55 protein-coding genes and 1 tRNA gene (1 of these 56 cut by a window edge) are annotated in these 54,319 nt (G+C 67.5%); 15 read left to right on the top strand and 41 right to left on the bottom strand.

Annotated elements, in window-relative coordinates:
• Positions 1-76: 76 nt before the first annotated feature.
• The gene (gene moaD, locus K7W41_RS11920; protein ID WP_224608583.1) at positions 77-757 is read left to right on the top strand and encodes a molybdopterin converting factor subunit 1; all 681 of its coding nucleotides are present in this window, start codon (positions 77-79) and stop codon (positions 755-757) included.
• Between the two features lie 128 nt (positions 758-885).
• Here the strand turns inward: moaD and K7W41_RS11915 are convergent, their stop codons facing one another.
• The 6 genes from K7W41_RS11915 to K7W41_RS11890 all read right to left on the bottom strand — a co-directional run bounded on the left by K7W41_RS11915 (position 886) and on the right by K7W41_RS11890 (position 6,603).
• Entirely contained in the window at positions 886-1,590 is a 705-nt protein-coding gene (locus K7W41_RS11915) for a PrsW family intramembrane metalloprotease (protein WP_224608612.1), read from the bottom strand.
• Positions 1,591-1,598: 8 nt separating this feature from the next.
• Complete coding sequence (ruvC, locus tag K7W41_RS11910) at positions 1,599-2,105, bottom strand: crossover junction endodeoxyribonuclease RuvC (RefSeq protein ID WP_224608581.1); 507 nt, start codon at positions 2,103-2,105, stop codon at positions 1,599-1,601.
• Between the two features lie 76 nt (positions 2,106-2,181).
• Positions 2,182-3,108 (bottom strand): ABC transporter permease, encoded by a 927-nt coding sequence (locus K7W41_RS11905; RefSeq protein ID WP_224608578.1) that lies wholly within the window; start codon positions 3,106-3,108, stop codon positions 2,182-2,184.
• A gap of 7 nt (positions 3,109-3,115) precedes the next feature.
• On the bottom strand, positions 3,116-4,114 hold the full coding sequence (locus K7W41_RS11900) for an ABC transporter permease (protein WP_224608575.1): 999 nt from the start codon (positions 4,112-4,114) through the stop codon (positions 3,116-3,118).
• A 120-nt stretch (positions 4,115-4,234) separates the two neighbouring features.
• Entirely contained in the window at positions 4,235-5,992 is a 1,758-nt protein-coding gene (locus K7W41_RS11895) for a peptide ABC transporter substrate-binding protein (protein WP_224608570.1), read from the bottom strand.
• Positions 5,993-6,180: 188 nt separating this feature from the next.
• Positions 6,181-6,603 (bottom strand): HesB/IscA family protein, encoded by a 423-nt coding sequence (locus K7W41_RS11890; RefSeq protein WP_224608566.1) that lies wholly within the window; start codon positions 6,601-6,603, stop codon positions 6,181-6,183.
• 191 nt (positions 6,604-6,794) lie between these two features.
• Between K7W41_RS11890 and K7W41_RS11885 the strand changes: the two genes are divergently transcribed.
• Positions 6,795-7,043, top strand: coding sequence for a TroA family protein (locus K7W41_RS11885; protein WP_224608563.1), 249 nt, complete (start codon positions 6,795-6,797; stop codon positions 7,041-7,043).
• A 44-nt stretch (positions 7,044-7,087) separates the two neighbouring features.
• On the opposite strand, the gene K7W41_RS11880 is transcribed toward K7W41_RS11885, so the two are convergent.
• From K7W41_RS11880 to K7W41_RS11850, 7 genes are all read right to left on the bottom strand, one after another.
• On the bottom strand, positions 7,088-7,273 hold the full coding sequence (locus K7W41_RS11880) for a hypothetical protein (protein ID WP_224608560.1): 186 nt from the start codon (positions 7,271-7,273) through the stop codon (positions 7,088-7,090).
• Between the two features lie 102 nt (positions 7,274-7,375).
• Complete coding sequence (locus K7W41_RS11875) at positions 7,376-8,689, bottom strand: cytochrome b (protein WP_224608557.1); 1,314 nt, start codon at positions 8,687-8,689, stop codon at positions 7,376-7,378.
• A complete protein-coding gene (locus K7W41_RS11870) occupies positions 8,686-9,378 on the bottom strand; it encodes a QcrA and Rieske domain-containing protein (RefSeq protein ID WP_224608554.1) in 693 nt (230 codons plus the stop codon). The genes K7W41_RS11875 and K7W41_RS11870 overlap by 4 nt, the downstream gene beginning before the upstream one ends.
• Positions 9,379-9,393: 15 nt before the next feature.
• Positions 9,394-10,248, bottom strand: coding sequence for a c-type cytochrome (locus K7W41_RS11865; protein ID WP_224608551.1), 855 nt, complete (start codon positions 10,246-10,248; stop codon positions 9,394-9,396).
• Between the two features lie 180 nt (positions 10,249-10,428).
• Positions 10,429-11,307 (bottom strand): serine hydrolase, encoded by an 879-nt coding sequence (locus tag K7W41_RS11860; RefSeq protein WP_318010908.1) that lies wholly within the window; start codon positions 11,305-11,307, stop codon positions 10,429-10,431.
• Positions 11,292-11,525, bottom strand: a complete 234-nt coding sequence (locus tag K7W41_RS11855; RefSeq protein WP_224608548.1) for a hypothetical protein — start codon at positions 11,523-11,525, stop codon at positions 11,292-11,294. The genes K7W41_RS11860 and K7W41_RS11855 overlap by 16 nt, the downstream gene beginning before the upstream one ends.
• Before the next feature lie 25 nt (positions 11,526-11,550).
• Positions 11,551-12,195 carry a response regulator gene (locus K7W41_RS11850; protein ID WP_221091260.1) on the bottom strand — a complete coding sequence of 215 codons (645 nt, stop codon included), beginning with the start codon at positions 12,193-12,195 and terminating at the stop codon, positions 11,551-11,553.
• A gap of 84 nt (positions 12,196-12,279) precedes the next feature.
• Here K7W41_RS11850 and K7W41_RS11845 point away from each other — a divergent pair, with 84 nt between their 5' ends.
• Complete coding sequence (locus tag K7W41_RS11845) at positions 12,280-12,762, top strand: hypothetical protein (RefSeq protein ID WP_318010907.1); 483 nt, start codon at positions 12,280-12,282, stop codon at positions 12,760-12,762.
• A 496-nt stretch (positions 12,763-13,258) separates the two neighbouring features.
• On the opposite strand, the gene K7W41_RS11840 is transcribed toward K7W41_RS11845, so the two are convergent.
• The 3 genes from K7W41_RS11840 to K7W41_RS11830 all read right to left on the bottom strand — a co-directional run bounded on the left by K7W41_RS11840 (position 13,259) and on the right by K7W41_RS11830 (position 17,014).
• A complete protein-coding gene (locus K7W41_RS11840) occupies positions 13,259-14,173 on the bottom strand; it encodes a DMT family transporter (protein WP_224608545.1) in 915 nt (304 codons plus the stop codon).
• 91 nt (positions 14,174-14,264) lie between these two features.
• A complete protein-coding gene (locus K7W41_RS11835; protein WP_224608542.1) occupies positions 14,265-14,504 on the bottom strand; it encodes a hypothetical protein in 240 nt (79 codons plus the stop codon).
• Between the two features lie 83 nt (positions 14,505-14,587).
• Positions 14,588-17,014 (bottom strand): transglycosylase domain-containing protein, encoded by a 2,427-nt coding sequence (locus K7W41_RS11830; RefSeq protein WP_224608540.1) that lies wholly within the window; start codon positions 17,012-17,014, stop codon positions 14,588-14,590.
• A 228-nt stretch (positions 17,015-17,242) separates the two neighbouring features.
• On the opposite strand from K7W41_RS11830, the gene ttcA reads away from it, so the two are divergent.
• Complete coding sequence (ttcA, locus tag K7W41_RS11825) at positions 17,243-18,127, top strand: tRNA 2-thiocytidine(32) synthetase TtcA (RefSeq protein ID WP_224608605.1); 885 nt, start codon at positions 17,243-17,245, stop codon at positions 18,125-18,127.
• Positions 18,128-18,239: 112 nt separating this feature from the next.
• On the opposite strand, the gene K7W41_RS11820 is transcribed toward ttcA, so the two are convergent.
• The gene (locus tag K7W41_RS11820; RefSeq protein ID WP_224608537.1) at positions 18,240-18,872 is read right to left on the bottom strand and encodes a LysE family translocator; all 633 of its coding nucleotides are present in this window, start codon (positions 18,870-18,872) and stop codon (positions 18,240-18,242) included.
• A gap of 103 nt (positions 18,873-18,975) precedes the next feature.
• Between K7W41_RS11820 and K7W41_RS11815 the strand changes: the two genes are divergently transcribed.
• Positions 18,976-20,001: a WD40 repeat domain-containing protein gene (locus K7W41_RS11815; protein WP_224608534.1), complete on the top strand. Its 1,026-nt coding sequence runs from the start codon at positions 18,976-18,978 to the stop codon at positions 19,999-20,001.
• Here K7W41_RS11815 and K7W41_RS11810 read toward each other — a convergent pair.
• The 4 genes from K7W41_RS11810 to K7W41_RS11795 all read right to left on the bottom strand — a co-directional run bounded on the left by K7W41_RS11810 (position 19,998) and on the right by K7W41_RS11795 (position 24,545).
• Positions 19,998-22,061, bottom strand: coding sequence for a prolyl oligopeptidase family serine peptidase (locus tag K7W41_RS11810; protein ID WP_224608530.1), 2,064 nt, complete (start codon positions 22,059-22,061; stop codon positions 19,998-20,000). The genes K7W41_RS11815 and K7W41_RS11810 overlap by 4 nt on opposite strands.
• Positions 22,062-22,174: 113 nt before the next feature.
• On the bottom strand, positions 22,175-23,128 hold the full coding sequence (locus K7W41_RS11805; RefSeq protein WP_224608527.1) for an acetyl-CoA carboxylase carboxyltransferase subunit alpha: 954 nt from the start codon (positions 23,126-23,128) through the stop codon (positions 22,175-22,177).
• Positions 23,125-23,991 (bottom strand): acetyl-CoA carboxylase, carboxyltransferase subunit beta, encoded by an 867-nt coding sequence (gene accD / locus K7W41_RS11800; protein WP_224608524.1) that lies wholly within the window; start codon positions 23,989-23,991, stop codon positions 23,125-23,127. Before accD ends, K7W41_RS11805 begins: the two co-directional genes overlap by 4 nt.
• Before the next feature lie 101 nt (positions 23,992-24,092).
• The gene (locus K7W41_RS11795; protein ID WP_224608521.1) at positions 24,093-24,545 is read right to left on the bottom strand and encodes a LapA family protein; all 453 of its coding nucleotides are present in this window, start codon (positions 24,543-24,545) and stop codon (positions 24,093-24,095) included.
• Between the two features lie 98 nt (positions 24,546-24,643).
• Here K7W41_RS11795 and cutA point away from each other — a divergent pair, with 98 nt between their 5' ends.
• Entirely contained in the window at positions 24,644-24,964 is a 321-nt protein-coding gene (gene cutA, locus K7W41_RS11790) for a divalent-cation tolerance protein CutA (RefSeq protein ID WP_224608518.1), read from the top strand.
• A gap of 68 nt (positions 24,965-25,032) precedes the next feature.
• Here cutA and K7W41_RS11785 read toward each other — a convergent pair whose 3' ends face one another.
• Positions 25,033-25,683 carry a hypothetical protein gene (locus K7W41_RS11785; RefSeq protein ID WP_224608515.1) on the bottom strand — a complete coding sequence of 217 codons (651 nt, stop codon included), beginning with the start codon at positions 25,681-25,683 and terminating at the stop codon, positions 25,033-25,035.
• 263 nt (positions 25,684-25,946) lie between these two features.
• Here K7W41_RS11785 and K7W41_RS11780 point away from each other — a divergent pair, with 263 nt between their 5' ends.
• Positions 25,947-27,158 (top strand): Fic family protein, encoded by a 1,212-nt coding sequence (locus tag K7W41_RS11780; protein ID WP_224608512.1) that lies wholly within the window; start codon positions 25,947-25,949, stop codon positions 27,156-27,158.
• Positions 27,159-27,247: 89 nt separating this feature from the next.
• Here the strand turns inward: K7W41_RS11780 and K7W41_RS11775 are convergent.
• Positions 27,248-27,323, bottom strand: a tRNA-Trp gene (locus K7W41_RS11775).
• 181 nt (positions 27,324-27,504) lie between these two features.
• Between K7W41_RS11775 and nth the strand changes: the two genes are divergently transcribed.
• Genes nth through K7W41_RS11760 form a run of 3 tightly spaced genes read left to right on the top strand, consistent with a single transcriptional unit; the run spans position 27,505 to position 30,166 of the window.
• Positions 27,505-28,167, top strand: coding sequence for an endonuclease III (nth, locus tag K7W41_RS11770; protein ID WP_224608509.1), 663 nt, complete (start codon positions 27,505-27,507; stop codon positions 28,165-28,167).
• 11 nt (positions 28,168-28,178) lie between these two features.
• A complete protein-coding gene (locus K7W41_RS11765; RefSeq protein WP_224608602.1) occupies positions 28,179-29,408 on the top strand; it encodes an MFS transporter in 1,230 nt (409 codons plus the stop codon).
• 35 nt (positions 29,409-29,443) lie between these two features.
• Complete coding sequence (locus K7W41_RS11760) at positions 29,444-30,166, top strand: zinc ribbon domain-containing protein (protein WP_224608506.1); 723 nt, start codon at positions 29,444-29,446, stop codon at positions 30,164-30,166.
• Positions 30,167-30,228: 62 nt separating this feature from the next.
• Here K7W41_RS11760 and K7W41_RS11755 read toward each other — a convergent pair whose 3' ends face one another.
• From K7W41_RS11755 to hemC, 3 genes are read right to left on the bottom strand one after another with little or no spacing between them, the layout of a single operon-like run.
• Positions 30,229-31,197 carry an asparaginase gene (locus K7W41_RS11755; protein WP_224608503.1) on the bottom strand — a complete coding sequence of 323 codons (969 nt, stop codon included), beginning with the start codon at positions 31,195-31,197 and terminating at the stop codon, positions 30,229-30,231.
• A gap of 58 nt (positions 31,198-31,255) precedes the next feature.
• Positions 31,256-31,438 (bottom strand): hypothetical protein, encoded by a 183-nt coding sequence (locus tag K7W41_RS11750; RefSeq protein ID WP_221091280.1) that lies wholly within the window; start codon positions 31,436-31,438, stop codon positions 31,256-31,258.
• A gap of 7 nt (positions 31,439-31,445) precedes the next feature.
• Positions 31,446-32,375, bottom strand: a complete 930-nt coding sequence (gene hemC, locus K7W41_RS11745; RefSeq protein WP_224608501.1) for a hydroxymethylbilane synthase — start codon at positions 32,373-32,375, stop codon at positions 31,446-31,448.
• A 77-nt stretch (positions 32,376-32,452) separates the two neighbouring features.
• On the opposite strand from hemC, the gene K7W41_RS11740 reads away from it, so the two are divergent.
• The 3 genes from K7W41_RS11740 to K7W41_RS11730 all read left to right on the top strand — a co-directional run bounded on the left by K7W41_RS11740 (position 32,453) and on the right by K7W41_RS11730 (position 37,931).
• Positions 32,453-33,604 carry a family 1 glycosylhydrolase gene (locus K7W41_RS11740; RefSeq protein WP_224608499.1) on the top strand — a complete coding sequence of 384 codons (1,152 nt, stop codon included), beginning with the start codon at positions 32,453-32,455 and terminating at the stop codon, positions 33,602-33,604.
• Between the two features lie 618 nt (positions 33,605-34,222).
• Positions 34,223-36,019: an ABC transporter ATP-binding protein gene (locus tag K7W41_RS11735; protein WP_224608496.1), complete on the top strand. Its 1,797-nt coding sequence runs from the start codon at positions 34,223-34,225 to the stop codon at positions 36,017-36,019.
• Between the two features lie 112 nt (positions 36,020-36,131).
• Positions 36,132-37,931, top strand: a complete 1,800-nt coding sequence (locus K7W41_RS11730; protein ID WP_224608493.1) for an ATP-binding cassette domain-containing protein — start codon at positions 36,132-36,134, stop codon at positions 37,929-37,931.
• Between the two features lie 386 nt (positions 37,932-38,317).
• Here K7W41_RS11730 and pyrE read toward each other — a convergent pair whose 3' ends face one another.
• Positions 38,318-38,878, bottom strand: coding sequence for an orotate phosphoribosyltransferase (gene pyrE, locus K7W41_RS11725; protein ID WP_224608490.1), 561 nt, complete (start codon positions 38,876-38,878; stop codon positions 38,318-38,320).
• Between the two features lie 196 nt (positions 38,879-39,074).
• Between pyrE and K7W41_RS11720 the strand changes: the two genes are divergently transcribed.
• Both K7W41_RS11720 and K7W41_RS11715 read left to right on the top strand, forming a co-directional pair.
• Positions 39,075-39,824 carry a ribonuclease H family protein gene (locus tag K7W41_RS11720; RefSeq protein ID WP_224608487.1) on the top strand — a complete coding sequence of 250 codons (750 nt, stop codon included), beginning with the start codon at positions 39,075-39,077 and terminating at the stop codon, positions 39,822-39,824.
• A 164-nt stretch (positions 39,825-39,988) separates the two neighbouring features.
• Positions 39,989-42,454: a glycoside hydrolase family 31 protein gene (locus tag K7W41_RS11715; RefSeq protein WP_224608484.1), complete on the top strand. Its 2,466-nt coding sequence runs from the start codon at positions 39,989-39,991 to the stop codon at positions 42,452-42,454.
• Positions 42,455-42,515: 61 nt separating this feature from the next.
• On the opposite strand, the gene K7W41_RS11710 is transcribed toward K7W41_RS11715, so the two are convergent.
• From K7W41_RS11710 to K7W41_RS11645, 14 genes are all read right to left on the bottom strand, one after another.
• Positions 42,516-42,896 carry a hypothetical protein gene (locus tag K7W41_RS11710; RefSeq protein ID WP_224608482.1) on the bottom strand — a complete coding sequence of 127 codons (381 nt, stop codon included), beginning with the start codon at positions 42,894-42,896 and terminating at the stop codon, positions 42,516-42,518.
• Positions 42,893-43,450, bottom strand: a complete 558-nt coding sequence (locus K7W41_RS11705; protein ID WP_224608478.1) for a VUT family protein — start codon at positions 43,448-43,450, stop codon at positions 42,893-42,895. Before K7W41_RS11705 ends, K7W41_RS11710 begins: the two co-directional genes overlap by 4 nt.
• Before the next feature lie 390 nt (positions 43,451-43,840).
• On the bottom strand, positions 43,841-44,353 hold the full coding sequence (locus K7W41_RS11700; protein WP_224608476.1) for a hypothetical protein: 513 nt from the start codon (positions 44,351-44,353) through the stop codon (positions 43,841-43,843).
• An 86-nt stretch (positions 44,354-44,439) separates the two neighbouring features.
• Positions 44,440-45,132 carry an arginase gene (locus K7W41_RS11695; protein ID WP_224608599.1) on the bottom strand — a complete coding sequence of 231 codons (693 nt, stop codon included), beginning with the start codon at positions 45,130-45,132 and terminating at the stop codon, positions 44,440-44,442.
• Between the two features lie 272 nt (positions 45,133-45,404).
• A complete protein-coding gene (locus K7W41_RS11690) occupies positions 45,405-46,391 on the bottom strand; it encodes a GNAT family N-acetyltransferase (RefSeq protein ID WP_224608473.1) in 987 nt (328 codons plus the stop codon).
• Positions 46,388-47,374, bottom strand: coding sequence for a GNAT family N-acetyltransferase (locus tag K7W41_RS11685; protein WP_224608471.1), 987 nt, complete (start codon positions 47,372-47,374; stop codon positions 46,388-46,390). The genes K7W41_RS11690 and K7W41_RS11685 overlap by 4 nt, the downstream gene beginning before the upstream one ends.
• Positions 47,371-48,396 (bottom strand): GNAT family N-acetyltransferase, encoded by a 1,026-nt coding sequence (locus K7W41_RS11680; protein ID WP_224608468.1) that lies wholly within the window; start codon positions 48,394-48,396, stop codon positions 47,371-47,373. Before K7W41_RS11680 ends, K7W41_RS11685 begins: the two co-directional genes overlap by 4 nt.
• Before the next feature lie 86 nt (positions 48,397-48,482).
• Positions 48,483-48,686 carry a hypothetical protein gene (locus K7W41_RS11675; RefSeq protein ID WP_224608466.1) on the bottom strand — a complete coding sequence of 68 codons (204 nt, stop codon included), beginning with the start codon at positions 48,684-48,686 and terminating at the stop codon, positions 48,483-48,485.
• A 5-nt stretch (positions 48,687-48,691) separates the two neighbouring features.
• Positions 48,692-48,955: a hypothetical protein gene (locus tag K7W41_RS11670; RefSeq protein WP_224608463.1), complete on the bottom strand. Its 264-nt coding sequence runs from the start codon at positions 48,953-48,955 to the stop codon at positions 48,692-48,694.
• A complete protein-coding gene (locus K7W41_RS11665) occupies positions 48,952-49,506 on the bottom strand; it encodes a TNT domain-containing protein (RefSeq protein WP_224608460.1) in 555 nt (184 codons plus the stop codon). Before K7W41_RS11665 ends, K7W41_RS11670 begins: the two co-directional genes overlap by 4 nt.
• A 293-nt stretch (positions 49,507-49,799) precedes the next feature.
• Positions 49,800-50,114 carry a hypothetical protein gene (locus tag K7W41_RS11660; protein ID WP_224608457.1) on the bottom strand — a complete coding sequence of 105 codons (315 nt, stop codon included), beginning with the start codon at positions 50,112-50,114 and terminating at the stop codon, positions 49,800-49,802.
• A gap of 63 nt (positions 50,115-50,177) precedes the next feature.
• Positions 50,178-53,204, bottom strand: coding sequence for an eCIS core domain-containing protein (locus K7W41_RS11655; RefSeq protein ID WP_224608454.1), 3,027 nt, complete (start codon positions 53,202-53,204; stop codon positions 50,178-50,180).
• A 32-nt stretch (positions 53,205-53,236) separates the two neighbouring features.
• On the bottom strand, positions 53,237-54,088 hold the full coding sequence (locus K7W41_RS11650) for a hypothetical protein (RefSeq protein ID WP_224608451.1): 852 nt from the start codon (positions 54,086-54,088) through the stop codon (positions 53,237-53,239).
• Positions 54,085-54,319, bottom strand: the 3' end of a protein-coding gene (locus tag K7W41_RS11645) for an alpha/beta fold hydrolase (protein WP_224608448.1). Its footprint extends 461 nt past the window's final position; the window shows 235 of its 696 coding nt (coding positions 462-696); the start codon falls outside the window, past its right edge; its stop codon occupies positions 54,085-54,087. The genes K7W41_RS11650 and K7W41_RS11645 overlap by 4 nt, the downstream gene beginning before the upstream one ends.

Genomic DNA, 54,319 nt, shown 5'->3' with positions numbered 1-54,319 from the left:
CACCGCCTGAACTTGTCAACTCCCTCCCTTCGCTTTCCCTTTCGGATGTCCGCAGCCCCCGTGGTAGCCTCGGCGCATGCAGCTCAATGTGGTGTTTTTTGCGCGCCTGAAGCGAGAAACTGGGCTCGATCAGTTAAGGGTGGAGGCACCAGATGGGTGCGACGTGCGGACCCTGGCCACGCTGGTTGAACGCCAGACGGGCGTCACGCTGCGGGGCTGCATGGTGGCGGTCAACGAAACCTACGCGCAGCCAGACACACCTCTGGCGGCCGGCGATGAAGTGGCATTCTTGCCCCCTGTGGCGGGCGGCAGTGAAGCCGATGACGCCACCCACTGCGCGCTGAGCGACCAGCCACTGTATCTGGACGCCGCCGACAGCTTTCTGGTGCGGCCGCAGTACGGTGCCCAGGCCTATTTCGTGGGGACCGTGCGCAGCCCCAATGCCGGGAAGGTGGTGCACTGGATTGATTACGAAGCCTATGCGCCCCTGGCCCTACGGGTGATGGCCCAGGCGGCGCAGACCGCCCGCGAGCGGTTCGGTGAGTTGCGCGTCTATATTCAGCACCGCACTGGCCGCCTGCAGCCGGGCGAGGCCAGCATTCTGATTGGCGTGGCCAGCGCCCACCGCCGCGCGGCCCTGGAGGCGTGCGACTTCATCATCGAACACCTGAAGGTGCAGGTGCCGGTGTGGAAACGGGAGTGCGACGACAGCGGCGAGCACTGGGTGGCTGGCCAGACGGGGCACGACACGCTGTAGGACGGATGCCGGGTCATCCGTTCCAGCCCCTCCGCCACCGCTTTTTCTGCTCGGCCGCGCCCCTCTGCAAGGCTTTCCGGTCGGGTTCATCCGTTCTGCCACAGCGAATGAACCCGAATGCTTAGAAATCAACGCTGGCGCCTGCGGGCCTGCTCCTGCAAAAAATAGGCCGACGGGCCGTGCTGCCGGGCGTGGGCTTCAAAGGCCAGGTAATAGCGGCCGGCCAGCACCACCATCAGCACGGTAATAGCCCCCAGTGCCGCGAGTTGCGGCCACCCAGCCCCGCCCACCAGCAGACCATTGAACACGGCGTGCAAAATGACGCTGACCAGCAGGCCCTGTACCACCCAGGCGCGCCCCCGCTGCCAGTGCAGCCCACCCAGCGCGTACCCCTGCGGCGCACTGAACAGCGCGTGGGCCAGCGTGGCAAAGACGGCATGCCACGCGCCGGCCCCACTGCCAAAACCCAGGGTGTAGGTAAGGTTTTCCATCAGGGCGAAGCCCAGGGCCGCGGTCACGGCGTACACTAGGCCGTCCATCGGTTCATCGAAACTGAGCTCGGTGATGGCCGTGGTGGCGGCCACGAACTTGAAGCCTTCTTCCAGCACCGCCGTCAGGAGCACGACGAAGGCCGCCACCAGTGGCAGGGGCGAGGACAGCAACTGTCCCAGGCTGGCCCCGAACGCCGCCGCAATGACCCAGGCCAGCATGCCCCAGCCAAAGGTGCGCGCCAGCAGCCACAGCGGCTCTGGATGACGGTCGCGGCGGACAAAAAACCAGAGCCAGGCAAACGTGAGCCCTGTGGACAGCAGCAGGGGCCAGAGGAACGGCAGGTCCACCGTCAGCGGGCGCGGGCCAGCAGCGCCGCCGTCCGGCCCTGCAGCGGCGCGCTGGCCAGATGGGTCAGGGCCAGCGCCAGGGCGTCGGCGGCGTGGTTGTTGAACAGTTCGCGCACACCCAGGGTGGCCTTGACCATGTAAATGACCTGTTCTTTCTCGGCGCGGCCGGTGCCCACCAGGGACCGCTTGACCTGCATGGGACCGTAGCTGTGCACGGGCACGCCCGCCTGCGCGCAGGCCAGCTGCACCACGCCAAAGGCCTGCCCCACCTTGAAGGCCACATCTGCCTGCTTGCGCAGAATCTGGTCCTCGATGGCCACCGCGTCGGGGCGGTACTCGGCCAGCAGGCGCGAGACTTCTTCATGGATGTACTGCAGGCGCCGGGGCATGATCCAGGCGCTCTCGGTGGTCAGGCAGACGTGGTACAGGTGATGCGCTTTACGCACGTTCCCCTCCACCAGCCCAAGGCCGAGGTTTGCCAGTCCAGGATCAATACCGAGCACAATCACCCTGTCAGCATACGCCAAAGCCAGCGCAGCATAAGAAAAAACCCCCGCTGGGCGGGGGTGGAGAGGCGGGGCAGGCTTACAGGCGGCTCTTGGGATCAAAGGCGTCGCGCAGGCCGTCGCCCAGAAAGTTAAAAGCCAGCACAGTGAGCAGGATGGCCAGACCGGGGTACAGCGCAATAAAAGGATGCTCCAGCACGACCTCGTTGGCGTTGGAAAGCATGTTGCCCCAGGTCGAGACCGGCGGCTGAATGCCGAAGCCCAGGAAAGACAGCGCGGCCTCGCCCAGAATGGCCCCGCCCACCGCCAGGGTGCCGTTCACAATAATGACGGCCACCACGTTGGGCACCAGATGCCGGAACATGATGCGGCCACTGCGCGCACCCAGGGCCCGGGCGGCGTCCACGTATTCCAGGTTCTTGAGCTTCAGGACCTCGCCGCGCACGAGGCGGGCGGTGCCCATCCAGCCGAAGAACGTGAAGATGGCGACGATGATAAAGACGCTGGAGTTGGGGTTCTGCCGCAGCGCCACGATGGCGGGCAGGTCGCTGACGGCAAACAGGCCACTGAGCGTAAGCTGCAGCGGCAGTTCCGGGATGGACAACATGATCTCGATGAAGCGGCTGATCACGGTGTCCACGCGCCCACTGAGAAAACCGGCCAGCAGGCCCATCAGGGTGCCCAGGGCCACGCTGAACAGCGCCACCGTGAAGCCCACGATCAGGCTGACGCGGCTGCCGTAGATGATGCGTGACAGCAGGTCGCGCCCCAGACTGTCCTGGCCCAGCAGATGCTGGGCACTGGGCGGCGCATAGATGCCGGCCAGATCCTGGGCGTTGGGGTCGTGCGGGGCCAGCCAGGGGGCGAACAGGGCCGCCAGGATCAGCAGCACGATCACGACCAGGCTGGTCATGGCGGCCTTGTGCTTGCGCAGGCGGCGCATGGCAATCTGAAAGGTGGAGCGGCTCTTGGGCGCCGCCAGGGTCCGGGGAGCGACAGTGGTCACAGGGGCCTCACGAGTAGCGAATGCGCGGATCCACCAGGCCGTAGGCCAGGTCGGTCAGCAGCTGAAAAACGACGGTCAGGAGCGCCAGCATCATCAGGCAGACCATCACCACGTTGAAGTCCTTGCTCACCAGGGCGTCCAGAATCGCCTTGCCCATGCCGGGCCAGGAGAACACCGTCTCGGTGATCACCGCGCCGCCGAACAGGCCAGGAATGCTCAGGCCCAGCAGGGTCACGATGGGCGTGACCGCGTTGCGCAGGGCGTGCTTGTACAGCACGCGGCGGTCGGCCAGCCCCTTGGCGCGGGCGGTGCGCACGTAGTCCTGGGTCAAGGTTTCAAGCATGTTGGCGCGCATAAAGCGCAGCGTCACGGCGATCTCGCGCAGCATCAGGATCATCAGCGGCAGCAGCAGGTACTTCAGTTTGTCGAGTACCACCACCCACCAATTGGCGTCGGCCGGCAGCTCTGGACTGCCCAGGCCCCCCGGTGGCAACGACACCATCCCCCCCGTGGCCTGCGGCAGAAACACTGCGAAGAAATACAGCGCCAGTGCACCGACCCAGAACACCGGGGCGCTGACCGCCACAAAGGCAAAAAAGGTCAGCACGTAATCCAGCGCCGAGTACTGCCGCACCGCGCTGAAAATGCCCAGCGGCACCGCGATCAGGGTGCTGATGACCAGTGCGGGCACCGTGAGCAGCAGGGTGTTGGGCAGGCGCTGCTGGAACACGAAGTCCCAGGCCGGAATCCCGAAGTCCTGCGAGTACCCGAAATTGCCGGTCAGGGCCTGCTTGAGCCAGAAGAAATAGCGGGTGTACCACGCCTGATCCAGGCCGTAGGCGGCCTTGAGGCGGGCGATGTCTTCGGAGGTGATGTTGCTGTTGCCGAACACCAGCTGGTCCACCGGGTCGCCGGGTTGCAGGGCGGTGAGCATAAAGATCAGCAGGCTGATCACGAACAGCAGCGGAATCATCTGAATGACGCGGCGCAGCGCGTAGGTTCCCATAACAGTCCTCGACACAGGTGGGCGGGGCCCAAGAGAGGCGGGAGGAACTGCCGATGACCTGGCATCTCCTCCCGCTCCGGTATCCCAGCTGGCCCAGGGGCGCCGCTGGGGGTGACCGGCTTACTTCTGCTTGTACTCCTCGACGGCGCCCCTCGACGCCCAGCCGATCTTGGCCGAGTTCCAGCTGGGGTACAGGGTGTAGGCGCTGAAGGTGTAGTTCACCAGACCCGGGACCTTGGTGTACACGTTCACGCGGTAGTACAGCGGCAGCGAGGGCACTTCGCTGTTCCAGATGGCCTGCATGCGGTCAAAGAGCTTGATGCGGTCGGCGAGGTTAAATTCCACCTGCGCCTGCTTGTGCAGCTTGTTGAATTCGGCGTTGTTCCAGCCGGGGTTGTTCTGGCCGGAGTAGCCGTTGGCGGCGGTGGGGATGCCCTCGCCCTTGAAGAGGTTGCCTTCTTCGAAGATGGGGTTGCCGGTCCAGGCGTACATGGCCAGGTCCCACTTGCCTTCCTGACCTTTGCTGAGGAAGTCGGGCCCGAAGATCACGCTGGAGGGGTAGTTCTGGATGTTCACCTGCACGCCCACCTGCTTCCACTGGGCCTGGAGGATCTGCTGCACGCGCTCGCGCACCGTGTTGCCCGCCGTGGTGGAGAAGTTCAGGCTGAGCTTCTTGCCGCCTTTTTGCAGAATACCGTCGGGGCCGGGGGTCCAGCCCAGGGCGGCAAACAGCTGCTTGGCGCGGGCAGGGTTGTAGTTGTAGTCGTTGACGTCTTTCTTGTACAGCTTGGAGATGGGGTTGACCCAGCTGTTGGACACGGCCTGGCGGCCCTGGAACAGCGCCTTGACCAGCGCGTCGCGGTCAATGGAGTACAGCAGCGCCTGGCGCATGCGGGGGTCGTCCATGTCCAGGTCCTTGGCCTTCTGGCCACGGGTGTTCACGTCAATGTGCTCCCACACCGCGCCGGGCACGAAGTAGGTCTTGTACTTGCCACGCTCGTTGCGGGCGAGGTCCACGCCCTGGTCGAAGGTCAGGCCCACGGCGCTCACCGCGTCCAGCTGACCGGACAGGATGTTCACCTTCAGGGTGTTGGTGTTGGGAATAAAGCGGTAGGTGACGGTCTGGACGTACTTGTCCTGATCCTTGGGGTGGCCCCAGTAGTTGGGGTTGCGGGTCATGGTCAGGCTGTTGCCGCTGCGCCAGCCGGTGGGGCGGAAGGGCCCGGCGACCACCTTGGGCAGGTTGCGCGCCGTGGTATAGGCCGAGATGAACTTCTTCCACTCCTCGTTGATCACCTTGGCGTCTTTCTCGTTCTTCGTCTTGGCGTCGAAGGCGTTCCAGGCCGCGCCCATCACATGGCTGGGGGCCAGGCTGGGGCTGGTCTGATCCGCAAACAGGTAGGGCGGCTCGTAGGTGATGGTGAAGGTGTCGTTGTCCGCCACCGTGATCTTGGCGCGGTTCCAGGGCGAGCGGTCGGGCACCGGCACGCGGTCATCGTTGACCAGGCGCAGCCAGAACTGGAAGTCGGCCACCTTGATGGGGGTGCCGTCGCTCCACTTGGCGTCCTTGCGGATGGTGTAGGTCACCGAGTTGCGCACCACGTCGCCAGCGGCGTTCTTGACGATCTTGTAGTCGCCGTTGGCAATGCTGGGCACGCGGGTGGCGATGTCGGCGTAAGGCTCGCCGTCGTCGTCCAGGCCAATCAGGCTGGCCGTCATGTAGCCGTTGATCTCGCTCGTCACGGCGAGGTTGTTGGTGTTCCAGGGGTCATAGATGTTCGGCGGCTCTTGCGAGGTGCCGATCACCAGGCTGTTGTTGGCCGGGCCAGCCAGCGCGGCGCCAAGCAGAAATGCGGTCAGGGCCAAGGTCTTCTTCATATGAGCCTCCGGTTGAGCGGGCAACACTACTTCCCTTCTGTAATGATGAAGGTCAGTATAAGGCCCGCTGAAAGCGCGTCAAGACGAACTCGAGGTCAGCATTTACCAAGCCATGCGCCGATGTGGCTTAAACCCAAAAGAAAGCCGGGCCAAAGGGTGTCTCTGGCCCGGAAGGATTGTTCTGCGGTCTAGTGGCTGCCGCAGCCGCTGCTGCCCTCGCCGTCAGGGGACTGCGCGCCGTCCGTGCGGAAGGACGAGCCGCAGCCGCAGGCCGAAGTGGCGTTGGGATTGTGGACGGTGAAGCCCCCGCCCATCATGTTCTCCACGAAATCCACCTCGCTGCCGCGCAGCAGGGGCAGGCTCATGCGGTCCACCAGCAGCTTCACGCCCCGGTCATAGACGATGGTGTCGCCTTCCAGTTCGCGGTCGTCAATGGCCATGCCGTACTGGTAGCCGCTGCAGCCGCCGCTCTTGATGAACACGCGCACGCCCGCATTCTCCTTGCCGCTGTTGGCCAGGATGCCCAGGGCCTTCTGGGCGCCAAATTCGCTGATGGTGATGTCACGGGCGGGCACGCCGCCGGGCTGTTCAGGTGTGGTCGTCGCCGTCATGCGTGAAGCGTAACACCATTGGAGAAATAAAAACGTGCGCGGAAGGCAAAGTGGGCGACCGGGCGGCAGGTGACCTTTGCTGCACACAGGGGAAAAGTTGCCCGGGTCAAGCCCACCCAGAGCCTTCCCTCACAGCCCAAAAGAACCACACCGCTTACATTCCTTGAGTGTCCTTCTGTTAAGATGCAGCCATGACGAACCCTTACGCCGAGTGGTTCGAGCAGCTCCGCAGTGAATACGGGGAGCAGCTCCGCGCCATGCCCCTCCCCGAAGGCTTGCCCGAGCACCTGCGCCAGCTGATCAGCGCGCACGACGAGGACGCCATTCAGTTCATGATCAAGCTGGCGTGGCAGTTCGGCGCCCAGGTCGGCTACGCTGCTGGGAGCCGTGAAGGCGTGTCGCCAGCGGTCAAGCTGCCAACAAACCGCGTTCAGGCATAAAGGTCACCATTTCCGCCGCTCCCGCCCCGTGCGTGGAGCGGCGTTCAGTTGCCGCTGGACCGGGGCTGGGCCCAGCAGCCGATCTCTGGCGCAGGGTCTGGCAGGAGACCATGGGCTCTCAGCTCTTCGAGGACCAGGCTGGCAAAGGCGCTCAGCGTGGCTTCGGGTGCCTCTTGGTCCAGGCCGAGGCGCCGGGCCTCGCGGGCAAGGTGGAGAGCCAGTTCATCCATGTCTTCAGTCAAGCATGTTGGGGCCACCGCTGAGGCGCCGGCTGCAAGCCACAAAAAACCGCCCTGGTGATGAACCAGGGCGGCCGAGGAAAACAGGTGAACTCAGTCGTCCGCGTGGGCGTGGGTCATCGTCTCGCGCTCATCGGCTTCGCGCAGGGCGCGGATACCGCGCACGATGCCCAGGGTCGCAAAGTAGCTGATCACGGGGACGCCAATGGTCAGAATCCAGAGGATGGCGTTGGCGCTGGCATCCGGCAGAATGCCGCTTTGCACCAATTCAATCTTGTAGCCGGCCACCGACAGAACGATCATCATGGCCATAAAGGCGACACCGGCGGCCAGTCGCACGGGGTGGTTGGTGGGGTTCTCGGCGTAGTACTGGTTGTCCTTGGCGCGGTCCAGCATGGGAACGGCGAACATGGCGCCGATGATCAGGCCCGGGAACACCATGGCGCCCACGAACTCGGCGCTGATAATGCCGCCCAGGAATTCCCATTCGAAGCCTGGAATGATTGCCAGTGCACCGAAAACCCACAGCAGGTACCAGTCGGGCTTGATAGAGCTGATTGGTTCCGGGCTCGGCGGGCCGAAGAACTCGACGGGGTGCACAGGAATAAAGGCGGCAAACAGCATCACCAGACCGGTAAACAACAGCGCCAGCAGCAGCATGATGGGGGTCTGCTGGGTGCTGAGCGGCACGCCCACGATCTTCTTGTAGGCAATGCGCTTGGCGTACTGCGGCTGGGTGTGCTTCTGCTTGATCATGATCAGCATGTGGGCGCCGGTCAGGGCCAGCAGAATGCCGGGCAGCAGCATGATGTGGTAGCCGTAAATGCGGGGAATGATGCCCTCGCCGGGGAAGCGGCCGGCAAAAGCAGCCTGCGCCAGCCAGTCGCCCACCCACGGCACCGACTTCACGATGGCGTAGATCACGCTGACCGTGTTGTAGGCGTAGTTGTCGTAGGGGAGGATGTACCCCGTCACGGCGGTCAGGGCCGAGAAGATCAGCAGCAGCATGCCAATCCACCAGTTGATTTCACGCGGCTTTTTGAACGCGCCGGTGAAGTACACACGCATCATGTGAATCACCGCTGCCGCGACCATGATGTTCGCCATCCAGTGGTGCACACGGCGCAACATGTCGCCGAAAGGCATGGCATTGATCTTCAGGGCAGAATGGTAAGCCGCTGGAATGAGGTTGGGCTTGCTGGCCGTTCCCGGATCAAAAGAGTTCACCACCAGTGAGTTGCTGGGCTCGTAGGAGAGCGCCAGCAGAATCCCAGTGACAATCAGGACGATCAGGCTAAACAGCGTGATTTCGCCCAGGAAGAAGGAGTGGTGCACCGGGAAGGCCTTGCGCAGGAACTTGTCGTTCAGGCGCGAGATGTGAAGACGGTCATCCAGCCACTGGTTCATCCAAGGACCTCCTCTACCCGCTTCAGGTAAGCTTCCCAATCTGCTTCATTCAGAAATCCGAACGGGGCCGTTACGAACGTTTCGGTGACCACCAGTTGATTGTTCTCAATCTTGATAGGCACCTGGGGCATGGAACGCGGAGGCGGTCCCCCGATCACTTTGCAGCCCTGCAGCAGATCGTACTGCCCGGAATGACACCCACAGAACAGCTTGGTGATGTCCTTGGGATCATTGGGTGGTGGGCAGCCCGCGTGGGTGCATTTGTTGGAGTAGGCCACAATTCCGTTGTCTGTGATGCCCTCAAGCTTCAGAACCACCGGCGAGTGACCACCCTCTTCGGGCACCTTAAATTTGTCCTTGTCGAAGCGGAAGACGGCCATCTGGTTGTTCGGTTCAGCCTTTCGGATCACCATGTTGCCGTCTTTGTCCTTGCCCATTGGCCAAGCAGACACGGCCTTTTCTCCAACCTCGGAGACCAGGATGGGTTGGCCTTCCTTGCCTGCACCGGCGTGGACCAGAATGTCGCCTTTACGGGGAGGCGCCTTGTCAGGCGTGATGCGCAAGACGGGTTTGGCCCCGCCCAAAGCGCTGACCAGCCCCAGGGTGCCCACCGCCGCCGCGCCGCCCATTGCCGCGTTGACGAAGCGGCGGCGCGTGATTTCCGGGTCTTGTTTCTTGTAACGGGTCATGTTCTCTAACCTCTCTTACCAGGGGAATTCGCCGCTGGCGTCTTCGACCAGCACTTCGCCGTCCATGAAGAATTTCTTGTAGAGCGCGATGCTGGCGGCCAGCATCAGCAGGATCATGGCGGCGTAGAAGCCTTCCATCGTCACGTTGGGCATCACCGGCTCTTTGGCCGCCCAGCCCGCAAAGTCGGTGACCATCTGGCGCACGAAGAGAATGCTGAACAGCACGGTCAGGCCCAGGGTGGTGATGATGCCCAGGGTCGCCAGCGGGGTGGAGCGCACCTTGTGAATGCCGGGGTGGAGCTCCTGACCTTCAGCCCAGACGCTGTACAGCCCGATCAAGCCGTACGTGAGCAGCACCATCACGAAGGTGGCCAGGAAGATTTCGGGCAACTTGAGGTCTTCGGGGACAATGCGGCTACGGTTTTTCAGCACAGCCGGATCAATCTTGGTCTGGCTGGCCTGCACAGTCGCCGGGGTCAGGGGCTCTTCAATGTTGTTGCCCCAGGAATGCAAGACGTAGTTGGCAACCGCATACACCTGGTTCTCATTCAGCTGGGTCTGGGCAGGCATGCCACCCTTCCCCTTGGTGATGATGTTGTAGACATACGCTGGATCTTTGACAATCTTGGCGTTGCCTGCCAGTGCGGGGCCCACGGCCCCCTGACCCTGAGCGCCGTGACAGCCGGCGCAGGTGCCGTACGTCTCTTTGCCGAGTGTAGGCCATTCCTTGCTGATGCTGGCAACCAGGGCCGGGTCAGCAACCACTGGCTTGGGGGCCGTTTCCTTGTTGAACAAGAACAGCAGGATAATCCACATGATGGCCGCACACACGATGGCGACCCAGGGCATGACAGCGTCGTTTCTTTCCACGTTCCCTCTCCCTCAGCGTGAAGTGGCCTGTACAGTTCCGCCCCGCTTCGCGGACGGGAAAACCTGCGCCTAACTGGCCTAATGCGGGTCAGCATACCACGCGCCGAACACGCGCCCAGCCGCGCTCCCAAAGCAGAAAGCAGGGCTCTGGCACCCTGTATGATGCGCCTGACCGAGCGGTTAAATGTCCCCCTCCTGGCCTGCCTGCCCCAGTTCCGCCAGGAGGGGCCAGAGGGCGTCGGCCAGGGCCACCACGTCGCGGTTTTCGGGATGTTCGCGGGGGTCGGCGCCGCTGCGGGAAAGCAGCGCCACCACCAGGGGCCGGGGCGTCCAGAGCAGCCCCACATCATGGCGAACGCCTAGCAGCTCGCCGCTTTTGCTGGCTACCCGGTAACGCAGCTCGCCCTGGTCGTCACGCGGGACCCGGCGGCCGATGATGTCGCGGTACTGCTGACGCGCCAGAATGTCCAGCGCCAGCGCCGTGTGCTCGGGGTCCAGCCACTCGCCGGCCGTCAGGGCGCGCAGCACCTCGGTCTGGTCGCGGGCGGTGGTGGCATTGCGCTCGCCCCGGCGCTGCGCTCCGTTTTGCAGGTGGGGCGGCCGTTGCAACTTGCCCACGAGGCGGGTGCCGGTGAGACCCTGCGCAGTCAACCAAGCGTTCACGGTGTCCACGCCCAGGGCCTCAATGACCATGTTCGTGGCGGTGTTGTCGCTCACCACGATCATCAGGGTCAGGACGTCCTGCCACGTCAGCGCGAGGCCCGGGGCCAGTTCGTGCAGCACCCCAGCGCCCCCGGCGCGGTCGTCGGCACTCATGGTCACGCGCCCGTGCAGCGGCAGGCGCCCCGCCTGGGCCTGCTGCAGCGCCAGGATCAGCAGCGGCACCTTAATGGTGCTGGCGGCCGGGAACACCTCGTCGGCGTGCCAGGCCACCAGTTCTGTGCCGTCCAGGGTGCAGATGCGCAGCCCCACCTGACCCGGAAAACCTGCGCCGATCAAGCGTTCCTGAAACGCGGGCAGACCGCCCTGCACCAGCGCCTCTGCTACTCGTCCAGCCACGAGAGCCCCGAGAGAGCAGCAAAAGGGTGGGCCGTGCCCACCGGACGCAGGGTGCAGAAGGGCAGGGTGCCTTCGGGTTCCACGCGGTGCAGGCAGCCGGGGCATTCGGGAAAGGCCTGCTCGGTGTAGGCCAGATCCGGTTCCTGGCTGGGCAGGCTCCATTCGCGGCCACAGCCGGCCTGAAAGGTCACGGGCGCGGCGGCGGCCGGGGGCGCCACACGGCGGTTATCTGAGCGGCCCTGCTTACTCAAGGTTGGCAATGCCCTCGCGAATGGCGTACAGCGCCGCCTGGGTGCGGTTGTTCAGCTGCAGCTTGGTAAAGATCTCCGAGAGGCGGTTGCGCACCGTCTTCTCGCTGATGTCCAGGCGCAGGGCGATGTCCTGGTTGGAAAAGCCCTGGGCCAGCAGCTTGAGGATCATGGTTTCGCGCTCGTTCAGGTCGGCGTGCTTTTCGCTGGGCAGTTCTTCGCGCTTGTCGCGGAAATCGTCCAGAACGTTCTGGGCCATGTCCGGGTCCAGCAGCGCCTCGCCGGCCGCCACCCGGCGGATGACGTCCAGGAGGGTGGCGGCGTCGGCGTCCTTGAGCACGTAGCCGCGCGCGCCGGCCTTGACCGCCTCAAACACGTAGCGATCCTGCCGGTACATGGTGATCATGATCACCCGGGCCTGCGGGTCAATCTCCAGGATGCTCTGGGTGGCTTTGACGCCGTCCAGATCAGGCATCTGGATGTCCATCAGGATCACGTCGGGGTGGGTGTCGGCGGCGTAGCGGATGGCCTCGCGGCCGTTGGCGGCTTCGCCAATCACGCGCATGCCCTCGCTTTCGAGCAGGCTGCGCAGTCCCTGACGGAACAGCGCGTGGTCATCCACGAGCAGAACGCGAATCATGGACCCAGTGTAGGGCAGCCCAGACGGGCACACCGTAGCCTATACGGGCAGGAATTTGTAAGCGGCCCCCGGTACACTGCGGGGGTGATCACCTGGTTTGATGCCCTGCTCGTGACCCTGTGGGCTGTGCTGACCGCCCTGGGGGCGCGGCGCGGCCTGGCCGGGCTGGCCTGGGGTGTGGGGGGCCTGGCGGCGTGCTTTCTGGCCAACGCCCTGGTGGGTGGCCCGGCCGCCGCCCTGCTTGCGGCCCTTCTTGGCGTGGGGATTGCGGTCATGACCCTGCGCCTGATTCAGACCCCCCTGGAGCACCCCTGGCACCTGGGGGCCGGGGCCCTGGGCGGCTTTCTGCTGGGCGGCATGCTGGTGGCCGCGCTGGCGCTGGGCCTGCCGCTGGACGTGAAGGTGGGCACAGAAGGCAAGCGCGCCGTGTACCCTTCGGCCAGCCTGCAGCCAGCGCTGTACCGGGCCGTGCGCGACTCGGTGGTGCAGAGCAGCCTGCGCAGTGTCTGGGGGAGCAGTCCGGCCCTCAAGACCCTGCTGATTCCGGATCAGACCCGCGCGCGCTGAGTGCGTCCGGCATTCATCTGGTTGCCGTTTACTCCGTGACCGAATCGGGGGCTCCCGATTCAATCGCTCCTTTCCCGGAAGACGTTTTTTCCTCCTCGCGCTGCTCAGGTTGAACCGTTTTTGGCATTTCTCAACCGGAATCCGTCTCAGCCAATGGTGCGGACAGTGTTCAAGCGTAGTGATAAGGATTCCGGTTGATCAGTTATTCCATAACTGATCAACCCGACCGGAGGGAGAAGGAAAAACGGTGACGGAGAGGCGTGGAAGCACCGAAGCGACGCGGAGGGGCTGTAACGGATGATCCGGAATCCGTATGAGTGGTCCATGGAAGAAACGTCGTCTGGGACGCTCGACTCGCTGCCCCCCTCTGCTGCGCAGCTTTTCAAGCCCCGACCTCTGCTGCGCAGCTCTGCGAGTCCCGCACGAGGGGAAGGAGAAAAACAGCGTGTGTGTCGAGCTGTCCTCTGTGAACTGCTGAAACTGTCCGCACCATTGATCAGGCGCCCTGGGCTTCTTCAGCCTGGGGCGCTGGCGTTTCGGCGTGGGGCGTGCCGGCCCGCTGGCTGAGCACCGTGGCGATCACCACCAGCAGGCCCCCAAAAGCCCCGCGCAGGCCCACCTGTTCGCGCAGCAGCACGTAACTGAACGCGGTGGCGGTGACCGGCTCCAGCGCGTAGATCAGGCTGGCCTCGGCGGCGCTGACATGCCGCTGGCCGATGGTTTGCAGCAGGGTGGTCACGGCGGTGGCCGCCACGCCCAGGTACAGCAGCGGCGCCCAGGCCTGCGGGGGCGGCAGCAGCTGACCTGGGGCACTCAGCAGCGCCCACACCCAGGCCAGGGCCGTCACACTGAGCACCTGGGCCACCGTGAAGGGCAACGCCGCGTGGCGGTGCGCGGTGCCTTCCAGCGCCACGATGAACCCGGCGTAGGTGACCGCGCAGGCCAGCGCCCAAGCGTCGCCCACCACCCAGGCGCCGCCTTCCCAGGACAGCAGCCCCAGGCCTGCCACCGCCAGCGGCAGCGCCGCCCACAGTGGCAGCGGCAGGCGGCGGCGCTGGGCCAGGGTCAGCCACAGCGGCACCAGCACCACGCTGAGGGCCGTGAAAAAGGCCGCGCGGTTGGCGGTGGTGGTCTGCAGGGCGATGGTCTGGGTGCCGTAGCCGGCAATCAGCCACGCGCCCAGCATCAGGCCGTCGCGCCACAGTGGGCGGCCGTGGGCGGGCGGTGACTGGGCAGGCCGGGGGCGCCACAGCAGCAGCGGCAGCAGCGCCGCCGAGGCAATAGAGAAGCGCCACGCGATCAGCAGCGGCGCACTGAGGCTTTCACCCAGCGTCTTGACCACAGCGAACGTGCTGCCCCACAGGCAGGTGACCAGAAGGAGCAGCAGCGCACCGCGCGCACGGGCAGACATGGGCGGCAGTGTAGAGCAGCGCGGGCACAAGGCTGGGGGCAGACGGCCTGGGCAGGATTCGCAGTGGCCCCGGCTGCCGGAACGCCAGAGCTCAGCGGTTGAGGTAACGGTACAGGGCCAGCCCCGTGCCCACAGCCCCCGCCGCAAAGACCAGCAGCAGGGCGAACAGCGGGGCGTCTTGCACCAGCAGCACCGCCAGCAGGGCGACGGTCAGACCCTCGCCCACCAGCCCAGGCACCGAGACCCGGGGCAGCGACCGGGCCAGCGCCAGCACGCTCAGGGGAGCCAGCACGCACGCCAGCAGGGTCACCAGCCACAGGGTCCACGGCATGCGCGCAGTGTAAAGCGCGCTCCGGGCCCTCCCGAGGCCGTCCCTCTGCCGGCAGTCAGGCTTCAGGCGTGGGGCACCCCCAGTCAGTCCAGCGGTTCCAGTTCGTTGACCGGCGCCCCGGTGTCCTGGCCCGAAGACTGGGTGCCGTCGGCTGGGAGGGGCTCGGGGTTCTCTGGCGTTTCCAGGGCGGGGTCGCTCGGCTGAGGCTCGGGCAGGGGCTCCGGCTCGGGGGCGGGGATGGGGTCCGGGGCCGGCTGCGGCTGGGCCCCTGGGTTGGCGGGCGGCGGACCAACGGGGGCCACCGGGTCCGGTTCCTGGGGGGCGGGGTCAGGCGCGGTGGGCTCCTCGGGGAGCGGGGTGGGGTCGGGCTGGGGCTCTTCGGGCAGGGCCGCTGGTTCGGGCTCGGGGGCGGCTGGGGTGGAACTGGGGGCCGGCGGGGTGGGCTCTGGCTCGCGCTGGGGGGCCGGCTGCGGGGAGCGGCGGCCAAAAAACCCGCCCTGGGCGCCGCTGCCGTCGCGCGCCACCGGGGCGTCGTCGCCCTCGCCGGTGCGGAAGGCCATGTTCACCTGCCGCACCACGCGGTACTCAATGCCGTCGGGCTGCCCGAACGTGGCCACTGGCTGGTCTTTCAGGGCGCCCGCCACCGCCTGCTGCCAGATGGGTGTGGGCACGTCGCCGCTGGTGGCCCAGCCGGGCAGCGCGCCGCCCTCCTGCTTGCCCACCCACACGGCCCCGGCGATGCCCGGCGCCACTCCGGCAAACCACAGGTCCTTGACATCGTTGGTGGTGCCGGTCTTGCCGCCCACCGGCCAGCCGGGAATGCGGGCCCGGGTGGCCAGCCCGCCCTGCGGGGCCGAGAGGTCGTTCACCACGCCGCGCAGCATGTCCAGGCCCAGCCACGCCGTGCGGGTGTCCCACACCCGTTTGGCCACCGGGGCGGGGCGGGTATAGAGCACCTTGCCGCGCGCGTCTTCCACCTTGCGCACCATCGTGGGCTCGTAGTACAGCCCCCCGTTGGCAAAGGCTGCGTAGGCCGCCGCCATTTGCAGTGGGCTGGCTTCCAGCGTGCCGATGCTCAGGGGCAGCCCCGCATTGGGGGGCGGTGGGAGGTTCAGGTCGCGCAGCTTGGCTTCAAAGGTATTCAGGCCCAGTTCCTGGGCCATGCGCACCGTGGGCAGGTTCAGCGAGTGGTCCAGCGAATAGCGCAGGGTCACGTAACGGCCGGTCCAGCGGCGGTTGTAGTTCATGGGCTGGTAGTCGCCGCGAATGGGCGCGTCCAGCACGGTGTCGCTTTGCTTCCAGCCTTTTTCCAGGGCCAGGGTGTACAGCAGCGGCTTGACTGAACTGCCCACCTGCCGCCGGGCCTGGGTGGCGTTGTTCCAGTCGCTGGGGCGCCCACCGCCGAGTTTCTGGCCCACCAGCGCCAGCACCTCGCCGCTGTCGGGCCGCACCAGGGCGATGCCCAGGGTGGCGCCGTCGGGCAGGCGGGCGTCCTGGCTGGCCTGCTCGGCGGCGGCCTGGGCCTGGGCACTCATGCCGGTGTAGATGCGCCCGCCGCCGTACAGCGCCTTGCGGCCAATGAGGGGCAGCAATTCCTTTTCCACCGCCTGCAGGTACGAAAAGTTGGCGTAGTTGCCCGCGCCTTCCAGCCGCTTCAGGTTCTCGTCCAGGCGCTCCGGGCGCTCCAGGGTGGCCGAGCGCAGGGTGCCGTCCGCGTTCCAGCCCAGGCGCCAGCCCGCCGGATAGATGGGCGTTTTCCAGGCCGCGTCGGCCTCGGCCTGGGTAATCTGGCGGTCTTCCACCATGCGGGCCATCAGGTTCTTCATCAGGGGGCGGTAGGCCTTGAAGTCCTTGTAGCGGCGGTTGGGCGCCGGGATGATGGTCGCCAGATACACGCTCTCGGCCAGATTCAGCTCGGCGGCACTCTTGCGGAAGTACGCGTGCGCCGCGCCCCCCGCTCCGATAATGTCGCGGCTGCCCCCGTCACCCCAGTAGATGACGTTGAGGTAGGCGTTCAGAATCTGGCCCTTGTCGAAATTGCGCTCCAGCTGGTAGGCCAGCACCGCTTCCTTGAACTTGCGCTCTGCAGTGCGCGCGCCTTCCAGGTCGTCCAGCAGGGTATTTTTCACTACCTGCTGGGTGATGGAGCTGCCGCCTTCGAGGTCATTTTTCAGCAGGCCCTTCAGAAGGCCGCGCGCAATGCCAATGGCGTCCACGCCGCTGTGCTGGTAAAACCGGCGGTCCTCGCTGGTCACCACGGCCTTTTGCAGCCAGGGGCTGATCTGCGAGGGCTTGAGGAGGTTGCGGTTCACGCTGCCCCCGCTGCTGAGGCTGGGGGTCAGGGTGCCCACCAGGGTGCCGGCGCGGTCATACACCCGCGTCTGACCGCTGAACTCCAGCACGTCCAGATCGGAGACACTGGGCAGGTCGCGGCCCCAGGTGTACCACAGCCCGCCCGCGCCCGCCGCGCCGGCCAGTAGCAGCACGGCCAGTCCGTTGAAAAACCTCATCCGGGTCACTGTACCTGCTTCGGGTGAGCGCGGAAGGGCGCGGCGTCACGGACCGGGGCGCGGAGGGGGGCCGTCATGGGGCGCAGTGTGCCACGGCGCCTGCGCGGCCCTCATCCCCCCAAAGCATGAGCGGGGCCCCAGGCAGGGGCTCACCCGGCGCTCGCCCGGCAGGAGAGCCAGGGAACATATGCCTGCGCCCAGGGCGCGTACCATAACCACTTGCGCGCCATGACCCAGCCTGCTCCCTCCACCCCTGCCGACCTGAGCCGCCTCTTCTCGCCCATCGTGAAGGGGGTGGGGCAGGCCATTGGCGACTACCGCATGATCGAAGACGGCGACCGGGTGATGGTCTGTCTGTCGGGGGGCAAGGACAGTTACACGCTGCTGGACGTGCTGCTGCACCTGCAAAAGCGGGCGCCGGTTGACTTTGAACTGGTGGCGGTGAACCTGGACCAGGGGCAGCCCGGCTTTCCCAAGGACGTGCTGCCGCGCCACCTGAAGGAGCTGGGCGTGCGCTTTGACGCCCTGGCTGAAGACACCTACAGCGTGGTGAAAGAGAAAACCCCCGAGGGCAAGACCACCTGCGCGCTGTGCAGCCGCCTGAGAAGGGGCATTCTGTACGGGCACGCCCGCACCATCGGCGCCACCAAGATCGCCCTGGGCCACCACCGCGACGACATTCTGGAAACGCTGTTCATGAACCTGTTCTTCGGAGCCCGCTTAAAGGCCATGCCGCCCAAGCTGCAGAGCGACGACGGCACCAACGTGGTGATTCGCCCGCTGGCCTACGTGGCCGAAGCAGACATCATCCGCTACGCCCAGGCCCGCGCCTTTCCCATCATTCCCTGCAACCTGTGTGGCAGCCAGGAAAACCTGCAGCGCAAGGTGGTGGGCGAGATGCTCGAAGATTGGGAGCGCGAGCACCCGGGGCGCCTGAACAACATTCTGCGGGCGCTGACCCGCGTGACCCCCAGCCACCTGCTGGACCGCGACCTGTTCGATTTTGCCGCGCTGAGCGTCACCCCGGTCGAGGGCGACAGGGGCTTCGATACCGAGAGCTACCCCGAGCGCGAATTTCTGAACGGCCTGGAAGAACTGAGTCTGCTGGGCTGAAGGCCGCCCACCAGAGCAGGTGACATCAGGATGACGTTGGTTCTCGACCCTCTCCCGTCTTGGGAGAGGGCCTCGCGCAGCGAGGGGTGAGGGGGTTCTTTGGTCATCCGCCCTAGTGCCGCTGCACGGCGGCTGTGCCAAGGCCCAGGGCCACGAACACGCCCCCGGTCAGTCTCTTTTGCCAGCGGGCGGCCACGGGCCCGCGCAGGTGGCGCCCAGCGTGCCCGGCCAGCAGCGCGTAAGCACTGTCGCTGAGGGTCGCCAGCGCCAGAAACAGCAGACCCAGTACCAGCGTCTGCCCCCAGACGGGGCCCCGCGCGGGCTGCACAAACTGCGGCAGAAAGGCCAGGAAAAACAGCGCCGTTTTGGGGTTCAGCAGGTTCACCACCACCCCCTGCGCGAACAGGTGCCGCAGTGGGCGGGGTTCGGGGCGGTCCTGCAGCCCGGACGCCGGGGGCTCCTTCCGCAGCCACGTCAATACCCCCAGGCCCACCAAGTAGGCGGCCCCCAGCCACTTGAGTACCCCGAACAGCAGCGCCGACGACAGCACCAGCGCCGATACGCCAGCAACAGCGGCCAGCACATGCACCAGCCCCCCCACCTGCACCCCCAGCGCTGACATCAGCCCGGCGCGGCGTCCCTGGTGCATGCTGCGCGCCACGATGTACAGCACGCTGGGCCCCGGAACCAGCAGCAGTGCCAGCGAAGCGGCCAGGAAGGTCAGCAGAACAGCGGGTTCGGGCATGAATCAGGGTAAGGGGTGGGCTGCTGGCTGGGCGGGCACTTGTCGAGGGTAGGGACCTGCCCCAGAACCCCCCGGCCTGGGCCCGGCCGGGTACGCTGGGCGCATGTTCGCTTCCCTGCCCCGCCGGGCCACGCTGCTGGCGCTGCTGGCCCTGGGTCCGGCCCTGGCCCTCTCCCCTGCCCCGCTGCGCTGGCGTGCCCCCGCCGCTCTGCTGGGCTTCGACGGCCAGGGCCGGGTGGTCACTGCCCCGCTTACCCCGGACCGGGGCCCCGACTTCGCCCGGCTGGACGTGCGCGACCCCGGCAGCGGCGCGGTCACGCAGACCCTCTCGCTGCCCACCGCCAAGGCTGGCCCGCCCTTGGCGCCGGCCTGGACCCCTGACCTGGGTACGGTGGCGTGGCTGAGTCGGCCGGTCCCCGGACAGCCACCCGCCCTGCACCTGCGCCGGGGCGACACCCTGCGCACCCTGGGCGGCCCGGGACAGGGCCTGGAGGGCGCCCAGGTGCTGGCCCTCAGCCCGGACGGCGCCGCGCTGTACGTGGGGAATTTCAACGGCTACGTGCAGGTGTGGGATACAGCAAGTGGGGAGCGGACACGTACCCTCCTGCAGAAAAGCTGGGGCGTTGAACGCCTGCTGCCCAGCCCGGACGGCACGCGCCTGTTCGTGGGGACCCGGGGCCACTTCACGGTGTATGACGCCCGCACCTGGGTGGCCCAGCCCTTACCTGAGGCGTTTGCCAAAACGCCCCACTCGCTGGCCTTTACCCCCGACAGCCGCGCCCTGTACGTGGCGGACGGCCATGACCCTGTGCGCCGCTACGATCTGACCCAGCCTGGGCGAGTGACCACCCTGCCGCGCCCGACCGGGTCCTGCGACGTGCCTTTCTGGCAGGGCCGCTGCGCGGCGGGCCCCGTCACCCTGAGCCTGAGCGCCGACGGCCGCACGCTGCTGGTGGGGCACTTTAACGGCCTCGCCGTGGTGTACGACGCCGCCACAGGACAGGAACGGGGGCGGCAGGCCGGCACCACCCCCTTTTTCACCACCATGACCCCGGACGGGCGCACCCTGCTCAGCGGCGGGGTGATGGACATCCCCCTGCAGGCCCGGGCGCTGCCCCAGGCCCCTTAAGCCATGCCCAGCGCCCGTTCTAAAAAGGCGTAGATATCGGCGGCTTCCTCGATCACCAGGGCGGTGGGTTTGCCGGCCCCGTGGCCCGCGCGGGTTTGAATGCGCAGCAGCACCGGGGCGTTGCCCCCCTGGGCACACTGCAACTCGGCGCCGAACTTGAAGGAATGGGCAGGCACCACCCGGTCATCGTGGTCGCCGGTGGTGATCAGGGTGGCGGGGTAGGCCACACCTTCAGTCAGATTGTGCAGCGGCGAATAGGCGCGCAGCACCTCTAACATCGCCGGGTCGTCGCTGCGGCCATAATCGCTGGCCCAGGCCCAGCCGATGGTAAAGAGGTGGTAGCGCAGCATGTCCAGCACGCCCACCTGCGGCACGGCCGCCCCGAACAGGTCCGGGCGCTGGGTCAGGCAGGCGCCCACCAGCAGGCCGCCGTTGCTGCCGCCCTGAATGGCGAGCCGCTGCGGCGTGGTCCAGCCCCCGGCGATCAGGTGCTCGGCGCAGGCGATGAAGTCGTCGAACACGTTCTGCTTGTTGCCCAGAGTCCCGGCCTGATGCCACTCTTCACCGTATTCGCCGCCGCCGCGCAGGTTGGCCTGCACATACACCCCGCCGCGTTCCAGCCACGCCAGCCGCGAGGGACTGAAGGCCGGGGTCAGGCTGATGTTAAAGCCGCCGTAGCCGTACAGCAGCACCGGATTCGTGCCGTCCCGGGGGGCGTCGCGCCGCGCCACGATGAACAGGGGCACGCGCGTGCCGTCCTTGCCCGTGGCAAACGCCTGCGTGATCTCGTAGGGGCTGGGGTCAAAGGTGAGTTCGGGGGCCGCCAGCAGCTCGAGCTCGCCGCCGGGCAGTTCCAGGCGGTAGAGCATGTTGGGGCTCAGGAAGGAGGCGAAGCCAAAGAACACCTCCGCCGAGTCAGGGCGGGTGCTCAGGATCACGGTGCCCAGGGCCGGCAGGGCGATGTCCCGCCGCTGGGCGCCCGCGCGGTCATGCAGGGTCAGGCGGTGGCTGGCGTCGCGCAGGGTCAGGGCCAGCAGGCCGTCCGGGACCACGCACACCTCTTCCAGCTTGTCCGGGCCCTCTGGAATGAGCTCCTGGCGCTCGCCCGTGACCACGTTCCAGGCCAGCAGGCGGCCACGCGGGGCATCTTCATCGGTCTGCACGAACAGGGTGTCGCCGTTGCTGCCCACCATGCGGTACGCGGCACGGAACTCGGGGACCAGTTCGGTGAACGGTCCGTCCGAATCCAGGGGGCGCACCCACAGCAGCCCGCGCGGATCGGTGCCCTGCCAGACGTGCACGACGAGGGAGCGGGCGTCCTCGGTCACGCTGGCATGAAAGCCCCAGTCGGGCTGATCGGGGCGGGCCAGCACCAGGGCGTCCTCGGCCTGCGGGGTGCCCAGGCGGTGCAACATCAGGCGCTGGTGGCGGTTGGCGCCGGTCAGCGCCTCACCGGGCGCCGGAGCGTCGTAGGCGCTGTAGAAAAAGCCGCTGCCGTCCGGGAGCCACGCCGCGCCGCTGAACTTGCTCCAGGCCAGCTCGTCGCCCAGGTCCTGCCCCAAGGCGACGTCGCGCACGCGCCACGTCTGCCAGTCGCTGCCGCCGCTCTGGGTGGCGTAGGCCAGCACCTCGCCGTCACGGCTGACCGCCGCCTGCACCAGCGCCACCGTGCCGTCCTCGCTCAGGGCGTTGGGGTCCAGCAGCACCTCCCAGGGCCCGGTCGCCGCCGGGGCCACCTGAAGCACCGGCTGGTTCAGCAGCCCGGGATTGTACATGCGGAAGTACCGCCCGCCCCGCTGCCAGGGCACGCCGGTCTTGGCGTAGTCCCACAGGGCGGTCAGGCGCTCCTGGTAGTGGGCGCGCGCCGGCAGGTCCGAGAGAAACGCCTGCGTGGCCTCGTTCTGCGCCGCCACCCAGGCGCGGGTGTCTGGGCTGTCGGGGTCTTCCAGCCAGCGGTAGGGGTCGGGCACGGCCACCGCCTCGCCGCGCGCATTCGTGTACAGGTCCACATGATCGCCCCGGTGAGACACCGGGACCGGCCGCTGCTGGGTGGAGGTCACAGCCGTCATTGTGTCAGGGGCACGCCCGCCGCGCATCGGCCGATCCGCACAGTGAAGAAGCCAGGGGGAGCCGCGTCGGCCCTGGACCAACGCGACTCCCCTGGCAGATCCGGTTAGCCCGGCTCGGTGTAGGCCCCCAGCCGGCGGAAACGCGCCGCGCGGCTGCGCTTCAGGTCGTCCGGGCTCTGGGCCATCAGGTCGCGCAGGTGGCGGCTGACCGCCTCGCCCACCGCCTGGGCCGCCGCGTCGGCGTTGCCATGCGCGCCGCCGGCCGGCTCGGGAATCACCTCTTCCACAATGCCCAATTCCAGCAGGTCCGGGGCCGTCAGCTTCAGGGCCTCGGCGGCCAGGGGGGCCTTGCTGGCATCCTTCCAGATAATGCTGGCCGCGCCTTCGGGGGAAATCACCGAGTACCACGCGTTTTCCTGAATCAGCACCCGGTTGCCCACGCCGATGGCCAGCGCGCCGCCACTGCCGCCCTCGCCAATCACCACGTTCACGACCGGCACGCGCAGGTTCAGCATGCGGCGAATGCTCTCGGCAATGGCCCAGCCCTGGCCGCGTTCCTCGGCCTCCAGGCCCGGGTAGGCGCCCTGGGTGTCCACCAGCGCCACCACCGGCAGACCGAATTTATCGGCCAGGTCCATCAGGCGCACGGCCTTGCGGTAGCCCTCGGGGTTGGCGCTGCCAAAGCGGCGCTTGATCTTGCTTTTCGTGTCGCGGCCCTTTTGCTGCAGCAGCAGCATGACCGGCACACCCTGCCAGCGCGCGGGCCCGCCGATCAGGGCGGGGTCGTCGCCGTACCGGCGGTCGCCGTGCAGTTCGGTGAATTCCGTGCACAGGCGGTCCACGTAGTCCAGCGCGGTGGGGCGCCCCGGGGCGCGGGCGAGTTGCACCCGTTCCCAGCGGCTGGCGGGCTTCTTGGCCTGCTCGGCCTTCAGGCGCTCGACCTCGGCCCGCAGGGGGTTGATGGCAGCGTCCAGGTTCTGCCCCGTCTTCTGGGCGGTGGCTTCCAGGTCGCGCACGCGGGCTTCGAGTTCGCGCAGGGTGTCCACGGGCCGGGTCATGCGCCCGCCTCGGCAGGGCGGTCCTGGCGGGTGAGCAGACCCAGCAGCGAGGCCAGATACGCGCGGTGCTCGCGGCGGTCCACCACGGCGTCCACCATGCCATGTTCCAGCAGGAATTCCGCGCGCTGAAAGCCTTCGGGAAGGTTCTGGCGGATGGTCTGCTGAATCACGCGCGGGCCGGCAAAGCCAATCAGGGCGCCGGGCTCGGCCACGATCACGTCGGCAATGGTGGCAAAGCTGGCGGTCACGCCGCCCGTGGTGGGGTCGGTCAGCACGCTCACGTAGGGCAGGCCGCGCTCGGCCAGGGTTTCCAGCGCCACAGTGGTTTTGGCCATCTGCATCAGGGACAGCGCACTTTCCTGCATGCGGGCCCCGCCGCTGGCGGTCACGATCACCAGCGGCGTGCCGGTCTCGGCGGCGTGTTCGGCGGCGCGGGCAATTTCTTCGCCCACCACGCTGCCCATGCTGCCGCCCGAAAAGGCGAAGTCCATCACGGCCACCGTGACCGGCACCCCCAGGATGGTGCCGCGCCCAGTCAGGATGGCGTCGGGGCGGCCAGTTTTCTTCTGGGCGCGCTTCAGGCGCTCGGGGTAGCTTTCGGTGTCCTGAAAGCCCAGGGCGTCGGTGGGCTGCACCCGGCCAGAGTGCTGCTCAAAGCTGCCCTCGTCCAGCAGCACGGTCACGCGCTGCGCGGCGTCCAGGCGCAGGTGGTGGCCGCACTTGGGGCATACAAAGGCGCTGGCTTCCAGTTCGCGGTTGTACAGCCCCTCCTTGCACGCGGGGCACTGGGTCCACAGGTCGGGCACGTCGGTGCCCGGCTGCAGTTGCGGGCGACGGCGACGAAAAAATCGGTCAAGGGCCATGCGGTCAAACTCCTCTTCTAGGATGAACTGCCTACCCGCGCATTCTAGGGCGGGCACCCGGCGGGGGCTGCACCGGGTTCAAGTGGCCGCGTGACCCGACTTCAGCGCAGCTTGGCTTTCAGGTAGTCGTCCAGCTGCGCCAGTTGCAGGTTCACGTCGCGGCTCAGGGCGTCCACCCGCGCGCTCAGGGCCGCCACCTCGCCCTTCTGCCCGGCGCCTGAACCGGCTTCGAGCGCCTGCAAGCGGCGGTCCAGGTGCTCTTGCAGCTGGGCAAAGCGGCTGCCTTCCTGGCTGTCCAGGCTCACGCGCAGGGCTTCCATGTCGCGCAGCAGCCGGGCGCTGTCGGCCTGGGCACGCAGGCCCGTCAGGCCCGCCCAGAAGTAGAACAGCAGCATCAGTAAGGTGGCCAGGATCAGCAGCACCAGGCCCATGGGCACGCCCCGGTAGGTCGCAAAGCCCAGGCTCAGGGTGTGCGGGTACATCAGGGCGTTGGTGTTCAGCACCGCAAACAGACCCAGCAGCACCAGCAGGGCGATCAGCACAGCGGTCCGCATATGGGGGCAGCGTACACTGCCCCCTCCGGCGCGCCACTTGCGCAAACGTTCACGCATCCGCCTTTTCGGGGCCGCGCGCGGTGTAGGCTGCAGCTTGTATGTCACTCGTCGTGCTGGTCACCCTCCCCCCGGAACGGGCGCTGGATCTGGCCCGGATTCTCGTCAACGAGCATCTGGCCGGCTGCGTGAACATCGTGCCTGGCCTGCAAAGCGTCTACCGCTGGCACGGCGAGGTCGCCGAGGACCCCGAAAGCCTGCTGCTCATCAAGACCACCGGCGAGCACTACCCGGACCTGGAAGCGCGCATCAAGGCCCTGCACCCCTACGAGGTGCCGGAAATCATCGCCCTGCAATACGACCGCGCGCTGCCCGAATTCCAGACGTGGCTGCTGGGCGCTCTGGAGCCGAAGCAGCGATAGAGCCGTGCCCCACGCAGAGGCGCGCCGCCTGGGTTCTGCCCGGCGGCGCGCCTCAAACCTGATGGCCCTTACTGGAACTGGCTGAGCACCACGCTCACGTCTTTCAGGGTAAAGGCCATGGTGCAGCCGGCCAGTTCGTTCTGGGTCGCGCGGATCTTGGCCTCCACCGACGCGGTGTTCTTGCCGCCCGAGGTCAGGACGGTAAAGAAGTTGACCACCGTGCCTGCGTCGGGGGCCGCCACACTGAGGGTCCCGGCCGAGACGTTGTATTCAGCGGTGCCCACCCCTTCGGACTTCTTGGTGAGGGTAAAGGACGCCAGATCGCGGTCGGCGCCGCTGTCGAATGACGCCTTGGTAACGGCGTCGCTGGCCTCCAGCTTCACGCGGCGCACCGTCAGGTTCACCTGCTGGGGCTTGGCGCACAGGCCGTTAACATCCACCTTGGCAAAGCCGGTCTTGAACTCCAGACCCGTGGGCTTGATGTTCAGCGGCAGTTCGGGAATGGTGATGTCGTCAAAGGGAGCGCCAGCGGTGCTGTAGCTCACGGTGCCCACCACGGCTTCGATGGCCAGCGGCGAGGACGCCACGAGCTGCTTGCCTTCCAGGCCAGCGGGGTTGCTGACCGTCTGGGGCGGGATAAACGAACCCACGATCCGCCCGCACCCGGACAGGGCCAGCGCAGCGCTCAGGGCGGCAACCGAAACAGCGACCTTTTTCATAGGAACTCCTTACAGCACAGCGGGCCAAAGGGCGAACTGCCTGGACCCCTCAAGTCTACAGAAGAGATGAAGGCTCACCTATGGAATGCGGCGGGGCAACCGCCCGCAGCACTTGAGAACAGCGCTTCCGCAGTGATGGGTCGCCCCTCTGCCCAAAGCTACCTGGAGACGCCTGGGGAGCCAACGCCAGCGCCCAGTGCTACTTGGTTAGCCTACCGTGCCCTGCTTAGGCTACGTTCAGGCTCTGAAGTAGCATAAGCCTGATGCGGCCCACGGACTTCACCTCGCGCGCCCCCGGGCAACTGATCACGCTGGACAGCGAAGGCGCCGCCTTTGTGCCACACCCTCTGCCGCCCCAGTTGCACTGGGACGGTGCCCTGGTCCGGCTGATAGGCGAGGCCGAACGGGCGCTGGGCGAACTCAACGGGGTGGGCCGCCGCCTGCCCAACCCTTACCTGTTCACGCGCCCCTTTATAAACCGGGAAGCGGTACTGTCCAGCCGCATTGAAGGCACCCAGGCTTCCCTGAGCGACCTGTACGCCCTGGAGGCGCAGGTGCCCCTGTTCCCAGAGCTGGAGGTCCGCGAAGACGCGCAGGAGGTGCAGAACTACGTGCGGGCGCTGGAGCACGGGCTGTCCTCCACGCTGCCCATCAGCACCCGGCTGCTGCGCGAGATGCACGCGGTGCTGATGAGTGGCGTGCGCGGCCAGAACCGGGCGCCGGGCGAACTGCGCCGGTCGCAGAACTGGATTGGCCCGGCCGGGGCACGGCGGCGGGACGCGACCTTCGTGCCCGCGCCGCCTGGGCCCCTGCTGGAAGGCGCCCTGAACGATCTGGAACGGTTCATTCACGCGCAAAATGACCTGCCGCCCCTGGTCGAGATCGCGCTGGTGCACTACCAGTTTGAGGCACTTCACCCCTTCCTGGACGGCAATGGCCGGGTGGGCCGCCTGTTGATTACCCTGCTCTTGATTCAGCGGCAACTGCTGACCCAACCGCTGCTGTACCTCTCAGCGTATTTCGAGCGCCACCGCAGCGCGTACTACGAGCACCTGCTGGCCGTCAGTCAGCGCGGCGAGTGGGAGGCGTGGCTGGCCTTTTTCCTGCGCGGCGTGGAGCGGGAAGCAGGAGACGCGGCGCTGCGCGCCCAGCGCCTGCTGGACCTGCGCGAGGCGTGGCGCGCCCGCTACCAGCAAGAGCGGGCAGGAAGCAATCTGCTGGCCGCCACCGATCGCCTGCTGGCGCAGCCCATCACCACGGCCGGGCAGCTGCAACACGCACTGGGGGTCGTTCATCGCAGCGCGCAGCTGATCGTGGACCGTCTGCTGCGTGATGGCGTGCTGGTGGAGGTCACCGGCCGGCAGCGGGGCCGCGTGTATATGGCGCGCCCGGTGCTGGAACTCCTGGAATTGGAGCAGGTCTCTGAACAGCGCCCCACCCCAGGCAACCCCATTCAGACCCTCACCGAACCGTAAGCGAAGGAACAGCGAGTTGGGCCAACGCGGCGCCTCGCCCGCTCGCTGCAATAAAAATCCCCGCCACAGGGGGCGGGGGATTTCTCTTGTGGCGGGCCCTGTAGGACTTGAACCCACGACCTACGGTTTTGGAGACCGCCGCTCTACCAACTGAGCTAAGGACCCTTTTTCTCGCGCCGACTGGGGCGCGGGCCTGTGCAGAGTAGCAGAGGCCCCAAAAGCGTGCAAGAGGGAACGGTGAGCCGCAGCACTGTCTCTTCAGCCCGATCACGGGCCCAGACCGCCCCTGCGCCAAACGGCTTAGGCGGTGCCCAGCCCAGGCCCGGATGCTCTAGGTTGAACGGTGATGACAGCCAACCTTGCGGCGCAGCGGCCACGGGGCGCGGGGGCGCGGGCCGCCCAGGTGCTGGGGGCGTTAGAGGCCCTGTACCCCGACGCCCGCACCGAACTGGACTTTCAGACCCCCTTTGAACTGCTGGTGGCCACCGTGCTCAGCGCCCAGGCCACAGACGTGAGCGTGAACGCCGCCACCCCCGCCCTGTTTGCCGCCTACCCCGACGCCCACACCATGAGCCAGGCCCAGCCCGAGGACCTGGAGCCCCTGATTCGCCGCATTGGCCTGTACCGCGCCAAGGCCCGGAATCTGGCGGCGCTGGCCCGCCTGCTGGTGGAGCGCCACGGCGGCGAGGTGCCCAACGACTTTAACGCCGTGGTGGCCCTGCCCGGCGCCGGGCGCAAAACAGCGAATGTGGTCCTCAGCAACGCTTACGGCTACCCGGCCATTGCCGTGGACACCCATGTGGGGCGCCTGAGCCGCCGCCTGGGCCTGAGCGTGCAGACCAATCCCGACAAGGTGGAGGCCGACCTGCAGGCACTCTTTCCACGCGAGCGCTGGGTCTTCCTGCACCACGCCCTGATTCTGCATGGGCGCCGGGTGTGCACCGCGCGCAAGCCCGACTGTCCGGGCTGCGTCATGAACACCTTCTGTCCCAAAGTGGGGGTGACGTGAAGGAACGCGGCCTGTCGTGGCGCTTCTCGCGGCAGGTGTGGCTGTTCCTGAGCTCGGTGTTCGTGTTCGGCCTGTCGCAGGCTTTTACGGCGCTGTTCCTGAATTTCTACCTGCGCGCCCTGGGCCTGGGGGCCGAGTGGCAGGGCCTGCTCAACGCCCTGCCCGCCGTGACCCTGGCGGCCCTGAGCCTGCCGGCGGTGGCGCTGGCCCGGCGCATCAGCAACGCGCACACGCTGAAGGTGGGGGCCGCCCTGGGCCTTGTGGGCACCGCCCTGCTGGTGCTCGCCAACGGCCCCGCGCTGGTGGTCCTGGGGGCCATCGTGCAGGGGGCGGGCGCGGCCCTGAGCATCGTGGCGGGCTCGCCCTTCATGGCCAACCAGAGCGACGAACGCACCCGCGTGACCCTGTTTAGCGTGCAGAGCGCCCTGATGACCGGGGCAGGGTTTCTGGGCAACCTGCTGGGCGGGCAGGTACCGGCCGCCTACGCGGGCTGGACCGGCACCGAGCCAGACGGCCTGGGCGCCCTGCGCGCCGCGCTGGCGGTAGCCGCCGGGCTGCAACTGCTGGGGCTGGTGCCGGTGCTGGGCCTGAAACCCAGCGGCAAAACGGTGCGCCAGGGCCGCAGTTTCCGCGTGCAGGACAAGCGCACCATGGCCCGGCTGGTGCTGCCCAACATTCTGGTGGGGCTGGGCGCCGGGGCCACCATCCCCTTCCTGAACGTGTTTATTGAAGGCAAGTTCGGCATCAGCTACGCCGGGCTGGGCACGCTGTTCGCCTGGACCAGTCTGGCCACCGCCGCCACCGCGCTGCTGCAGCCCCTGCTGGTGCGGCGCCTGGGGCAGCTGCAGGCGGTGCTGCTGGTGCAGGCCAGCAGCCTGCCGTTTCTGGCCCTGCTGGGCTTTGCCCCCAGCCTGTGGCTGGTCACGGCCGCCCTGTTCACCCGCGGCGCCCTGATGAACGCGGCGGGCCCGGTGTACTCCGCCTACGCCATGACCGCGCTGCCCGAGGATGACCGCCCCATGTATTCGGCGGTGAACGTGATCGCCTGGGACCTGGGCTGGGCGGCCAGCAGCGTCCTGTCCGGCGTGGTGCGCGGGGCGCTGCCTTTCTCGGCGGCCTTTCACGCCCTCTTTGCCTGGACGCTGCTGATGTACGCCGCCAGCGTGCTTGCCATCTATCTGGGGCTGTACCGCCCGGCGCGCATGAAGGGGGCCCTGGCCCCGGTGTCACCGCCTGCCTGAACGTGCGCGCCCGGAAGGGGGGTAGACTGCAGGTGATGAGTGACACGTCTCCCCTTCGCCGCCTGCACCGCGTTCAGGAGCTGGACCTGAACCTCGACCGCCTGCGCGACGAGGAACACAACATTCCTGACGATCTGCGCGCCGCCCGCGCCGAGCAGGAGCGCCTGAACAACGAGCTGGAAGACACCGAAATCACCCTGGAGGGCGTGGACAAGCAGGTGCGCCAGCAGGAACTGGACCTGGCCGGCACCCGCGAGCAGATTGCCCGCGCCCGCGAAGAGCAGGAAAAGAACGCCTTTGACGCCCGCGCGCAGTCGCAGTACGGCAGCCGCATTCAGATGCTCTCCGAGCGCGCCGACGAGATGGAAGAGGACCTGGGGCCCCTCAAGGCGCGTCAACAGGAACTCAATGAACGCTCGGCCGCCCTGCGCGCCCAGCACCGCACCCTGCGCCCCACCCTGAATGAACTTGAGGGACGCGACGAAGCCCGCGTGCAGGACCTGCGCGACCAGGGCGCCGCCGACCGCCAGGAACGCGCCGATCTGGTGGCGGCCCTGGACGCCCGCACGGTGCGCGAATACGACCTGATCCGCCGGGCCAAGAAGGGCCTGGGCGTGGTGGAGATCAAGGCCGGGCGCTGCAGCGGCTGCAACGTGAACCTCCCGGTGAACGTGCAGCAGAAAGCCGCCCAGGGCAAACTGCCCCCGGTGAAGTGCCCCAGCTGTGGCCGCTTCCTGATCCGCCTGGATCTGGCTTAAGAGGCTGGTGCGCCCGCCCCGTCCAGTGCGCTGGGGGGCGGGTTTTTTAGGCCATGGCCCTTTTAAAATTCGTCCCGGTCAAACACCGCGGCAATCTGCTCGCGGTCCAGGCCCTGGCCCAGCAGGATCAGCAGCAGCACCCTCGCCTTGTGGGCGTTCAGAAAGCTGGCCGGAATTGCCCCCGCCGCCACCAGGGTCGCGCCGCCGCCCGCGTAGCCATAGACCGGCAGCACCGGCCCCGCGTGGGTGCGGGTGGCAATGACCACCGGTTTCTCGGTCGCCTGAATCAGGGGCAGCAGTTCGGCGGGCAGGTTGCCGGTGCCCAGCGCGGCAATCACCAGCCCGTCGGCCCGTTCGGCGGCCTCGGCGTAGCCCTCGCCGGTCCAGCCCGCGTAGGCATACAGGATGTCCACCCGGCTCGTCAGGTGGGCCGGGTGGTAGGTGGCGCGCGGCTCTGGCATGGCGAAGTAATGCACCCGGGCACGCACCCCCTCGCGGTCAATGCGGCCTATGGGCCCCGGGTAGCCGCCAAAGGCGTCCACGGCGGTGGTGTGAATCTTGGTCACGGTACGGGCATCGAAAATGTCGCCGCCAATCACCACCAGCGGCCCCCGGCCCCGGCTGCTGGGGTGCAGGGCCACATGTGCGGCGTCCAGCAGATTCGCCGGGCCGTCCCAGGACACCTCCTCGGCGTGGCGCATGCTGCCAGTCAGGACCACCGGAATGGGCACGTCCAGCAGGAGGTGCAGGGCAAAGGCCGTTTCTTCCAGTGTGTCGGTGCCGTGCGTGACCACCACGCCGTCGTGCGCTGGGGCCAGGTCCCGGATCAGGGCCGCCAGCTGCCCCATGTGCACCGGGGTCACATGCGGGCTGGGCAGGTTGAAGGGCTGGGCGTCTGTGACCTGCACCCCGTCCAGGCCGGGCAGGCTGGGGGGCTGCTGCGGGGTCAGGCCGCGCCCGTCGGGGCTGGGGCGGCTGGCAATGGTGCCGCCCGTGTGAATCACCGCGAGGCGGGGGGCAGGGGTGGACATGCCGGGCATCCTAACGTGCCCACCCAGGCGGCTGTCCGGCCGGGCAGGTCAGGCGACCCTACTGACGGCGCAACCGCACCCAGACCAGGGCCAGCACAAACACGGCCGCCCCCAGCGGCAATTCGGCCAGCAGGGCGCTGCCCAGTTCGGCGCCCCCCCGGGTACGCTGCCACAGGCCAATGCCCACCCACAGCAGCGCGGCGGCCAGGGCAATCAGCAGTTGACGGGCCAGCGCAGGCACGCGCGCCTTACTCCCGGGCGGCGTCAATCAGGGCCTGGGCGCCCTGGTTCAGCATGTCGGCGGCCAGTTCGGCGCCCAGATCGGCGCATTCGCCGGGGTCGCCCTGGGTGGTGCCGCGAATCACCTTGGTGCCGTCCAGCGCGCCCACCCAGCCTTCCAGGGTCAGCACGCCGCCCTTGACGGTGGCGTGCGCGCCCACCGGGGCCATGCACCCGGCGCCCAGCCCGGCCAGGAACTCGCGCTCGGCCGTAATGCGGTCATCGGTGGTGTGGTCGTGGATGGCGTAGGCCACCTCAATGCTCAGGTCGTCGTCGGCGCGGGTTTCCAGGGCCAGGGCGCCCTGCCCGGGGGCGGGCAGCAGAATGTCGGGTTCCAGGAACTCGTCAATGCGGTGGCGCATCTCGGTGCGGATCAGGCCAGCGGCGGCCAGGATGATCGCGTCGTACTCGTCGCCAGCCAGCGCGGCAAGGCGGGTGTCAATGTTGCCGCGCAGGTTCACGATCTGCAGGTCCGGGCGGTAGGCGCGCAGGAACGCCTTGCGCCGCACGCTGCTGGTGCCCACCCGGGCGCCCTGCGGCAGCTCCGAGAGTTTCTTCATGCCTTCCTTGCCGATCAGCACGTCGCGGGCGTCCACGCGGCGGGGAATGGCGCTGACCTCCAGGCCGTCCGGCTGCTCGGTGGGCAGATCCTTGAGGGAATGCACCGCAATATCAATGCGCCCGCCCAGCAGGGCATCTTCGATTTCCTTGACCCAGAAGCCCTTGTCGCCCTTCTGAGCCATGGCTTCCAGGCTGCCCCGGTTGCGGTCGCCGCCGGTGCTGATCGTCTGGATGCGGAAGTCCGTGTCGGGCCATTCCTCTTTCAGCCGGGCCACCACCCAGTGGGTCTGTGCGAGCGCCAGAGTCGAGCCGCGCGTGCCTACCGTCACCATCCGCATAACCTGACCAGTATACGGGCTGGGGACAGGACAGGCGGTCAGCCCTGGGGCAGCCCGGCCCGGCACAATGAGCGCAGATGACCACCTTTGCCGACTCCTGGCTGTGGGGCGTGGGCCTGGGCCCGGGGCCCCTGGACGCCGCCGATCTGGGCCTGCTGCGCGAACTGGGCGTGCAGGCCGCCTGTCTGACCGCGCCCTGGGCCCAGTTGCAGCCCACTGGCCGGGGCCGCCTGAATGCCGGCACGCTGGCCGCCCTTGACCGCCTGACCGACGACCTGCTGACCCTGGGCGCGCAGCCGTGGCTGAGCCTGGACGGCGCGCTGCCCCCCGCTGTTGACGCCGCCGGAGGCTGGCTGGCCCGCGACACGGCCCACCGCTTTCAGGACTACGCCTATCTGGTGGGCGAGGCCCTGGCCGACCGCGCGGCGGCTGTGTTCACCCTGTGGCCGGCGCTGGGCACGCCCCCGGCACCGCCGGCCCTGCACAGCTTTCCGGCGCACCATCACCGCCTGCTGGGGCACGGCCTGGCCACCCGGGCGCTGCGCGAGGCCGGCGCGCGGCAGCTTGGCCTGGGCCACCATTTCGCCCCGGCGTGGCCTGCCCGCGACCACGACGCCGACGAGCAGGCCGCCGCCCTGGTGGCCGCGTGGCGCAACGACCTGTGCACCGGGCCCGTGCGGCGCGGCGCCTACCCTGCCCCAGTGCTGGAGGTGCTGGGCGAACGCACCCCTGCCCTGCTGGACGCCGTGCGCCCCGGGGACCTGGAGACCATCGCGGCGCCGCTGGACCTGCTGGGCGTGGGCTACGACCAGCCGGCCTGGGTGCAGGCCCGCCCGGGTGCGCCGCTGGGGCTGGACGTGGGCCTGGTGCCTGACCGCGAGCGCACCGGCGCCCCAGGGTCCGAGGGGCTGACCCAGGTGCTGACTGACCTGAAGGCACAACTGGGCGAGGCAGGGCCGCCGCTGGTGGTGGCGCTGGGGGGCGTGTGGGCCGAGGCCCCTTTACCGGACGGCCGGGTGCCGGACAGTGGGCGGGTTCGGTTTCTGGAGGGGCATGTTCAGGCGGTGGCGGACGCGGCGGCGCGGGGGGTGGGGGTGCGGGGGGTTCTTGTGGGGGAACTGCTGGACCGGGGGGAAGGGTTGGGGTTGGTGCGGGTGGATGGGGGGACGGGAGAGAGGGTTCGGAAGGGGAGTTTTGGGTGGGTGGCAGGGGTGGTTCGGGGGGGATGAGGGCGGCGCTTCCCCGCTCGCCCCACCCCCCCAGCCCCCCTACCCCGGAGGGGCAGGGGGGAGTTTTCCGCTGCGCTCGGCAAACGTTGACTGACGGTGTGGGGCGGCTTGGCTTCGCCCCGCGTTGTACGCCGTCGCCTTGCTCCGCCCATCGCCCCACGCCCGCGCGCTGCGCGCACGACGGCTTCCGTTGCTCACCCCGCAGGGGTGAAGGGTGGGGACGCTGAGGGCACGAGGTTCTACTTTGAAAAGCGGCAGGAGCCAGAGCTGCTTTTGCCGTTCAAAGTAGAACCTTCTGGGCCGCACCAAGCCTTCTTGCCCCTCTACCACCCAGGTCCAGACGAGGCCGTCGTGCCCGAAGGGCGCGGGCCATTGCGCGGTCTCGGAGGATGGCGTCGAAGCCGGACACGTCAACGAGTAGAGCAACCCCAGCCGACGCCAGTAAAAACTCTTGCCCAGCGCAGCGCCGCTCCCCCCTGCCCCTCTGGGGTAGGGGGGCTGGGGGGGTGGGGCAAGCCAGAAAACGTCATCGCCCATCCCCCGCATGAACCCCGCCTCATCCCCCCATGCGCCACTCGGCAGATGCGCCCCCCACCCCCCGCCCCCTAGCCTGACCCCATGACCCCGCCCTCCCCCGCCCCCTCGCCCCCACCCGAACGGTCCAGCCGCGCCCTGGCCGTCCTGGGCACCTACCTGGGCCCCCTCAAGTGGCAGGTGGCCGCCTTGGCCGCCCTGCTGCTGACCGGCACAGCACTGAACCTGCTGCTGCCCCAGCTGCTGCGCCGCTTCGTGGACAGCGCCAAGCTGGGCGCCGGGGCCGATGTGGGGCTGCTGGTGCGGCTGGCGGGGCTGTATCTCGTGCTGGCCGTCGGCGTGCAGCTGATGACCGCCGGGGCCACCTACGTGGGCGCCCGGGTGGGCTGGACCGCCACCAACCGCCTGCGCGCGGACCTGATGGCGCACCTTCTGTCTCTGGACATGCGCGAGCACAAGGAACGCACCCCCGGCGAGATGATCGAGCGCATTGACGGCGACGTGACGGCCCTGAGCAACTTCTTCTCGCAGTTCGCGGTGCGGGTCTTTGGCGCGGCCCTGCTGCTGACGGGCGCCCTGATCATGTTCTTCCGCGAAGACTGGCGGGTGGGCCTGGGGGTGGCCCTGTTCACGCTGGTCACGCTGGGCGCCATGAACCGGGTGCGCAAACTGGGTGTGGAACCCACCCGCCTGGAGCGCGAAGCCAGCGCCCGGCTGTTCGGCTTCGTGGAAGAGCGCCTCTCGGGCCTGGACGATATTCGCAGCCTGGGGGCCGGCGAGCACCACCTGCGGCGCTTTTTGCAGACGCAGCGCACCTTTTTTACCCGCTCCATCACCTCCTGGCGGCGCCGGAGCGTGGTGTGGCAGCTGAGCATGCTGCTCTTTGCCATTGGCTATGTGGGCGTGCTGACCGCCGCCGTGGGCCTGTACGCCGCCGGGGCCATCTCATTGGGCACCGCCTTTCTGATGTACCAGTACATGACGCTGGTGGAAGAACCCATTGACCAGCTCACCCAGCAGCTGCAGGACCTGCAAAAGGCCGGGGCCAGCCTGGGGCGCGTGTCCGAACTGCTGGCCCTGAAGAGTGCCGTGGTGGGCGGGGCCACACCCCTGCCCCCCGGACCCCTGGCGCTGGACTTTGAGCACGTCACCTTCTCCTACACCCCCGAGGACCCCGCCAGCCGCCCAGTCCTACGGGACGTGTCGCTGCACCTGCCCGCCGGTCAGACCCTGGGCCTGCTGGGCCGCACCGGCAGCGGCAAGACCACCCTCACCCGCCTGGTCTCCCGCCTCTACGACGCCACCGAGGGCGAGATTCGCCTGGGCGGCGTGAACGTCACCCACACGCCGCTGCAGGACCTGCGCCGCCGCGTGGCCGTGGTCACGCAGGACGTGCAGCTGTTCCAGGCCAGCGTGCGCGATAACCTGAGTTTCTTTGACCCGCAGGTGGGTGACGACGCCGTGGAAGCCGCACTGCGCGAGGTGGGCCTGGGGGCGTGGCTGGACCGGCTGGAAGAGGGTGTGCGCACGCCCCTGCCCACCGGCAGCCTCTCGGCCGGCGAGGCGCAACTGCTGGCCTTTGCCCGCGTGCTGCTGCGCGACCCCAGCCTGATCATCCTCGACGAGCCCAGCAGTCGCCTGGACCCTGCCACCGAGGCCCTGCTGACGGCGGCCATGACCCGCCTGCTGTCCGGGCGCACCGCCATCATCATCGCCCACCGCCTGGACACCGTGGCGCGCGCCGACCGGATCCTGGTGCTGGGCGGCGGCGAGATTCTGGAACACGGCGCGCGCGACGCCCTGGCCCGCGACCCCGGGAGCCACTACGCCGCCCTGCTGCGCGCGGGCGTGCTGGACGACGGCGAAGGGGTGCTGGCATGAGGGGGGAAGTGGTCAGTAGGAAGTGGGAAGCGGGAAAAACCGCTCCTGCTGTTGCTCTCGCCTGCCGTTCTCCACTCACCACTGCCCACTCCCCACTCCCCGGAGCCCCCGCATGACCACCACCCCCCTCCCCCAGCCCAACGAACGCACCTTCGCGCTCTCCAAAGAGCTGTTCAAGTACAGACCCGGCCTCTTTGCCTTCAACCTGCTGATGTGGGGCATGGTCCACGCCTCGCCCGCGCTGCTGACGCTGGCCGTGAGCGGCGTGTTCGGCGCGCTAGAACGGGCCGATGACCTGAAGGGCGCAGGGCAGCCCCTGGACCCGGCCATTGCGGCGGCGTGGACCGCGCTGGGCTGGTTCGCCTTCGTGCGCCTCAGCCGCTTTGGCATCTTTTACGGGGCGTTCCGTGCCTGGATTGAACTGTGGTACACCCTGGACGCCCTGGTGCGGCGCAACCTGCTGGGCTACCTGCTGACTGCCCGGCGCAGCCGCCGCCTGCCGGACACCCCCGCCGAGGCGGTCAGCCGCTTCCGCGACGATGTGGACGATGTGGCCGGCTACACCGAAGTTTGGGTGGACGGCGCGGGCTTCCTGCTGTACTCGGCCGTGGCGGTCACCCTGATGGCGCGGGTGGACCCGCTGATTACCCTGCTGGTGTGCGCGCCGCTGCTGCTGATGGTGCTGTTTGTGCAGCGCCTGTCGCCTACCATCCGCAGCTACCGCCGCCGCATGCGCGAGGCCACCGCCCGCGTGACCGACTTTATTGGCGAAACCTTCGGGGCCGTGAGCGCCGTGAAGCTGGCCGCCCAGGAAGACCGCATGGTGGCGCACCTGCGCGCCCTGGGCGAAACCCGGCGCCACGCCGCCCTGCGCGACGTGCTGCTGACTGAACTGATCCGGGGCGTGAACACCAACATGGTGAACCTCGCCGTGGGGCTGGTGCTGCTGCTGGGCGCCAACAAGGTGCGCGGCGGCGCGATGGATGTTCAGGACTTCGTGCTGTTTATCGGCCTGCTGCCGCGCCTGACTGGCTCCATGGGCTTTTTTGGCGACGCCATTGCCCGCCACCGCCGCACCGGGGTCAGCTACGACCGCATGACCCGCCTGCTGCAAGACGCCCCCGACACCACCATCGTGGCCCACCACCAAGTGTACCTGCAGAGTGACCCGCCCCCGGCCCCCGCCATTCCCACCGCTGCGCCGCTGCAGGAACTGCGCGTGCAGCACCTCACCGCCACCCACCCGGGCGGGCTGGGCCTTCAGGAGGCCAGTTTCCACCTGCGCCGGGGGGAATTCGTGGTGGTCACGGGCCGGATTGGCAGTGGCAAGACCACCCTGCTGCGCGCGGTGCTGGGCCTGATTCCGGCGCAGGGCGGGCAGGTGTTCTGGAACGGCGAGGCCGTGGAGGACCCCGCCTCGTTCTTCGTGCCGCCCCGCAGCGCGTATACGGCCCAGTTGCCCAACCTCTTTTCCGACACCCTGGCCGAGAACATCACCAGCGGCGCGGACCGCACCCACCTGGACCGCGCCGTGCAGCTGGCGGTGCTGGAGCCCGACCTGGACGCCCTGCAAAGCGGCCTGGACACCCCGGTGGGCGCACGCGGCGTGAAGCTGTCCGGCGGCCAGATCCAGCGCGCGGCCGTGGCCCGCATGCTGGCCCGCCCCGCCGACCTGCTGGTTTTCGATGACGTCTCCAGCGCCCTGGACGCCCGCACCGAAGCCCAGCTGTGGCAGGGCCTGAGCACCACCGACGCCACCTGCCTCGTGGTCAGCCACCGCCGCGCCGCCCTGCTGCGCGCCGACCGCATTCTGCTGCTGCAAGCTGGCCGCCTGACCGACGAAGGCACCCTCCCCGAACTGCTCGAACGCAGCGAGGAAATGCGCGCGCTGTGGGCGGAGGAAGGGGAATAGAGGGGTGTAGGACGTGGGTTGTGGGGTGTAGGGGAAGGCGGGAGTGGGGAGTAGGAAGTGGGAAGTGGAAACAGAAGGAGGCGCGGGCCAACATGCCCCGCGCCTCCTGCCTTTGTGTTTTGAAGTTGAAAGTAGAACCTTCCAGGCCGCACCACGCCTTCCTGCCCCTCTACCGCCCAGGTCCAGACGAGGCCATCGTGCGCGCAGCGCGCGGGCCATTGCGCGAAGGCGGAGGATGGCGTCGAAGCCGGACACGTTACCGAAACGAGCAACTCCGCCAACTTCAGTAAAAACTCTTGCCCAGTGCTAACGCCGCTCCCCCCGTCCCCTCTGGGGATGGGGGGCTGGGGGGGTGGGGCAAGCCAGCAAGCCCCACCCTCACCCCCTCAAATCTCCTGCAGCGGAATTGCCGCCAACCAATCCGGCACCTCATCCGGCGCATACGTGTCAAACACCAGCCGCGTCAGCGCCACCAGCGGATACCCCCCCAGCTCGCCCCCGTCCTTCCGCCGGTCCACAATGCAGGCAATCCCCACACACCGCCCCCCCGCCGCCTCGGCCGCCCGCACGGCCTTCAGGACGCTGCCGCCCGTGGTCAGCACGTCCTCCACGGCCACAAAGGTCTCCCCGGGCGCCACCGTAAAGGCCTCCCGGATCTTCATGCCGCCCTGCCCGTCTTTCTCGGCGAAGAGGGCGCGGGTACCGAAGTGGCGGGCTGTTTCATAGGCCAGCACCACCCCGCCCATCGCCGGGCCGATGATGAACTGGGCCTGAATCCCGGCGTCCTTGACCGCCTGCGCCAATGCCTGCCCAATCTGCTCGGTGTACTGGGGGTACTGCAGCACGGTGGTGCTCTGCAGGAACTTGGGGCTGTGGCGCCCGCTGGCCAGCAAAAAGTGACCCTCGTGGTAGGCGCCGGCCTGCTGATACAGCTCTAGAACGTTCATGGGGGCAGTATTCCCCATCCGGACCCCGGGCCGCTGGCCTAGACCGGCTGGCCGATGCGCCCGGGGCCCAGGGTGCGCTCTGATGGGGGCTGCAGGCCAGCGCCCCCCGGCATCAAGAAAGCCATAGGGCGCGCGGGGCCGCCAAGCAGAAAGAATAGGCGCAGCCCGGCGGGGCGGCGAGGGGTGGAAAGCTCAGGTGAATCAGGCGTTTGTGGATGCAAGCTGGAACGAGGTCCCCACGGAAGAGGGGCTGAGCGGCGTGGGCGGCTGGGGCCTGATTCTCATCGTGCCGGGCGCGCTGCCCGCCCGGGTGCAGGGCCAGCTGCGCGCGCCGGACAACAACGCCGCCGAGGTGCGCGCGGTGCTCGAAGCCGTGCGCGCCGCGCCGCCTGGGCAGCCCCTGACCGTGCACACCGACAACGAGGCCGTGATTGCCTCGGTGGGGCGAGGCCGGGGGCCAGAGTTCCTGGCCGACGCCGCCCGCGAGGTCCGCGACGAGGCCGAGGCGCGCGGCGTGGACCTGCGCCTGCGCTACGCCCCGCGCACCCGGCGCCACATGCAGGCCGCCCACCTGCTGGCGAACGACGCCCGGCGCGGTCTGGGCACCCCTGGCCTGACAGAAACCCGCTCTGACGTGCTGATCGAGCAGCGCGCCGCCGGGGGCGAGGCCCGCGTGAGCCTGCGCCGCCCCGGCGAGCGCGTGACCGCCCATGTGCCGCTGGATTTCGCCTCGGAGGTGCCGCCCAGTGCCCAGGCGCTGCTGGCGGCGGTGGGGCTGGCGCTGCCCGGCGAGGTGCTGGTGGTGCGCCGCGCCAGCAAGGTGGCCCAGGCCTTGTGGCAGCGCCCCGAACGCGCCCTGCGCCCCGGGGCCCAGGCCCTGCTGCAGGGCGCCCGGCGCGCGGCCGATGAAAGCGGCGTGCAGGTGGAATTCCTGGGGGTGGGCTAAGTGCCTCGCCCCTCCCATTCCAACGTTTCAGAAAAACGCAGAAACGTTTCCATTCTCGGGGCGAGGCACTTTTTTCGGTTCTCGCTCTGCGACGCAGCTGTTCCAGCCCGCTCGGTTGATCTAAAGATCAACAGCGAGCGATTTAGCAGGGAGTACGCTGAGCCATGCGCCTCAGTTCATTTGCGGTGGAGGTGGGGGGTGCCCCGGCCCCGGGCCGGCAGGGCACGCAGGTGCGCGTGTGGGGCGAGACGGACCTGCTGCTGGTTTCAGCCCCCTTGCCCGGGGTGCTGCGCGTGCGCCTCATTCCCGAAGCGCGCGCCGGGTCGCTCTCGTTTCCCCGCCCGGCGTCCAAACCCAGCTTTGCGCTGCGCCCGGGGCTGCCCGAAGGCGTAAGCCTCAGCGCCGCCGAGGACGGCGACGACCTGCTGATCATCGGCGGGGGGCTGGCGCTGAAGCTGGACCGCCGGACGGGCGCGTGGCAGGTGCTCAGCGGCAGCGGGCCGGGGGCGCGGGTGCTGGCCCAGGCGCACGCCTGGAGCGGCGAGGCCCCCGCCCCCCGCCCCGCGCTGGACGCCGAACGCTTTGCCCTGCGCCGCACCCGCCTGCACCTGGGAGCCCCGGAAGGCGCGGCCTACCTGGGCTTTGGCGAGAAGGTGGGGCCGCTGGACAAGCGGGGGCAGCACCTCACCTTCTGGAACACCGACTGTTTTCCCCACCACCTCGAAACCGACCCGCTGTACGTGTCCATTCCCTTCACCACGGTGCTGCAGGGAGGCCGCGCCCACGGCCTGTTCCTGGACGAGTCCTGGCGCCTGGAAGCGGATGTGGCGCGCACCCACCCCGAAGAACTGCGCTTTGCCTCGGCGGGGCCGGAGCTGGACCTGTATGTGATCGCCGGGCCCCGCCCCGCCGACGTGCTGCGCCGCTACGCGGACCTGACCGGCACGGCCCCCATGCCGCCCCTGTGGGCCCTGGGCGCCGCGCAAAGCCGCTGGGGCTACCGCACCGAAGGCGACCTGCGCGCCGTGATTGCCGGCTACCGCGAGCGCGGCCTGCCGCTGGACAGCGTGTACGTGGACATTGATTACATGGACGCCTACAAGGTCTGGACAGTGAACCGCGCGAACTTCCCGGACCTGCGGGCGCTGGTGAAAGAGGCGGCGGGCCAGGGCGTGAAACTGGTGCCCATCGTGGACCCCGGCGTGAAGGTGGAAGCGGGCTACGAGGTCTACGAGGAGGCCGTGCGCGGCGACCATCTGGTGCGCACCGCCCGGGGCGAGGTGCTGGTGGGCGAGGTCTGGCCGGACCCGGCGGTCTTCCCGGACTTCACCCGGCCCGAGGTGGTGGCGTGGTGGGCGGGGCACCACCGCCTCTTTGCCGAAGCGGGCATTCAGGGCCAGTGGAACGACATGAACGAGCCCGCGTGCTTTTCCCTGCGCCAGCCGCAGCCCACCGAGGGCAAGACACTGCCCTACGACGCCCGGCACGGCACGCGCACCCACCTGGAGGTGCACAACGCCTATGCCAACGGCATGAACGAGGCCAGCCGCGCCGGCTACGCGCGCTTCAGTCCCGGCATCCGGCCCTGGATTCTCACCCGCGCCGGGTACGCGGGCATTCAGCGCTCGGCGGCGGTGTGGACCGGCGACAACGCGGCCAGTTGGGGCCACCTCGCCCTCAGCCTGCCCATGCTGGGCGGCCTGGGCCTGAGCGGCGTGCCGTTTGTGGGGGCGGATGTGGGCGGCTTTGGCGGCGACAGCACCGGGGAACTGCTGGTGCGCTGGTATCAGGCGGCGCTGGGCTATACCTTTGTGCGCAACCACGCGGCCCTGGGCACCGCCGACCAGGAACCGTGGCGCTTTGGCGAGCCCTACACGGCCCTGGTGGGCGCGGCGCTGGAACGGCGCTACCGGCTGCTGCCGCACCTGTACACCCTGGCGCACGCGGCCACCCGCACCGGGCTGCCCCTGCTGCGCCCGCTGGCCCTGCACTTCCCCGGCGATGAGGACGCCCTGCGCGAGGAGGGCCAGTACCTGCTGGGCGAGGGCCTGCTGGTGGCCCCAGTGCTGCGCGGCGGGGTGAGGCGGCGGCAGGTGTATCTGCCCGCTGGCCGCTGGGCCGAGGTGTTCAATCTGGGCCGCTTTGGCGCTATTCACGAGGGCGAACAGTATGTGACCGCCCAGGCGCCGCTGGACACGCTGCCCCTGTACCTGCGCGCTGGCGAGGCCCTGGCCCTGACCCAGGGGGCCCCCCACACCACCACCGCGCGCTGGGCGGACCTGACGTGGCTGGTGCACGCCGGCCCCCACGGCTTCGTGGGCCAGCTGTACGAGGACGGCGGCGACGGCCCGGTGCGCGGGCGCCTGACCCGGCTGCTGGGCGAGCGCCACGGGGCCCAGGTGCTGATCCGCCGCGAGGTGGAGGGCGAGAATTTTCCCGAGCCGCGCGTGAGCCTGCGGGTGGCGGGCCTGGGCCATGTGCGCCGCGTGGACGGCGCCGTGAACTACACCTACGAGGACGGCGTACTCACGCTGACCCTACCGGCGCGCTGGTCGGCCCTGACGCTGGAACTCGATGAAGAGGAGGACAGCGGCCCCGACCCGGACACCCTGGAGGTTGAGGACCGCTAAACCAAGCGCCGGACACCCTCTGCAAGGCGTCCGGCGCGCGACAGGCCACAGGGGCCGGGCTTCAGCGGCTGGCTTCCCCCTGCGGCGTGGCAGTCACGGTGACCCGCTGGCCCTGGCGCAGGCCCTTGAAGGTCACGTCGGCGTGGGCGGTCACCGGCTGGCCCAGCGCGTTGGCGGCGTCCTGGGCCACGGTCTGCACGAAGAATTCCATGTCGCGCACCACCGGGTGCCCGATAAAGGCGTCCACGTAACTGTCCAGGCTGAACAGTTCCAGCAGCCCCGGGCCGGCCTCGTAGCGCAGGGCCAGGGTGCTGCCGGGGCCGGGGTTGCCGGTGGCCGGGCAGAGGGGAGGCAGGTGCAACACATGCTCAACCAGGGTGCTCAGGTCCGGACGGGCGTTGGCGATGACCCGCAGCCGGGCCGCGGGCGCCGGCTCGCTCATGCGGCGGCAGAGCGGGCCGCGTGCCGCAACCGGAAAGCGAACAGCGCGGCGATCAGGTACTTGGCCACGATGTCGGCGAAGATGATCTGGAGAATCTCGTTGTTCGTTTTGATGCCCCAGAACGCCAGCAGGGTAAACAGAATGGAGTCCAGCGGCACGCTGACGGCATTACTGGCCAGCACCCGGGTCCACCAGCTGCGGCGGATAAAGCGCTGGTAGACGGCGGTATCGGCCAGTTCGCCCACCAGAATCGCCAGGAAGCTGGCGCCGATAAAACGCCATTCCGTGCCCGTCACCAGGGCAAACACCGTATTGACCAGCAGAGCTGCCCCAATGGCGATGTACACCGCGTTCAGGCCCCCGGCGCGGTGAATGCGGTCGCGCAGGGTGAACACGGCGGCGAAGAAAATGGTGCCCACACTCAGCAGCCCAAACACCGGCAGCGGAATGAAGGTATTCAGCGTGAGGTTGGCGAGCAGAATGCTCAGCGCGTACAGAGCAATCAAGAGCAGGGGCAGCGGGGCAAGCAGGCCCCGAGCGGGAGAGTGGTTCATAGGTGCCTCCAGCCGCAGCGACAAAACAGGTCGCGGGCCACCCCGCAGGGTAGCAGATATGGGCCAAAAGCGGCCTTGTCAATGGTGCGGACGGTGTTTAAAGCCGGTGCGGCGGCCGTGAGGAAAATATCGTCTAGGACGACGGCCCCGTTCACCTTCCTCTGCGGCGCCGCTCTGCGAGACCCCCACAGGCGGAAGAGGAAAGCGCCGTGTCCATCAAATCGTCCTAACTCAACTGTTGAAACGGGCCGCACCAGTGCTGGTACGGCGTTCCGTTAGCTCCGCACACCACCTGGAACAGCACTCGGATACACACATCACCCCCAGAAGAGCCTCCGTTCCGGCTCGCTCTCCCAGTCTGCTGCGCCTCCGCTCCAGTCCGCGTTGAGCTTACCGGCGGCGGCCGAAGCGCAGTTTGGGGGTGGGGGCCGGGGCCTCGGGGGCCGGGAGGGGCGCAATGGCCTCGAAGTCGCGCACCGCGCCCTGCAGCCAACCCGGGGCGCCGCCGGGGCGCAGCAGGTCCTCGCTGGGCACCCAGGTGGCGCCCATGACCGTTCTCAGGTCGGGCTGCAGAATGCCCGCGCAGTATTCGGTGCCAAAAATCAGGTTCAGGCGCATGCCGCCTTCCGCGCCGTGCATGCCGCGCGCCGCGTGTGAGCCCACCAGTTTCAGGTCACTCACCGCCAAGCTCACCTGCTCGCGGATGGTGCGGCGCAGCTGCAATTCCACGGGATTGGCGCCCGTGGCGGCATTCAGGATGAAGCCGGGCAGGTCGTGGCTGCCGCCGGGCAGCAGCGGCTCGCGCGGGCTGGTGATCAGGTAGGCGCCCCGGTGCACGATCAGGGCGAACGCCCCCACCTGATAGGCGGTGGGCAGGGTTTGCTCTTGGGAAGGGGTTATCACGATGGGGGCGCTCCTGGGGACCGGGGCGGCAGAAGGGGGGGACGGTGGGCGGGGTCAGGGCATTGTACCCCCCGCCCTCAGCGCCGTCATGACCGCCAGAGGGGGGGAACCAGCACCTGGGCCCGCAGCGCCCCGGCCAGTTCGCGCAGCGCCGGGTCGTGGGCCGGGCTGGTCCAGGCCGGGGACTGCACCAGCAGCAGCGCCCGCACCTCCGCTGGGTCGGGCAGGCCCGCGCCGGGGGCCGCCTGCCGGGTCAGGGTGACGCGGCCATGCAGGTCGGCGGGCAGCAGCGGCGAGACCTCGGTCCAGGTGCGGGCCAGATCAAATCCCTCGGCCACGGGCAGCCCCGCGTGCCAGTGGGGATACAGCGTGTTCACCTGCCGGATAAGCCCAGAGCGCAGCCCCAGCCCCGCCCAGTTGCCCGGACGCACCCGCGCTGGATCGCCGGAAAAGCTGGCGAGGTCGTGGTGCGAATCCAGATTCAGCACGGCGTGGCCGGGAAACCGCTCCAGCCACGCCCAGGCGTCCGCGTGGCTGAGGGTGAGCCAGGTGGGCACCCCCGCGTAGGCCCGCAGCGCCGCCCAGCCGGGGTACAGCGGAAAATCGGCATCCAGGGCGGCCCAGGGGGCGGCGGGGTCCCCCTCTCCCCCACGCCGCTGCGCCCGCGCGGTCCAGGCGGCCAACCGGTCCTCCTCGCGGTCACGGGTGCCCCAGATCGGCGCGTCGAACACCAGTTCCCGGGTGCCCGAAAAGGCGTCCCAGTCCACACTCAGCAGCAGGCCAGAAGGCGGCTGGTCTGGGGGGTGGGTCATGTTGGGGGTCCCAGTCATCGGCGCCTCGCGGGCCCATGATGACAGGAGGATGGGGCGATGAAGACGGAAAGAGAGCCCTTCGCGCCCCTGCCCTCAGCGACGCCCTCACGGCGGTCTCCCGTTCCGTAGAGGGGAGAAAAGGACCCCCCTCAACGCCAACCGCTGTTTGTCGCGGTCACTCGCGCTGCTCGCCCCACATGACCTGGAGGGTTCACCTTCAGGTCATGTGGTCACCGCCCTCAGAACCGGTACAGGTAGGAAGTCGTCGCGCCGCCTTCGCGCACAAAGCCCAGGCGGTCGTTGATCGCCAGCATGGGCGCGTTGTCGCTGGCGTTGTCGGTGCGGATCAGAGGCGCGCCCAGGGCCTGGGCCACGCGAATGGCCTCCAGTTTGAGCAGGGTCGCCACCCCACGGCCGCGCCACGCCCGCGTGACCCCGGTGAGGCCCGTCAGCAGGTCGGGGCTGGCCTCGCTGCGAAACAGGGTGGTCTGCCCAATGAAGGCGCCGCCGTGCTCGGCCACCAGATAGCCGTCCGGCAGCAGGCTGGGGTCGCCCAGCACCGCTTCCTGAAACACGGCCAGCGACAGGGGCGTGGCCGGCTCTGCACGGGGCACGTCCTGGCGCACGTCGCTCATCAGGGCGTGCAGGCGCGCCTCGAGGTCCGGCTCGTTGGCCGCGCGCAGGGCCGTCAGGGAATGCAGGCGCACGCCCTGGGCAGCCAGCCGCTCGGCCAGCCCCGCATACGGGGCCCCGTCGAACGTCGCCACGTCCAGCACGCTGAAGAAGTACCGTTTGTCGCCCACAAAACCCCGGCGGGTCAGGAACCCCGGGGCCACCGGGTGCTCATCCCGCGCCAGGAGCCGCGCTGATTCGGCGCCGAGCCCACGGAGCCGCGCCTCCAGGGCCACGCAGAGCGCCCGGCCCACCCCCTGCCCCTGCCACACCGGGGCCACGCCCAGTTCCAGGATGAAGCGCCCCGGGTGGTACGCGCCCGGGTTCTGAAAGTACGCGGCGGTGCCCAGCACCTCGTCACCCTGCCGGGCCACCAGCACGCCCGCGTGGTACCCCCAGCCCCGCTGCTCCTCGTCGCGCCTGCGCAGTTCCGCGCCGCTGACCGGGTCGTGGGGCAGCGCGGCGGTGTAGGCGCGGGCCGCCGCGTCCCACTCGTGGGCCTCTACCGGGCCAACGTCAACCCGGGCCACCCCGGGCACCTGCGGGCCGGTCATACCCCACCCCATTTCATCTCGATCCAGGCCACGCGCGGGCGAAAGCCCAGGCGCTCGTTCAGGGCCAGCATGGGCGCGTTCGTGGTGGCGTTGCCCGTCCAGACCTCCTGCGCGCCGCGTTCGCGGGCGACCCGCAGCGCGGCCAGCTTGACCGCCAGGGCCAGCCCCTGCCGCCGCCACTCGCGCCGGGTGCCGGTCAGGCCGGTGTTCAGGCGGCCCGGGTGGTGCTCGTCGCCGTACAGTTCCGACAGGGCCGCCACCTCGCCCCCCTCGGTCACGGCCAGCAGCACGCCTTCGGGGAAGAACTCCGGGCGGTCCAGGCGCTGCTGGCAGAAGCGCTCAAAGGGCACGGGCGTGGCTTCTCCGGTGCGCGGCACGTCCTCGCGGGCGGCCACCCAGCCGTCGTAATAGGCGTGCAGGGCGGCGTCCCGGCCCTGCTCGGCCTGCAACTCGGCCAGGGACCGCAGGCGCAGCCCCCGGGGCAGGACCTCGGCCTGGGCCCAGGTGGCGGCGTCGAAATCGGCCATCTCCAACACGTTGTCGAAAAAGCGCATGACCTCGGTAAAGCCGCGCGCCTGCAAGAAGGCCACGCCCTGCGGCTCGTCCTCGTAGCTGCCGGCCAGCACCTCCTGGGCGCCCCGGGCCTGCAGGTGGGTGCCCAGCACCTCGGCCAGTGCGGTGCCAATGCCCTGCCCCCGCGCCCCCGGGTGCACGCCCAGTTCGGCGTGGTAGCGCCCCGGGTGGTACATGCCGCCAAACTGCAGCGCCGAAGCGGCGCCCAGCAGCGCGCCGCCACCTTCCTGGGCCACCCACTGCGCCACATGCAGGCCCAGGGGATCGGCGCGCAGGGTGCGCAGGTCATGGGCGAGGCGCTCAGCGGTCCAGGGGTGGCGGGGGTTAACCACACTGAGCAGCTCGGCCAGAGCGGGCAGGTCGTGGTCCGTGGCCTCGCGGATGGTGACGTTCAGGGCCGCGCGGGTCATACCCCGCTCCCGGCGGCGATGGGGCGGCGCTCACCCGTGACGGGGTCCAGGTGCAGTTCGTAACGGCTGCGGGTGGGCCCAGGGCGAAAGCCCAGCGCGCGGTTCATGCCCAGCATGGCCTTGTTGGGCGGGTCGTTGAAGGTGCGGATCTCGCCGCCGCCCGCCGCGTGCAGGGCGCGCATGGCCGCCACTTTCAGCGCCTTGGCCACGCCCAGGCCCCGGTCCTCGCGCCGCACGCCCGTCATGCCGATCACGTAAAAGCCGCCCGGCGCTTTCATCAGGGTGGAGTAGCCCACGTAGGGGCCGGTTTCGGGATCGTCCAGGCCCGGACGCAGGGCCACAAAGGACAGCTCGTGGCTGAAGGTGGGGTCGTCCAGTTCCTGTTTGCGCCACGCCTCAAAGGGCCGCTTGGTCAGGGCCTGCCCCATTGGCACGTCCTGAAAGAGGCGCCAGTCCAGTTCATAGAGCCGCCGGTCGCGGTGTTCATCGCCGGCGAGGTCAGCAATCGAGCGCAGTTCGATGCCGTGGGCCGCCACACCCGCCAGCAGCTCGTCGAAAACACCCAGGTCCAGCTCACCCGTGTGCAGGCGCGACTCATAGCGGTCCCAGGTGCGGGTAAAGCCCCGGCGGGTCAGGAAAGCACGCCCCGCCTCGTCGCGCGGCTGGTCGCTGAGCATGGTGCGGATGTCCTGGGCGCCCCGGGCACGCAGCCGGGCCATCAGTTCGTCGTACAGGGCCCGGCCAATGCCCTGGCCCCGGGCATCCGGGTGCACGGTCGCCGCCCCGAAGTAGCGCCAGTCCTCATAGGCGAAGTCGTCGTGGCCGGCCTGACCCAGGCCGACCAGTTGCCCGTCCTGCTCGGCCACCACCACGGTGTGGTACAGCTCGGGGTCGCGCGCGGCGTCCCACACCGCCAGCAGCTCGGCGGTGACCGGCCAGTCCGGATCGCTGGCACTGAGCACGCGGGCGACACCAGCGAAGTCGTCGGGCTTGCGCAGGTCGCGCAGGGTAAAGGGGCTCATGGCGCCCATCATGGGCTGGGCACCGGCCGCCCGGCATCCGCCAGGGGGCTTAGGGACAGGGTGCGCCTCTTCGCCCTTTCCCGACTTCAAAGAGGATCCAGGTCCTTTACCGGCGGCGGATACGGCGCGCCGTTCAACAGATTGTCCAGGTTGTTCTTGAGGCTCAGGAGCATGCGGAGGTCGTATTGCGAGAAGTCGCCGTTCAGTTGTTCCAGTTGCCACTGCCACGAGGGCAGATTTGTGTATGGCGGCTCGCTCAGACGTCTTTCTAGTTCAGATTTGGATTGCACGATATCTATCCCAAATCAAACATTTCTTCCGGTCCATTAAAAGGTGTTACCTTCTTGCTCCTTAATAAATCAGATATATACTGCTCGCCTTCCTTAAGGCAAAACTCTTTATTTATAAATTCAATCCCTCTCTCAATATGAATCTCTTTCCATTTTTCGCCTACCCTGACAATGAAGGTGTATCCCCCAATAACACTGTTATCTTTAAATCTGTAGCCGCTTCCATCAAAACCCAACTCAATGAGTCTATCGAAGGTCGGGTATGTCATTTTTTGACCACCTCCTTTGTGATTTCTCGAAGGTAGCCGTCCGCAATAAGCTCAGCGATAGACTTTCCTGTTGAGAGTGCTTGACGTCCGCCGCCAGGCTCACCAAACCACGGAGCAATTTCACCCGCTTTAACAGGGAATGGTTTGAGTACCTGATAAACATGGTATTGAGTTTCGTCAGGCGCCCCGGGCAAGGCCCGTTGACTGAATGTCGCAGGCTGAAAGTTTCGAGCGCCATTTGTCGATACAGTACCTGCATAGCCAACGAAGCGGCCATGCTCCCCACCGTAGCGGTCAATAATTGTATTGGGAGCAATTTCTATTTCAAGAACTGCCCCTATGGCTCCCTGTTTGGGCGGCCAAGGAAAATTTCCTGGGTCAGGGAACTCATTGGGTCCGGGCTTATTGAATGCCCAGACATTTCTAAAATCAGAAATGTCTACTTTATTGCGAGCACACGCGTTCAGAATAATTTCCACCTTTTCCGGAGTAGCCCCCCTGAGCTGCAGCAGTGAAAGCATTTCCTCTGGACTAAACCCATAGTTCAACATCCTGTTCAGGGTATCGGTACGACCACCTGTCAAGCCCATCAGCTGTTTGTATTGAGTGGCAGAACCAATTCGTGCTGTCAATGATTCTCTAGTGCACGGCCACAGGATTGAGCAGGGTAAAAGCGTGTCCGACTGATAACGGAAATTCTCGCACTGTGACAACCTGGAACACTCTCATCATTGCGAAACAGTAAACCTAAGCATGCCTGTGGTCATGCACTAGGGGTCAAAAGTGGGAGGGGAAGATGATCAGTCGGCTCAAGGTGCCGAAGCTTCATTCTAGTCCGAGTAAATTATCGAAAAAGCGTCTGCAGACATGATCCTACTGTAGCTTCTATCTCCTTAGCACGTAAACATCTCTCCAATCTCTCCCAATAATCAATCATTACAGAGTCATACAGTTCTAAGTCGTGTTCAGTGACTCCATCATTTTCAAAATACCACGCTAAATTTTTTTTCTCGAGAGTGGTTGCGGTAAGAAGTTTTTCGCGACTCACATCTATCAGTCGCCCCTCTCTTTGTACTAAACGCCCAACAGCAGATTTAAAAGCATCTCTAAATAATCCGACAGAGTTTCCCACTTTATCCAGCTCGCCCTCTCTATTCATTGTCCCCTCGCTTCGAGTTCACCTGCAGCTACTCTGCCCGGAAGCCAGCAGCGGTAATCTGCTTCATTTGGGCTGTGGAAGTCTAGAAGTTCCGCCAGTAAGGTAGATAATCTCAATGTCACCATTTTTGATTCCCTTTTCAAGAATATTGTTTGGAACACTACCCATGAACTGAAGCATACCTCCTTTCCCCGCTTCAGGATATGCTGAGGTCGTGAACTCCCAGCCGGCCAACCTAGAAGTGTTCCCTGAGGGTCTCGGAACTTCTGCCCTACTTAGCAATCCCCTGGGAATCTTAATAACCACATCTGGATTCCCGTCGCTATACTTATACCATTCCGGCTTCAACTGCGTCCCAAGACTTACATCATTCGGATTTTTCACCATAACATTAGTCATGAAAGCCGTTTCAACATCTTTTCCCTTTTCTCTAAGTTGCTGCAAAGCAAAGCGAGTAGTATAGCGGTACACATAAGGGCTATTTGCAAGAATATCGTTTAATAGCGCTTGGTACTGCTGCCCTGCTAATTTATCGCGTGCGAGCTGTTGTGGCGTCAGTTCCTCACGCAACACTGCAGATCTACCACCAAACATTTTATCTGCACTGTCTTGAGGGAATTTTTCTTTAAGAAATGCGGCGCGCTCAGCTGTTAGTGGTTTCGTAGGAACTGGATTCTCCAAGTTAAGTTGAAGAAGTCGGGTTGCATACTGGGGCGCAATACTCTGACTGTCTATTTCCGCGAGCACCTGACGAACCCTATTCAGCGGATATTTTTCCAACGTCGCAAGAAACTCCACTGGCTTATCCACCTTCCGCAAAAACCCTTTGAGCTCTAGGGGGTCTGGCACTTTCTTAATCAGGGCCCCCAGCAGTTGGGCATTGTTCTGCTTGATACCTCGCGCCACAAGGGTGTTCATCAGTGCCTCGTAGGTCGCTTTGCTGCCAATCTGTGCAATGAGGGCTTCACGGGTGTACATGCCAGCGAGCGCTTGTGTCTTCGCCGCACTTGCCTTAACCCCCGCCACACTGGCAATTGCCGCTACAACCTGCGCAATCATCCCCAGGAATGCCTTGGACGCAGCTTTGATCCTGCTGGCGTTGCCCTGTGCTGTCCAGGCAGTGCGCAACCACATCTCGCCGGACTTGACGGCTGCAGCCAGAGAGACGGCCACACCAGCCCCTGCCACGATGGTGATCAGCCCCTGTAAGCCCACCGCCAGAAATTTGGTAATCGTCGTTGGCTCCGGCGCGGCGGCCAGCACCCCGACCAGCAGTTCTGCACTCACCAAGGCCACGGTGGTCGCCAGCATGACCGGCCAGTGGGCTTTGACAGTATTCCAGGCCTCACCCAAAACTTCTTTGATGTACGTGGGCGATTCCAGAACGGACCTGAGCACATTCGCACCCGGACTATTGCCCATGGCGGCTTTCGCCTGTGCCAAGGCGCCACCCGTAATAGACCCCGAACCTACCTGGCCAACGAGGCTCTGCGCAAAAGGTGCACTGGGTACCCATAGCAGGCGACCGGCCACCAACTCCTGCTTTTTAAACGCACCGGTGCCCCGTTGCTGATCCAGAAACGCCAGAACGTTGACGTAGAACCGGAGGTCCTGACCGGGCCTGACCACCGCCTTGTAATACTTCTCCGCAATTTCTATGGCCGTCATGCCTGCCGGAACTTTGATCAGGCTGGCTCCGGGGTCAGGGATGTTGGTGGTGACCCGGCTGCTCTGCACATAACCGGTGCGGCCACTGGGGAGAGCGACACGGCTCCAGCCGTCTGCAGTCTGACTGATCACACCTACACGCTTTCCTACAGGGAGGGGTTGCGGTAACAGCAATTTGCCCTTAGGGTCTGGTGTCGCCCTGACATTGGCGCCCTCGCTGTGCTTGATGATGCCGACACGCTGCACTGTGGTCACAGCGGGCGCAGGCGTACCCGCCGCCCGCCGCTGCACGGTGGTGGTGGGCGTGAGCGCTGGGCGCTGCCGAAGCCCCCGTGAATGCGCCTGACTGTGAGGAAGACCAGTGGCTTGCTGGGCCAGCTTGGCGCCCATGGACCGGGCTTCGGCTTCAAGGCCAGCATCGGGGTCCACGCCCGGTCCGACGCGCCCTTGAGACTGCTGCACGGTATGGGTGACCTCATGCGCCAGCAGTTCCAGCCCACTCTGGCTGTTCGGATTGAACTTCCCACTCTGGAAAAAGATGTCACTGCCGGTGGTGAAGGCCAGGGCATTGACCCCCTTGGCCAGCGTGTCCGCTTCCGCATCATCATGAATACGAACGCGGGACAGGTCGTGGTTGAGCCCCTGTTCCAGGTGCCGTTGAATCGGTTCGGGGAGAGGATTGCCGGCACCTCGTCTTGCTTGAATCCGTTGTAAAACGGGTTGCGTCGCTTCGGCGTCCAGTTCGGCCAACTGCCGCTGCAAGCTCTGCCGTTGGACGAATGTTGCGACTAGCTCTGCCTCGGCTTCATAGCGTTGAACAGCGGTATCCACGGCTCGCTGAAGGGCCAGCCGTTCCCCAGCGGGCACCAGGCCCAGGACAACCCGGCTAACCGGCGCACTGATTTCATGGCGTTGCAACGTGGCCAAATGTTCGCCATAGGTGTCGTACCGGGCTTGGGCGGGGCCGCGATCTGAACGAAAGCCTTGCACCAAGGTATTGGCCACCTGGCGCTGCAGGGCCGTGAACTGGGCGTATTGCCGTGTGTCTAACGCTTGGCCTTCGACCTGCTCGGCCTGGTGGCGCATCACCGTCACCCAGTCGGCCGGACTCTGGGGCTTGGCGGGCACGGGCTGGGCAGCCCGTTGAAGCGGCTGACCCTCTATCTGGGGCAAGGCGGCCAATTGCTTGATCACCGCTTGGCGCTGAACGGTGAGCCGGGTCACCTCCTGCTGTTCCAGCCCTGACGCCCGCAGCACCGGCCCCGCCGCTTGCCGCTGCAGCGCCACTGGCCGGGCGGTGTGCCGCTGAAGAGCCCGCTGCGCGTGGGCTACGGCCTGATCTTCTATTGCGTACGCAGAGGGCAAGGACTGCTGTTGTTGTGCGATTTTCTTCTGCCTGATCTGCAGCGCCGGCCCGGTCATAGCCCGAGCTTACCCCTTCGCTGCTCAGCCGGTCAGCGCATATGAGGGCCCACCAACCGCCACCGCTCCAGCCGCTGGCCCCGGCTGCGCGAGTAGCCCTTCAGGGTCGCCACCGGCAGCACCACCCGGGGCGTCCACCACGTCTGCGCGGGCTTGTGCAGGGCCCAGCCGCCGCCCAGGGTCACCGCGGCGTGCTGCACGAGGCCGTCTGCGCTACGCCACACCAGCACCGTGCCGGGCTGGTCGTCGCGCCCACCGGGCCGCGCCCGCGCGCGCAGGAATGCCTCGAAGGGCTCGCGGCCCATCCAGGTCTGCGCGGCGCCCGGGACCCCAGCCGCGCCCATCACCGCGCCAAAGCAGTTGCCGGCGCTGCCCTCAGGAAACGTGCCGGCCAGCGCCCGCGCCCCGGGCAAGAGGGCCGCCACCCCCGCCCAGACAGTGCTGGGCACCTGCGCCCGCTGGCAGGGCAGCCCGTCCCGCTCGGCCCAGCGGGTCAGCACGGCGGGGCTGAGGTGCTCGGGGGCCCACAGCAGGCGGCCCCTGGGCAGCCCCGGCCACAGATCAGCGTAGGCGCGGCCCAGCGGCACATTGCCCCGGCCGTGACGCACCTGGGCCCGCAGCAACGCGCGGCGCAGGCCCGGCGGCAGGGCCTCCCAGTGCGCCCGGTCCACCCACACGACCTGGTCGGCCTGCGGGGCCACCGCCCATACGGTGAAGGTGTCGCGGGTTTCCGGGGCCAGGGCGTCGTCGGCTCTGGGCACGGTGCTCAGGCCGAAGGTGTGCGCCTCGGCGGCGGTCAGGAATAGGGGCTGCTGCTCCGGGGCCAGCCACGCGCGCCAGCGGGCGGCCAGCTGAGGCGGCACCTCAATGTTCAGGACCCTCATGCGGGCGCTCCCAGCGCGGTTTGCAACGCTGTCCCCAGCGCCCCGGCGTGGGTCAGCCAGGCGGTGTGGGGGACGCCGGGCACCTCGGCCCACTCGCCCCGGGGCAGCAGCGCCGCGAGTTGCCGCGCAGGCCAGCCGGGGCGGATGTCGGCGCCCATGTGCAGGAAGGTAACCGGCACCGGCAGGGCGGCCAGGCGGCGCAGCAGGTCGGGGGTCTTGATGAACTGGCGC

This window comes from Deinococcus multiflagellatus, assembly GCF_020166415.1.
In the GTDB taxonomy this organism is placed as follows: Bacteria; Deinococcota; Deinococci; order Deinococcales; family Deinococcaceae; genus Deinococcus; species Deinococcus multiflagellatus.
Note: the sequence above shows the minus strand (reverse complement) of the source record. Positions and strands in the feature narration are given on the sequence as shown.

Excerpts from the sequence above, each read along its gene's own strand:
- moaD (WP_224608583.1), top strand. The coding sequence starts at position 77 with ATGCAGCTCAATGTGGTGTTTTTTGCGCGCCTGAAGCGAGAAACTGGG.
- K7W41_RS11900 (WP_224608575.1), bottom strand. The coding sequence starts at position 4,114 with ATGGGAACCTACGCGCTGCGCCGCGTCATTCAGATGATTCCGCTGCTG.
- K7W41_RS11895 (WP_224608570.1), bottom strand. The coding sequence starts at position 5,992 with ATGAAGAAGACCTTGGCCCTGACCGCATTTCTGCTTGGCGCCGCGCTG.
- K7W41_RS11890 (WP_224608566.1), bottom strand. The coding sequence starts at position 6,603 with ATGACGGCGACGACCACACCTGAACAGCCCGGCGGCGTGCCCGCCCGT.
- K7W41_RS11885 (WP_224608563.1), top strand. The coding sequence starts at position 6,795 with ATGACGAACCCTTACGCCGAGTGGTTCGAGCAGCTCCGCAGTGAATAC.
- K7W41_RS11880 (WP_224608560.1), bottom strand. The coding sequence starts at position 7,273 with ATGGATGAACTGGCTCTCCACCTTGCCCGCGAGGCCCGGCGCCTCGGC.
- K7W41_RS11875 (WP_224608557.1), bottom strand. The coding sequence starts at position 8,689 with ATGAACCAGTGGCTGGATGACCGTCTTCACATCTCGCGCCTGAACGAC.
- K7W41_RS11870 (WP_224608554.1), bottom strand. The coding sequence starts at position 9,378 with ATGACCCGTTACAAGAAACAAGACCCGGAAATCACGCGCCGCCGCTTC.
- K7W41_RS11850 (WP_221091260.1), bottom strand. The coding sequence starts at position 12,195 with ATGATTCGCGTTCTGCTCGTGGATGACCACGCGCTGTTCCGTCAGGGA.
- K7W41_RS11840 (WP_224608545.1), bottom strand. The coding sequence starts at position 14,173 with ATGTCTGCCCGTGCGCGCGGTGCGCTGCTGCTCCTTCTGGTCACCTGC.
- K7W41_RS11835 (WP_224608542.1), bottom strand. The coding sequence starts at position 14,504 with ATGCCGTGGACCCTGTGGCTGGTGACCCTGCTGGCGTGCGTGCTGGCT.
- K7W41_RS11830 (WP_224608540.1), bottom strand. The coding sequence starts at position 17,014 with ATGAGGTTTTTCAACGGACTGGCCGTGCTGCTACTGGCCGGCGCGGCG.
- ttcA (WP_224608605.1), top strand. The coding sequence starts at position 17,243 with ATGACCCAGCCTGCTCCCTCCACCCCTGCCGACCTGAGCCGCCTCTTC.
- K7W41_RS11820 (WP_224608537.1), bottom strand. The coding sequence starts at position 18,872 with ATGCCCGAACCCGCTGTTCTGCTGACCTTCCTGGCCGCTTCGCTGGCA.
- K7W41_RS11815 (WP_224608534.1), top strand. The coding sequence starts at position 18,976 with ATGTTCGCTTCCCTGCCCCGCCGGGCCACGCTGCTGGCGCTGCTGGCC.
- K7W41_RS11805 (WP_224608527.1), bottom strand. The coding sequence starts at position 23,128 with ATGACCCGGCCCGTGGACACCCTGCGCGAACTCGAAGCCCGCGTGCGC.
- accD (WP_224608524.1), bottom strand. The coding sequence starts at position 23,991 with ATGGCCCTTGACCGATTTTTTCGTCGCCGTCGCCCGCAACTGCAGCCG.
- K7W41_RS11795 (WP_224608521.1), bottom strand. The coding sequence starts at position 24,545 with ATGCGGACCGCTGTGCTGATCGCCCTGCTGGTGCTGCTGGGTCTGTTT.
- cutA (WP_224608518.1), top strand. The coding sequence starts at position 24,644 with ATGTCACTCGTCGTGCTGGTCACCCTCCCCCCGGAACGGGCGCTGGAT.
- K7W41_RS11785 (WP_224608515.1), bottom strand. The coding sequence starts at position 25,683 with ATGAAAAAGGTCGCTGTTTCGGTTGCCGCCCTGAGCGCTGCGCTGGCC.
- K7W41_RS11780 (WP_224608512.1), top strand. The coding sequence starts at position 25,947 with ATGCGGCCCACGGACTTCACCTCGCGCGCCCCCGGGCAACTGATCACG.
- nth (WP_224608509.1), top strand. The coding sequence starts at position 27,505 with ATGACAGCCAACCTTGCGGCGCAGCGGCCACGGGGCGCGGGGGCGCGG.
- K7W41_RS11760 (WP_224608506.1), top strand. The coding sequence starts at position 29,444 with ATGAGTGACACGTCTCCCCTTCGCCGCCTGCACCGCGTTCAGGAGCTG.
- K7W41_RS11755 (WP_224608503.1), bottom strand. The coding sequence starts at position 31,197 with ATGTCCACCCCTGCCCCCCGCCTCGCGGTGATTCACACGGGCGGCACC.
- hemC (WP_224608501.1), bottom strand. The coding sequence starts at position 32,375 with ATGCGGATGGTGACGGTAGGCACGCGCGGCTCGACTCTGGCGCTCGCA.
- K7W41_RS11740 (WP_224608499.1), top strand. The coding sequence starts at position 32,453 with ATGACCACCTTTGCCGACTCCTGGCTGTGGGGCGTGGGCCTGGGCCCG.
- K7W41_RS11735 (WP_224608496.1), top strand. The coding sequence starts at position 34,223 with ATGACCCCGCCCTCCCCCGCCCCCTCGCCCCCACCCGAACGGTCCAGC.
- K7W41_RS11730 (WP_224608493.1), top strand. The coding sequence starts at position 36,132 with ATGACCACCACCCCCCTCCCCCAGCCCAACGAACGCACCTTCGCGCTC.
- pyrE (WP_224608490.1), bottom strand. The coding sequence starts at position 38,878 with ATGAACGTTCTAGAGCTGTATCAGCAGGCCGGCGCCTACCACGAGGGT.
- K7W41_RS11715 (WP_224608484.1), top strand. The coding sequence starts at position 39,989 with ATGCGCCTCAGTTCATTTGCGGTGGAGGTGGGGGGTGCCCCGGCCCCG.
- K7W41_RS11710 (WP_224608482.1), bottom strand. The coding sequence starts at position 42,896 with ATGAGCGAGCCGGCGCCCGCGGCCCGGCTGCGGGTCATCGCCAACGCC.
- K7W41_RS11705 (WP_224608478.1), bottom strand. The coding sequence starts at position 43,450 with ATGAACCACTCTCCCGCTCGGGGCCTGCTTGCCCCGCTGCCCCTGCTC.
- K7W41_RS11690 (WP_224608473.1), bottom strand. The coding sequence starts at position 46,391 with ATGACCGGCCCGCAGGTGCCCGGGGTGGCCCGGGTTGACGTTGGCCCG.
- K7W41_RS11685 (WP_224608471.1), bottom strand. The coding sequence starts at position 47,374 with ATGACCCGCGCGGCCCTGAACGTCACCATCCGCGAGGCCACGGACCAC.
- K7W41_RS11680 (WP_224608468.1), bottom strand. The coding sequence starts at position 48,396 with ATGAGCCCCTTTACCCTGCGCGACCTGCGCAAGCCCGACGACTTCGCT.
- K7W41_RS11670 (WP_224608463.1), bottom strand. The coding sequence starts at position 48,955 with ATGACATACCCGACCTTCGATAGACTCATTGAGTTGGGTTTTGATGGA.
- K7W41_RS11665 (WP_224608460.1), bottom strand. The coding sequence starts at position 49,506 with ATGTTGAACTATGGGTTTAGTCCAGAGGAAATGCTTTCACTGCTGCAG.
- K7W41_RS11660 (WP_224608457.1), bottom strand. The coding sequence starts at position 50,114 with ATGAATAGAGAGGGCGAGCTGGATAAAGTGGGAAACTCTGTCGGATTA.
- K7W41_RS11655 (WP_224608454.1), bottom strand. The coding sequence starts at position 53,204 with ATGACCGGGCCGGCGCTGCAGATCAGGCAGAAGAAAATCGCACAACAA.
- K7W41_RS11650 (WP_224608451.1), bottom strand. The coding sequence starts at position 54,088 with ATGAGGGTCCTGAACATTGAGGTGCCGCCTCAGCTGGCCGCCCGCTGG.